The following is a 57,671-nucleotide window of genomic DNA, read 5'->3' on the forward strand; positions in this document are numbered from 1 at the left end:
GCCTGATGGCCAAGAAGGTCGAGGCCGCGGCTAAGAAGGGAGCGCCCAAGACGGGCGCTCCCGACGAACTGGCCATTCTGCATCCGGAGAGCAGCGCAGTGATCGGTGGCCGCGAGATCACTGTCCGTGAGTACGGCTTCGTCGAGGCCGCACGTCTGGATCGTCACATCCGTCCGCTGGTCGAAGGGCTGCACCGCGTCTTCGGTGATGCGTCCGTCATCCCGAGCATGGAAGCGGTGGCCGAGGTTCTGGCCAACAACATCGATGACGTGCTGGTGCTGATCGCAGCAGCGACCGACCAGGACAAGGACTGGATCAGCAGTCTCGGCTATCGCGATGGCGAGCAGCTGCAGCTGCTGTGGTGGCAGGTGAACGGCCATTTTTTCATCGAACGCCTGATGCGAAAGGCAGCGGCCGAGCGGCTGGCAAGGTCATTGGCTGGGCCCAGCTCTACTCAATCCTCATCCGAGCGGGGTACGGACGAACCCCCGCCGACATCGGGCGATACACCCAGCGGCAGCTGATGCTCTTCCTGCGGGAAGAGGACAGGCGCAGTCGCAGGGAGCGCCGCGCCAGGCTGCACGACATCAACGCCGCATTCGCTGGCGGCGCCGTAGCCAAGGATCTATCCAAGCAACTGGAGTAATCACGTGAACCGCAACGCCGGCAACATGGAACTGGCCCTCAAGATCCGAGCGGACCTCGGCCAGGCCGGCAGCGCGGTCCAGGCCCTGGACAAGGATCTGGAGAAGATCGGCGGCTCGGCGCAGAAGGCGGCCGATGGCCTGGCCAAGGTCGGCAACGCCAAGGGCGTCGCCGAGACCGGGAAGGCTGCAGAGGCCGCCGCCGCTGGCCTGCAGCGCCAGGGCGAGACCGCCGAGCAGGCGGCCAAACGCATCCAGGACATGGTGCAGGCATCGCTGGCCTACCAGCGGGCGCTGGATGCGCAGCTGCAGGCCAGCCAGGCCAACAGTGATGCCACCGCACGCCATGCTGCCGCCACGACTGAGCAGGCCCGCGCCTCGCGTGAGGCAGTCCAGGCCGCCTATGCCTCGCAGGCCACCACCACCCAGCAGATCCAGTCCATCTCCGAACTGCAGCAGCGCGTCGAGCGCGGTGCCCGGTCGTTCGAAGACCTGGCCGAAACCGAGCAGCTGCTCGACCGGGTGATGCGATCCAACCTGATCTCGGTGGAGGAGCAGTCCGAGATCTTCGGCAAGCTGGACAAGCAGGAGAAGCAGCTGCTGGCCAGCAAGGAACAGGCCGCCTCCGCCCGCGCCAAGGAAGAGCGCCAGATGCAGCAGCTGCTGCGCGTGTACGACCCGGCCCACGCTGCGCTGGTCCGGCTCGATGCCGACGAAGCCAAGCTCAAGCGATCGGTTGATGCCGGCACCATCTCGCGCGAAGCCTACAACCGCGCGATGGTGGGTATCGCCAGCCAGCGTGCCCATTGGCAGCAGTTGAGCGACGGCGTCGATCTTGCCGATCGGCGCATGCGCAATCTCAGCCTGTCAGCCCGCGAGGTCCGTACCAGCCTGGCCGGTGTCGGCGCCAACCTGCTGCAGGGCAATGTCTCTGGCGCCGGCAGCATGCTGCTCAACCTTGGCAGTCGCAGCGCGGCAGGCTTTGGCGCCCTCGGGGTGGCCGTCGGCGGTGCCGTGGCCACGCTGGGTCTGTTCGCAGCCGCCGCATACAAGGGCTATCAGGAGAACCGCGCCTTGGAGCTGTCCCTGATCGCCACCGGCAATGCGGCGGGGACGACGGCCGGGCACCTGGCGGAACTGCGCAACCAGGTGGGCGGCGCCACTGGCGAGTACGGCAAGGCTCAGCAGGCATTGAACGGCCTGGCCGGATCCGGCCGGATCGCAAGCGATTCGCTTGCCGAGGCGGCCGAAGCGGCCGTGAACCTGTCCAAGCTCACCGGCGACAGCATCGAGAACACGACGGCCAAGATCATCGCCTTGGCCAAGGCGCCGTCGGCAACGCTGGCCGAGCTGAACGAGCAATACAACTTCCTGACGCTGGAGGTGTACGACCACGTTCGCGCCCTGGAGGATCAGGGCCGCCAAACCGACGCCGCACGCCTGGCCATCAGCTCCTTCGCGGAAGTCCACAAGCAGCGCGTGGAGGAGGCCCGCCAGTCGGCCGGCTTCCTGGAACAGGCTTGGGAGGGCGTCAAGGGCGCGGTGCTGCGCACCTGGCAGGCAATGAAGGACGTCGGCCGCACCGACGTGGAGGCTCGCCTCAGCTCCCTGCGTGAGGACCTGGCGTTCTTCCAGTCATTGCGGAACAGCCCGATTCCTGGTGACGCCACCCGAGGTGCAGCTGGCGAACAGCAGACCAAGGCCCGCATCGCCGCGCTGGAGTCGGAGAAGGCCGCCCTGGAACAGCGGGCGGCGGCCGACAAGGCCAACCAGGAGGTGCAGGGCAAGGCCGTGGCCGCATCGAAGGCCATCCAGGACCAGCTCGACAGCGGCGCACCGAAGGCGGAGAAGCTGGCGAAGGCCGTCGACGAGCTGGGCAAGAAGTTCCGCGCATTGCGTGACGGTGCTGCCGCAGGCAACACCGATCCTGAACTACTGCGCGACGTCGTCTTCGGCGCCGATGGCAGCATCAAGGGCGGCGCCTATGACAAGGCGCTCAAGCAGCTGCAGGAGCAGTACAAGGACCGCAGCCGCACGCGCAAGCCGGGCAAGACCGAGGGCGAGAAGGCCGAAACCGCTGCCCAGCGCGAGCTGGACAACCTGGCCAAACAGGTGTCCATGCTGGGCGACCTGCAGGAGGGCGAAACCAAGGCCGGCGAAGCTGCGCGTATCCGCTATGAGATCGAGGAAGGCGCCTACAAGAACGCCAGCGAGGGTCTGAAATCCCAGCTGGTCGACCAGGCGCAGCTGCTCGACAGTGAACGCCAACGCGTGGAGATGGCCAAGAAGATGGTCGACGTGCGCCTGCAGCTCGCTCAGCTGCAGGGCACCGGTGCCGATGCTGAGGCGGCCAAGACGGTGAAGGAGCTGGGGCGCCTGCAGCAGCAGCTGGACAACGTGGGCAAGAGTGCCGAAGCCGCCGACGTGGCCAAGCTGATGAAGCTCACCGAGGCCAGCGCGCAGCTCAAGGGCCTGCAGGAGACCTACAACCGCACGATGGGCCAGGTGGCCCTGGAGCAGCAGCGCATCCAGGTCGAGCTGCAGGCCGGTCTCATCACCGAAGCGGACGCGCAGCAGCGCATTGTCAACCTGTACCAGGCCAAGCTGGTTACCCTGCGGGAACTGGTTCCGAAAATGCGGGAAGCCGCGACGGCCTTGGGCAACCCCGAGGCGTTGGCGGCGGTCGAGCAGATCGAGCTGAAACTGCGGGAGATGGCGCAGACCACGGACCTCCTGCAGCAGAACGTCCGTACCACGTTCCAGAGCGCCTTCAAGGAAGCGTTCATGTCGCTGGCAAGCGGCAGCGCCTCCCTGGGTGACATGGTGCGGAGCTTCTTCGTGACGGTGTCCACTGGCCTGGCTGAGTTCGTCGCCGAGCAGTGGTCGCAGGCATTGGCCAGCAAGATCACGTCGATGGTGTTCGACAAGGGCGTGGACGTCGGGGCAGATGCAGCGGCAGCCGCCGCCACCCAGGCCTCAGCGACGGCCCTATCGAGCGCAGCGGCGGGCGTGACCGCCGGCGCCACCGCCGTGGCCACCAGCGCGACCGCGCTCAGTACCTCGGGGGCCGGCTTGATCAGCGGTGCAGCTGCAGTTACTGCCGCAGCCGTTCAGATGCAGTCGGCAGCAGCAGCGATGGCCGCCGCAAACGCCATCGGTGCCGCCTCCAGCTTTGCGGTCGGTGGCTACACCGGTCCCGGTGGCAAGTACCAGCCCGCCGGCATTGTTCACGCCGGCGAGTTCGTCCATCGCCAAGAGGTGGTGCGTCAGCCCGGAGCGCTGGCATTCCTGTCGGCCTTCAACCAGGTCGGCATGGCCGCCATTGACCGCTGGCGGGGCTATGCCGAGGGCGGTGCGGTCACGCCGATGATCGCGAGCACCCCCGTCTTCACCGCCGCATCGCCCACCCCAATGGCCGCTGCCGCGCAGCTGGGCTTGCGCGTCATCAACCAGGTGTCGCCAGACCTGCTCGACCAGTACCTGGACGATCCAGGCAGCGACACCACCGTCATCAACAAGATCAGCCGCAACGCTGCGGCGATCCGCCAAGTATTGGGACTCTGAGCATGGCCTGGAAAACCGGCACGGCCGCCAACGTCAACGATCTGCTGCTGCAGCTGCGCGACTTTCTGACTGCCGACCCTGCGCTGGTCGCGGCGAACCAGCAGTGGACTGCCATTGGCGGGGTCACCTCCGGCCCGATCGCTGCCAACGACTTTGTGTCGCTCAAAGGCCGGGGCCTCGCTGGGACCGACGAAATCTACCTGTCCCTGCAGGCTTTCACCGACGCGTCCAACAGCTACTACACGTTGGCTGTGCGAGGACACACCTCGTACAACCCCTCGGCGCCGTCCTTCGATCCGGTCGGCGCCAACAGCAATCCTATCGGCTTGCCCTTGGTGAACTCCGCGATCGTCTACTGGTTCATCGCCAACGGTCGATGCGTCAAGGTAATCACCAGGGTGAATGGCCGCTACGATGCCATGTACGCGGGCTTCATTTTGTCCGAGCACCTTCCGGAGGACTGGTCTTACCCGTTGTTCATTGGCGGATCCACCTATTCGCGATCGAACCGTGCATCCGATGACAGCAACATGCACAGCAATTTCTGGAACCCATCCGGTTCCAACAGCTTGAATACTTCTCTGTCACAAGCCTATTTGTTCTCCCCGATGCAGGCGTGGGTTCCAGTCCGGAACACCTACAGCACCAGCTACTCCACCTCGACTGTCGGACGGCTCACGGTGCCGTGGGGAGGCATCTGTAACAGCAACCATCGCCGGCTTCTGGACGGCACTGCATGGCTTCAGCGCGGTCAGCTTCTGGCCGTTGCCAATGAGTCGGGAAACCCGGACGTCGGCACCGCCTACGATCAAGTCCCAGAGGGCGGGCAGTTCTATGGCGGATTCGATGGCGTGTTCTATACCCCGTCCCTTGGTGCCGTTGCTGAGCAGCGCGTTACCGCCGACGGGATCGAACACATTTTGGTTCCCAACGTCTACCGCACCGGTGACGGGCAGTTCGCCGCCTTCGCTCTGGAGTAATTCATGGCCTACATCGAACACGCCAATGTGGCGAATCTCCACACGCTGATTGATCTGATCGCACAGTTCTGTGCCGCCAATGGCTGGACCGTCGAACGCAATACCCTCAGTGGCACCAACAGGACGCTTACGCTGCGTGTTCCAGGCGTCTCGGACTACGTTCACCTCTACAACATCGATCAGGCCAACCTCAGAAGCCGGATATCGATCGGCTTCTCGGCGGCCGCAGTTCCAGGATCTCAACCGAACGTTACGCCGGAAGACGCCATCAGCAACGTGCTGGCCGGTCCGTATCCTCGGCTCAAGCTGTTCGCAAATGGGAACGCTGTGCATGTGGCAATCTCGACCGCAACGGCCGGTGACTACCGTCATCACGCCTTTGGCGTGCTGCAGAAGGCGGGAGACTATGTTGGTGGCACCTATGCCGACGGGACCTATTGGAGAGCGCTGACTGGGAGCTACAGTGGCTATATCACGACGAACGGAGGCAACAGAATCCTGTTCGGTCATGCCACGTCGCCGCCGGGCGTTGGGCACCTGCGTGCGGACTCGGCAGAAGACGGCCGCAGCAACAGCTTTCATCGAATCAGCAACTACTACGGTGGCGCCCTGGGAACTGAGGGGACCGCATGCACTGGGGTTGGCTCGCTCGGCCAGTCATTGACCTCCCCGAGCGCCTACGACCTCTTGTGGTTGGGGCGAGCCCTGGGCGCCGGAGATGAGAATATCTTCTCCGGCCGAAGTGTCTTGCACCCGATCATCTTTTCTATTCGGCGCGCGGGCGCCTCTCCGTATCTGTCGCCGGTGGGTATGGTGCTTGGCACTCGCGCCTGCTCGATCGCCAAGCTGGAGCCTGAGCAGGAGATCACTATCGGCGACGAGACATGGGTGGTGTTCCCCTGGCTGCGCAAGCTGGCGATGAGCACTGCCAGCAACGCCACTCCAGCATCCGGCAACTATGGCTGGGCGGTTCGGAAGTCCTGATGGCACTCATTCTTCCCGAGGTCAGTAGCGTGGCGGGGCTCTGGCAAAGCCGGAACTTGGACATCCCACGCACTCCGTTCCCGTTGATGCCGACGCGCGCATCACTGTCACGACCGGATCTGCGCTCGGGGCCAGCAGTGACGGGTGCCATCGTTGTGCCCGACGAGCCGGTGGCCGGCTCGGCACTGCGAACCTCGCACGATGATTGGTTCTACAGGCTGCACGTGCTGCCCTTGCGTATCGACCTCGGCAACCTTGTGACCAACCAGGTTCGTTCGGTTCGTCTGTGGAACGCGTACTTCCAGCCGCAGAACCTGTCGGCGGTTTCTCTCGACGGCGGCGAAGGTATCGACCTGACCGGCCCCGGAGCGCCGCCGCTGGTGTTCGCTCCGCTGCAGGTTCGGCAGTGGAGCCTCACCGTGTCGACCGAAGGTCCGCCGGTCATCACCGCCGCGCTCACATTCACGTTCAGCGGCCTGGGCGATCGGACGATCACCATCACCGGCAATCGCATGTCGGCATGGATGCTTCCCCCAGACTGGGAACGCCCCGTCACGGAAACCCTGGCGTGGGCGACAGACGTCCAGCAGTCGGTCGATGGCAGCGAGGCGCGCTTCCCCCTGCGCGCGGCGCCGAGGCGCAGCTGGGAGTTCAGCGTCGTCGCAGACCGGCGGGAGCGCCAGGTGCTGGAGCATGCGCTCTTCGACTGGTCAGCTCGCACTTGGGCCTTGCCGATCTGGAACGACGTGTCGTGGCTGAAGGCGCGCTTGGCTCTGGGGGTACAGTCCATCCCGGTGCCGGCAGCGGTCCAGCGGGATTACCGCATCGGCGGCCTGGCGATGCTCTGGAAGGACGTCACCACCTATGAACTGGTGGAGGTTGCGGGAATATCCGCCGATGCGCTGCAGTTGGCTCGCCCAACCGCGAATGCCTGGCAGCCAGGCACGCGCGTGCTGCCCTGTAGGACGGCACGCATCGCCGAAACCCCAAGCCTGGAGCGCCTCACCGACAGGGTGATGCGCTCAACCGTGCGCCTGGCTGCGGTGGAGAACTGCGATTGGCCGGCTGTCGCGCCGCCCACCTCCTATCGGGGGCGGCCCGTGCTGGAGCAGCGGCCGGATCTCGACCAGGCACAAACGGCCGAGTTTGGTCGGCAGCTGGTGGTGATCGATGGGGATATCGGGCCGGTGACGATCGACGACATCAGCGGCAAGGCTTGGCCGCTGCAGTCCCATGCGTGGCAGACCTGGGGCCGATCGGAGCAGGCCAGCCTGCGCGGCTTGCTGTACTGGCTGCAGGGGCGCGCCTCGGCGCTATGGGTGCCCTCCTGGGCTGACGACCTTGAGCTTGTCGAGCCGTCGCTGTCCACCTCCAGCGGCATTGTGGTTGCCTGGGCAGGTGTCGCCCGGTTCGGGCGCGCGCAGGCAGGCCGCCGGCATCTTCGCATCGAGCTGTCCAGTGGCCAGGTGCTGTACCGCCAGCTCACCCAAGCAACCGAGCTGGATCCGCAGCGGGAGTTTCTTCAGCTGGATGTCCCTCACGGGGTCGCACTGCAGCCCGGCACCGTTCGCCTGATCAGCTGGATGGTGCTGGCCCGCCTCAGTTCCGACACGGTCGAGCTGTCGCACGAAACCGATGGCGAGGGCGTGGCGCGATGCCGGGTTTCTTTCGCCGGCATCGATGCAGAGGAGAGCGAACCATGAGCCTGTTCTCACGCCACGTCGAACTGTACGAGTTCGGCCGCGGATCGCAGCGGTGGCGCTACACCTCCAGCGATCGGCTTGAGACCTACGACGCCCAGGCGTTCGCCCCGGTGGCCATCAAGCGCGGGCGTATCGGCCAGTCGGCTCAGGAAGCCCGGTCCAACCTGGAGTTGACGGTGCCGCTTTCGCTGACGTTGGCATCGGTGCTGCGCCCGTATCCTCCCACCGAGCGGATCATCGTGCGGTGGCGCCGGATCCGGAAAAGCGACAACGCGATCCGGGGAACATGGAACGGCGTGCTGAGCGACGTCACGGAACGCCAGAACGACCTGGTGTTGACCTGCCAAAGCAACGCCGGCGCTGCTGCAACCAACGGTCTGCGCCGTTGCTGGCAGGGGCAGTGCCCCTTCGCCTTGTTCGACTCGGACTGCGGTCTGAATCCGGAGTTGTTCCGCGTTGACGGTGTTCTGTCGGCCGCCACTTCTCAGACCGTGTCGTCCAGCGCCTTCGCAGCCAAGCCTGATGGTTGGTTCGTGGGTGGCTTCGTCAAGTGGGTGAAAGGCAACGCTACCGAGCATCGCTTCGTCGTTGGCCATGTCGGTCCGACGCTGACGCTGCTGACCGCAGCGCCGCTCGCTGCTGGGGAGCTGGTTTCGGCCTATCCGGGCTGCGGGCACTCGCTGTCGATCTGCCACGAGAAGTTCAACAACGCGCTGAGATACGGCGGCCAGCACACCATTCCACCGAAGAACCCCTTCGGTCCTGATCCCATCTTCTAAGAGGAGCTGTCCATGTGGGTTCAAATCGTCATCATGATCGTGGCGCTGGTCATCAGCTATGTGATGCGCCCGAAGCCGACAGTTCCGAAACCGGCCGCCCTTGAGGACTTCAACGTTCCGACCGCCGAGGATGGCCGCGAATGCAGCATGGTTTTCGGCACGGTGTGGATCGATGACCCGAACGTCCTCTACTACGGCGACCTGCGCACCACGCCGATCAAGGTCAAGGGCGGCAAGAAGTAATGGAACGCCCTGTCCTGGTCACCGTTGAACACGCACGCGCCGCCAAGCTGGGTGAGCGCAGCGGAGTGCTGTGCGCTGCCGGCATCCGCACCTGGATGGACCGGCATGGGCTGGATCTGCGCCAGTTCCTGGACGAAGGGCTGCCAGTGGAGAAGTTCGAAGCCCTGGACGATGCGTTTGCGCAGCGCCTGGCCGCTATTGCCCGCGAGGAGGCCAGCCGTGGGTAGTGGCAAGAAGCAAACCGTTGGCTACCGCTACTACATGGCCCTGTACATGGGCGAGTGCCTTGGCCCGGTAGATTCGTTGCGGGAGATCCGTGCCGGCGATCGCAGGATCTGGGACGGCAGTGCTCAGACCGCCTACATCACCTGGATGGGCGTGAAGGTGCCCATTACGATTCCAGCTACGGGGGTGATCACCGAATCGCGCTCAATCCGCATCATGGCGCCTGACGTGTTCGGCGGCGACAAGGGTGAGGGCGGCATCGACGGAACGCTTGAGGTTCGCATGGGCGAACCCACACAGATGCCGAGCGCCTACCTGCAGTCGCTGGTGCCGGGGCCGTGGCCCGCCGCCCGTGGCCTGTTCACTACGGTGTTCAACGGCCAGGTCGCGGCAATGAACCCGTACATCAAGAACTGGACGAAGAAGGTCTCACGCTGGCGGCAGGGCTGGAAGAACGGTCTCTGGCGGGGCGACCTGGTCCAGGTCGACGAAGGAATGAACCCGGCGCACATCATTTACCAGGTGCGCACCGAGGGGATGGGTCATCCGGTCGACGTCATCAACGATGAGAGCTTCCGCCAGGCCGCGCAGACGTTGAAGGACGAGGGGTTCGGACTTTGCTTGAAGTGGTCCCGGTCCGTGCCTGCAGGCGAGTTCATGGACATGGTCTGCGACCACATCGGTGGCATGCGCATCGAGGATCCGGTGACCGGCCTGACCGAGCTGGTGCTGGTACGGCCGGACTATGATCCGGCCGCCCTTGCTGAGATCGGCCCGGCAAACATCATCGAACTGATGGAGTGGCAGCAGCCGATGCTGGAAGGTAGCGTCAATGAGGTCACGGTCGTCTACCGGGATATCGCCACCAACAAGGATGCCGCCGTCACGTATCAGAACCTGGCCAGCGTCCAGGCCCAAGGCCGGGTGGTCAGCACCCGGAAGAACTATCCGGGCCTGTGGAACGCCGCGCTCGCGGGGCGAGTGGCGGCGCGCGAGGTGGCTGCGGTAAGCAGCTTGCCCTGCAGGGTCAAGGTTCGGGTGCGGCAGGACGCCGGCCCGTTCAAGCGGGGGCAGGTTCGCGCCTTGTCGTGGCCGCGTCGCGGCGTCGTTCGGATGCCGGTTCGTATCCTGGACATCGACGAAGGAACGCAAACTGAAACGGCTGTCGTACTGACCGTTGTCCAGGACGTCAGCGGCATGGCCGCAGCCAGCTACATCCAGCCTTCGGACAGCGCCTGGGTGGAACCCGACACCAAGCCCAAGCCTGTCACCCTGCAGCGCCTGCTGGAGGCCAGCTACCGCGACCTTGCGTCGACCTTGGGTTCGTCGGAACTGGCGGCCGTGCCGGCGGACGCCGGCTACCTGACTTCGATCGGAGTGCGGCCGTCCTCGGTTGCATTCGGGTATACGCTGCAGACCCGACTGGGAAGCGCGGCGTTCGCCGAGGTGGGTACGGCCGACTTCGCCCCGTCTGGCCTGCTGATCACTGAAATGACGGCCACCACTACGGCCATCGCTCTGTCCGCTGGCGTCAGCCTCGACACCGTAGAGATCGGAACCGAGGCCCTGATCGATGATGAACTGGTCCGCGTCGTATCGATGGATCCGGTGGCGGCGACGTTAACCGTCGCGCGAGGGTGCGTGGACACAGTGCCGGTTCCACATGCCGTGGGCGCAAGAGTTTGGTTCACCGATGAGTACGTCGGTTTCGATGGCAGGGAGTACCTGGCCAACGAAGTCCCCCAGGCCAAGCTGCTCACCCGTACCAGCCAGGGCGAGCTGAATCCTGACCTGGCCACTTCGATCTCGTTGACGATGCGCCGTCGCCAGGTTCGGCCGTACCCGCCGGGCCGGTTGCGCATCAACGGCGACGCCTATCCTGCCGAGGCCTGGGGCACCGACGGGACAGTCGTGGCCACGTGGGCGCATCGCGATCGCCTCCTGCAGGCGGACCAGCTGATCGACTCAGACCAGCCCAGCATCGGCCCAGAACCCGGCACTGCCTACACCGCACGCTGGTACCTGGACGGTAGCCTGGTCCGCACACAAGCGGGCATCCAAGGGGCAACCGATAGCTACCTGCCGCCTGTCGGCAGCGGCGGTAAGACGCTGCGGGTTGAGATCGAGGCCGTCCGGGATGGCTTCACCAGCTGGCAACGCCTTCAGCACACCTTCCTCTATCGCGCGCAGCTGGTGACCGAAGCGGGCGACCGCATCGTCACGGAAGCGGGCGACCCGATCATCCTGGAGTAACCCCAATGCCTGACGTCAAATTCTCCCAGCTCGCCGCTGCCAGCGCGGCCTCGGTCGCAGCCGGGGCCGGCCTGTGGACGATGGCTGGTCACATCCTGGGCCTGCGCATGGAGTATGTGGGGCCGGCTGCCCTGCGTGTCTCAAGTGGCAGCGCGTGGATTCCGTCGCTGCAGCGAGCGGTTGAGGTGCCCAGCGCGCTCACGCTCAACGGCTTGTCGCTGACCGCCAACACCTGGTACCACGTGTTCCTATATATGAACGGTACCGCGCCTGCGATCGAGGCCGTGACGGCGGCACCGGCCGCACCGTACAGCGGCACCGCCCGCACCAAGACCGGGGATACCTCGCGGCGGTACATCGGAAGTTTCCGGACGGACGCCGCCGGTGCGATCCTCAACTTTCAGCATGAAGGTGGCCGGATCATCTATCAGGGGTTTCTGAACCAGGCGCCGTTTACCGTGCTGTCAAATGGCAGCTCTACGACTGAGGCCACCGTCTCGCTGGCGGCAGTTATTCCCCCGACTGCAAGGGTTGGGATGCTCCGGCATACGAACGGGTCCACTGCTACATCCAGCCGAATGAACAACGCCTCGGCCGTGTTCCCGAACTACGTGATGAATTTCGGCACCGGCGCAGATGCCTTCATTGACTTCGTGGTCAATGCGAACCAGTCGGTCACCTACTGGTGCGGAGGAGCACCCTCGCCATCGGGGGTCTACATCCAAGTCCTTGGTTATGTGCTGGAGAGGTGAGCATGTACGCGATTACGAGCAATAGTCTCAGGGCAATTTCCGAGGGGATGGCGCTGCAGGAGGGGGAAACCGTAGTGGTGGAAGTTCCCGTAGCGTTGGTGACCAGCATTCGCGGCGAGCAAATGAAGGCCGAACGCAGCCAGCGCCTGCGTGCCACGGATTGGACTCAAGCGCCCGATAGTCCGTTGGATCCCCTGGTCAAGGCCGCATGGGCAGCGTACCGCCAGCAGCTTCGTGACCTTCCTGCACAGGCGGGCTTTCCTGATTGTGCCTGGCCGACCGCGCCGTCGACGCTGGATGGCGTCGCCTCGGTGGGCCAGCCGGCGATCGCCGCAACCTGAAACAGGGCGCCAGGCAGTCAGCTGCAACTGCCTGCCTGGCGCCGCAACACACGCGTACAGCCCGCGTGCTATTGGCCGAGGCCCTGCTCCCCGCGCGGGGAGACAAGCCTCGCTTACAACCATCGCAAAGGCTGAGAATGAAGACGACCACGCTGTTCCCCTGGCCGGGCGGAAAGACCCGCTTGCTACCGCACCTGCTGCCCCTGGTAGCCGAAACACCCCACCGCACCTATGTCGAGGCCTTCGCCGGCGGTGCCGCTCTACTGTTCGCGAGAGAGCCGGCCAGGGCCGAGGTGCTGAATGACTGCCACGGCGAGCTGGTACGCCTCTACCGGGTGGTGGCCAACCACCTTGAGGAGTTCGTCCGCCAGTTCAAATGGGCGCTGACAAGCCGAGAAATGTTTCGTTGGTGCCAGCTGCAGCACCCAGACACCCTCACGGACATCCAGCGAGCTGCCCGCTTCTACTACCTGCAGCGGCTTGCCTGGGGCGGCAAGGCGACTGGCCAGACCCCAGGCTTCGGTCGAGGTGGCAAGGGCCTGAACCTGCTGCGCGTAGAGGAGGATCTCAGCGCGGCGCACCTCCGGCTCCACAAGGTCACCGTCGAGCATTTGGCCTGGCAGCAGTGCATAGCCAAGTACGACGCCGCCGACACCCTGTTCTTCCTCGATCCGCCGTATTGGGAGACCGAGGGGTACGGCGCTCCCTTTGAGATGGAGCAGTACCTGGCGCTGGCGCGCCAGATGGCGGGGATGCGGGGCGCGGCCATCCTGACGATCAATGACCATCCGGCCATGCGAGAGGTGTTCGGCCAGTTCCGGGACCGGGTGGTGCCGATCCGGTACACGATCGGCCGGCAAGCGGTGCAGCGGCGGGAGCTGATCTACACGACCTGGTAGCCCGGCCGGGCCACGGGGCGGTTTCCGCCCCGTGCAATTTCATTCCGCAGGGCGCAACATTGACGCCCCACCGTTTATCTCACCTGTGGCGGGCGATTTATCGCGCGCCGTTACACCCCCCATGTCACTCCTGCGCCCGCTGTCCCGCTCCCCCCGTCCGCTGTTGCTGCCCCTGCTGCTGGCCCTGGCGGCCTGCTCGGCGGGCAGGCCCGAGGCCCCGGCCACCCCTGAAGTGGGCATCATCACTGCCAGCGTGCAGCCCCTGGCCCTGCAACAGACCCTGCCCGGTCGCGCCGTACCGTTCGAGGTGTCCGAGGTGCGCCCGCAGGTCGGTGGGCTGATCCGCCAGCGGTTGTTCACCGAAGGCCAGCAGGTCAAGGCCGGCCAGCTGCTTTACCAGATCGATCCGGCGCCGTACCAGGCCGCCTTCGATACCGCGCGTGGCCAGCTGGCGCAGGCCGAGGCCACTGTGTTGTCGGCGCAGCCGAAGGCCGAGCGCACCCGCACGCTGCTGGGCATGGATGCGGCCAGCAAGCAGGACGCCGACGATGCCACCTCGGCACTGAAGCAGGCCCAGGCCAATGTGATCGCCGCGCGCGCTGCGCTGCAGGCGGCCCGCATCAGCCTCGACTACACCCGGGTTACTGCACCGATCGATGGCCGCATCGGCACGTCCAGTGTCACCGCTGGCGCGCTGGTCGCCGCCGGCCAAGACGCGGCGCTGGCAACCATCCAGCGGTTGGACCCGGTCTATCTGGATGTCACCCAGTCCAGCACGCAGATGCTGGCGCTGCGCAAGCAGCTCGATGCCGGCCGGGTGAAAGCCATCGACGGCAAGGCACAGGTGAAGGTGCTGCTGGAGGACGGCAGCACGTACGCGCATGAAGGCACCCTGGAGTTTGTCGGCAGCGCAGTCGACCCGGGCACCGGCAACGTGGTGCTGCGCGCGGTCATTCCGAACCCGGAGGGCCTGCTGCTGCCAGGCATGTACCTGAGGGCGGTGCTGCCGATGGCCACCGATGCGCGCGCCCTGCTGGTGCCGCAGAAGGCGGTGCTGCGCAATGAACGTGGCGAGCCGCTGCTGCGCCTGCTCGACGCAAAGGACCGCGTGGTCGAGCGCCGGGTCAGCACCGGCCAGGTAGTGGGCAACCAGTGGCAGATCACGCAGGGGCTGAAGGCTGGCGATCGGGTGATCGTCAGCAACGGCAGCGCGGTAGCGCTTGGCCAGCAGGTGCAGGCGGTGGCGGCCACCACCGCGCAGCTGGCCGCAATGCCGGCGATCGACCCGACCGGCAACACCGACGAAACGTCGCACTGAGGCCTGCCGCGCATGGTTCGTTTCTTCATCGACCGGCCGATCTTCGCATGGGTGATCGCCATCGCGGTCAGCCTGCTCGGCCTGCTCGCGATCCTGATCCTGCCGGTGGACCGCTACCCGCAGATCGCCCCACCCACCATCACCATCCGCGCCACCTACACCGGCGCCTCGTCGCAGACCGTGGAAAACGCGGTCACCCAGGTCATCGAGCAGTCCCAGCAGAGCCTGGACCACCTGATGTACATGACCTCCACCAGCGCCTCCGATGGCTCGGCTCAGGTCAACCTGGTGTTTGCCACCGGCACCAATCCGGACACCGCGCAGGTGCAGGTGCAGAACCAGCTGCAGGCGGCGATGGCGACGCTGCCGCAGGCGGTGCAGCAGAACGGCCTGACCATCACCAAGTCCAGTGGTTCGATCTTCGAGGTGCTGTCGTTCACCAGCGAAGACGGCAGCATGGACAACTTCGATGTCGCCAACTTCATGGAAGCGCGCATCGACGACCAGATCAGCCGCGTCAGTGGTGTCGGCAACATCCAGCCGATCGGCCAGGAATACGCCATGCGCATCTGGCTGGACCCGGAGAAGATGCGCCAGTACGCGCTGATGCCGTCGGACATCGAGACCGCACTGCAGGCGCAGAACACCGACGTCTCGGCCGGTGAGCTGGGTGGCCAGCCGGCACTGAAGGGCCAGCAGCTGGACGCCACGGTCACCGCGCGCAGCCGCCTGCACACGCCCGAACAGTTCGCGCGGGTGGTGCTGAAGGCCGATGCCAACGGCAGCGTAGTGCACCTGGGCGACGTGGCGACGATCGGCCTGGGGCCGGAGAGCTACGACAGCATCAGCACCTTCAACGGCAAGCCGTCGGCGTCGCTGGGCATCGAGCTCAACGCCGGCGCCAATGCCATCGCCGTGTCCAAGGCCATCGAGACCCGCCTGCAGCAGTTGCAGAAGTACTGGCCGCACGGCTACACCTACCACGTGGCGTTCACCACCACGCCGTTCGTGACCATCTCGCTGAAGGAAGTGGTGATCACCCTGATCGAGGCGATCATCCTGGTGGTGCTGGTGATGTACCTGTTCCTGCAGAACTGGCGCGCCACCCTGATCCCGACCATCGCGGTGCCGGTGGTGCTGCTGGGCACCTTTGGCGTGCTGGCGGCATTTGGCTATTCGATCAACACGCTGACCATGTTCGCACTGGTGCTGGCCATCGGCCTGCTGGTGGACGATGCCATCGTGGTGGTGGAGAACGTGGAGCGGGTGATGACCTTCGAAGGGCTGGCGCCGAAGGCGGCCACGTTGAAGGCGATGGGCCAGATCACCGGCGCGCTGGTGGGCATCGTGCTGGTGCTGACCGCCGTGTTCCTGCCGATGGCGTTCTTCAGCGGTGTCACCGGCGTGATCTATCGCCAGTTCTCGGTGACGATTGCCGCCGCGATGGTCCTGTCGGTGCTGGTGGCGATGACCATCACCCCGGCGCTGTGCGGCAGCATCCTGCACCAGATTCCCAAGGGCGGCCATCCGCATGGCGACCACGGCGGCGAGCCGAGCCTGCTGGGCAAGTGCTTCATCTGGTTCAACCACCGTTTCGAGCGCACCTCCAACGGCCTGCGTCGCCGGGTGGATGGCTTCCTTGGCCGGCGCACGCTGGGCGTACTGTTCTACCTGGCGCTGAGCGTGGCCACCGGCCTGCTGCTGTGGCACCTGCCCGGCGCGTTCCTGCCCGACGAGGACCAGGGCATGCTCAACGCGCTGGTGAAGCTGCCGGCCGGTGCCACCCTGGAGCAGACCCGCGCGGTGATGGATCGCCTGAGTGCCGCTGCGGTGAAGGACGACGGCGTGCTGTCGATCCAGGCCACCGCTGGTTTCAGTGTCACCGGCAGCGGCCAGAACGTCGGCCAGGCCTTCATCCGCCTGAAGGACTGGGATGACCGCAAGGATGACGCCGACACCATTGCCGCGCGGTTGACCGCGGCCATGGCCAGCGTGCCCGATGCGCAGGTGTTCATCACCTCGCCACCGGCCATCCTTGGCCTGGGTGACGCGGGCGGTTTCACCCTGGAACTGCAGGACGAAGGCGGCGCCGGCCATGCCGCTGCCGTGGCCGCGCGCAACACGCTGTTGAAGGAGGCCGCCAGGGATCCGAAGCTGGTCAACGTGCGCTACGCCAGCCTGGAAGACGCGCCGGTGTATGCAGTGAAGGTGGACGACGCCAAGGCGCAGGCGATGGGCGTGAATCCGCAGGACATCAATGACACCTTGAATGCGGCCTTGGGTGGCGACTTCGTCAACAACTTCATCTACAAGGGCCGCATCAAGAAGGTGTTCATCCAAGGCACGGCCGAAGCGCGCATGCAGCCGCAGGACATCGAGCGCTGGAGCGTGCGCAACCAGGTTGGGCAGATGGTGCCGCTGTCGTCGCTGGTCAGCGCGCACTGGTCCAGCGCGCCGGCCGCGCTGCAACGCTACAACGGCGTGTCGGCGATGGAGATCACCGGCCAGCCCGCGCCGGGCGTCAGTTCCGGCGAGGCGATGGCCGAGATCGCGCGCCTGGCCGACGCGCTGCCGGAAGGCTTCAGCCATGCCTGGTCGGACATGGCCTACCAGGAACAGCTGTCGGGCAATCAGGCGCCGATGCTGTACGCCATCTCGCTGCTGTTCGTGTTCCTGTGCCTGGCCGCGCTGTATGAAAGCTGGGCAGTGCCGTTCGCGGTGATGCTGGCGGTGCCGGTGGGCGTGTTCGGCGCCGTGCTGTTGATGAACCTGCGTGGCCTCAACAACGACGTGTACTTCCAGGTCGGCCTGCTGACCACGATTGGCCTGGCGGCCAAGAACGGCATCCTGATCGTCGAGTTCGCGCGCATCCTTGAACAGCAGGGCAGGAGCACCCGCGAGGCGATCCTGCAGGCCGTCTATCTGCGCCTGCGGCCGATCGTGATGACCTCGCTGGCGTTCCTGATGGGTGTGCTGCCGCTGGTGTTCGCCACCGGCGCTGGCTCGGCCGCGCGCCGCTCGCTGGGTACCGGCGTGGCCGGCGGCACGGTCGCCTCGATGGTGCTGGGCATGTTCTTCGTGCCGTTGTTCTACCTGCTCGTGCGCCGCCTGTTCCCGGGCCGCGCGCCTGCCGAAGCCACTGCCCCGGAGGCAAGCCCATGAAGCCGACGCTGCTGCGCGCCATTGCGGCCGCAACGATGACCACCGTGCTGGGCGGCTGCGTGAGCATGGCGCCGCATTACCAGAGGCCCGAGGCGCCGGTGCCGGCACAATTCGGCAATGCCGCCACGGCCGAGGCCGAGCCAGCACTGGCGGTGCCAGCCTGGCGCGAAGTCTTCCTCGAGCCGCGCCTGCAGCAGGTGATCGCGCTGGCGCTGCAGAACAACCGCGACCTGCGCGTGGCCATGCTGCAGGTGGAGAAGGAACGCGCGCAGTACCGCATCCAGCGCGCGGCGCTGCTGCCGTCGGTGGATGCCAGCGGCAGTGTCACCCGCTCGCGGGTAAGTGATGCCAACAGCGAGACCGGTGCCACCCAGGTAACCGAATCCGATGCCGTGCAGGTGGGTATCAGCAGTTGGGAACTGGATCTGTTCGGACGCATCCGCAGCCTGAAGAACGAGGCCCTGCAGAACTGGCTGGCCAGCGCCGAGAACCAGCGCGCCGCGCGCACCAGCCTGGTGGCCGAAGTGGCCACGGCGTGGCTGGCGTTGGCAGCGGACGAGCAGTCACTGGCGTTCACCCGGCAGACCCTGGACAGCCAGCAGCAGACCCTGCAGCGCACCGAGGCCCGCCACGCCCAAGGCCTGGCCTCGGGCCTGGACCTGTCGCAGGTACAGACCAGCGTCGAAGCCGCGCGCGGTGCGCTCGCCAAGCTGCAGACGCAGCAGGCGCAGGATCGCGATGCATTGCAGTTGCTGGTAGGGGCGCCGCTGGATGCGGCCTTGCTGCCAACCGCGCAGGCGCTGGATGGCAGCGTGGCACTGGCGCCGCTGCCGGCCAACCTGCCGTCCAGCGTGCTGCTGCAGCGCCCGGACGTGTTGTCCGCCGAACACGCACTACAGGCGGCCAATGCCGATATCGGTGCCGCGCGCGCTGCATTCTTCCCGACGCTGACATTGACCGCCAACTACGGCCACAGCTCCACCGCGTTGTCGACGCTGTTCTCGGCCGGCACCCGTGGCTGGTCGTTCGCGCCCAGCATCACCGCGCCGATCTTCCACGCCGGAGCGCTGAAGGCCTCGCTGGATGCCTCGAAGATCGGCAAGGACATCGGCATTGCGCAGTACGAGAAAGCGATCCAGCAGGCCTTCAGTGAAGTAGCCGATGCCCTGGCCACGCGCGATCACCTGACCGTGCAGATGGACGCACAGCGCGCGCGGGTGGCCGCCAGCCAGCGCAGCTACACGCTGGCCGATGCGCGTTACCGCACCGGGCTGGACGGCTATCTGCAGGCATTGGATGCGCAGCGCAGCCTGTTTGCCGCACAGCAGGACCTGATCGCGCTGCAGCAGCAGGAAGCGGGCAACCGGGTGACGTTGTTCAAGGTGCTGGGCGGCGGTGCCGACGCACGCTAGCGCGTTCGCCAAGGTGGGTGCGTGTTCCGCTCCGGTGGGTGCCGACCTTGGTCGGCACGGAGGCCTTCATCCACGCATGGCGTGGATCTACCGGAGCGGGAGGCCTTGGTAGGTGCCGACCTTGGTCGGCACACATGCACGGAGTATCGCTATCGGATGATTCGTGCCGGCCGAGGCCGGCACCCACCAGAAGCGGACGGTCCCGCGTTACGCCACGCGGCCGCGGCGCGCGCGCTCCAGGTGCACCAGCAGCAGTGAGATCGCTGCCGGGGTCATGCCCGGAATACGCTGCGCCTGGCCGATGGTCTGCGGGCGCACCCGCTCCAGTTTCTGCAGTGCTTCGGCCGACAGCCCGCGCACGGTCGCATAGTCGAACGCCTCGGCGATCGGCGTGGCCTCATGCCGCTGCTGGCGCTCGATCTCCTCGCGCTGGCGGTCCAGGTAGCCGGCGTACTTCACGCCGATCTCCACCTGCTCGGCCACCTTGGCGTCGGCCACGGCCGGCCCCAGCGATGGCACCTGCATCAGCTGCGCGTAATCCAGCTCGGGGCGCTTGATCAGGTCCAGCACGTTGGTCTCGCGGCTGACCGCCACGCCCAGCGTGTCCTGCACTTCGCGGCCCAGCGCATTGGCCGGGGTCGCCCACAGCGCGCCCAGGCGTGCGCGCTCGGCAGCAACAGCGGCCTGCTTGGTCTCGAACGCACCCCAGCGACGGTCATCCACCAGGCCCATCTCGCGGCCGGTCGGGGTCAGGCGCTGGTCCGCATTGTCCTCGCGCAGCTGCAGGCGGTACTCGGCGCGGCTGGTGAACATGCGGTACGGCTCGTTGGTGCCGTGGGTGATCAGGTCATCCACCAGCACGCCCAGGTAGGCCTCGTCGCGGCGCGGGCACCAGCCGTCCAGCCCGCGCACTTGGCGCGCGGCGTTGAGGCCGGCCAGCAGGCCCTGCGCGGCGGCTTCTTCATAGCCGGTGGTGCCGTTGATCTGGCCGGCGAAGAACAGGCCGTTCACCAGCTTGGTCTCCAGCGACGCCTTCAGCCCGCGCGGATCGAAGAAGTCGTACTCGATGGCGTAGCCGGGGCGGGTGATGTGCGCGTTCTCGAAGCCGCGGATGCTGCGCACCATCTCCAGCTGCACGTCGAACGGCAGCGAGGTCGAGATGCCGTTGGGGTAGATCTCGACGATGCCCAGGCCTTCGGGTTCGACGAAGATCTGGTGGCTGGCCTTTTCGGCGAAGCGCACCACCTTGTCCTCGATGGACGGGCAGTAGCGCGGGCCGATGCCTTCGATCTGGCCGCTGTACAGCGGCGAGCGGTGCAGCGCGTCGCGGATGATCTGGTGGGTCTGCTCGGTGGTGTGGGTGATCCAGCAGCTGACCTGCTGCGGATGCTCGTCCACCGAGCCGAGGAAGGACATCACCGGCCGCGGCGAATCGCCCGGCTGCTCGTCCATCACGCTGTAGTCCAGCGAGCGGCCATCGATGCGCGGCGGCGTGCCGGTCTTCAGGCGGTCCACCTGGAAAGGACGCTCGCGCAGGCGCGCCGCCAGCGTGGTGGCCGGCGGGTCGCCCATGCGGCCGGCGGCGTACTGGGTCGGGCCGACATGGATCTTGCCGGCCAGGAAGGTGCCGGCGGTCAGCACCACGGCACCGGCGTCGAAGCGCAGGCCGGTCTGGGTCATGACCCCGCGCACGGCGTCGCCTTCAATGACCAGGTCATCGACGGCGGCCTGGAACACGGTCAGGTTGGCCTGGCCTTCGACGATGGCGCGGATCGCCATGCGATACAGGTTGCGGTCGGCCTGGCAGCGGGTGGCGCGCACGGCCGGGCCCTTGGAGGCGTTGAGCGTGCGCCACTGGATGCCGGCGCGGTCGGCGGCATGCGCCATCGCACCGCCCAGGGCGTCGATTTCCTTGACCAGGTGGCCCTTGCCGATGCCGCCGATGGCCGGGTTGCAGCTCATCGCGCCCACTGTTTCGATGTTGTGGGTCAGCAGCAGGGTGCGCACGCCGGTACGGGCCGCGGCCAGCGCGGCTTCGGTGCCGGCGTGGCCACCGCCGATGACGATGACGTCGTAACGATGGAAGGACGGGTTCATGGGGCTGTTCAGCTGGGGGCGGGCGCGGCCGGGGCGGCACCGGGGTGGCGATTTTAGCGCCATTCGGGGCCGCGACGTCGGCGCCGGCCGGCTCCCGTCGAAATCAGCCCTAAAGTTGGCAGGATTTTTGCAGATAACCCAATAGCACCCACCGTGGCTGGCGCCGCAGGCGCCCGTGACCGGAATTGGAACAGGGGCCGGTACAGGCGCACGGTGGGGGAGCAGGGGGCCGGCAGTCGGGGGACTGCCCGGCCCTGTTTTTTGGCGCTATCGGGAGGCCGCCATCCACGCATGGCGTGGATCTACGGAAGCTGCGGCCGCCGGTTGACGAACCCGCAAAACAAACGGCCCCGCACTGCGGGGCCGTCTGCTTTCAGAGGTGCCGACATCCGACAGGGCCGGAACAGGGGGGATCCAGATGTTCCTGTCGGATATCGACGTAGAGCTTTTTGCGGCGGCCCGTGTCGTTTTTGTCACTTTGTGACGCGGGCCGTCACTGGCCCCGTAGAGTGCGGCTTGGACCGTGTGAAATGCAAGACGGTTCAGCGCTCAACTGTGCGCTGCGTCCCACGATCCATGTTGCGCCAGGGGGAACCGTTCATTCTTGGCGCACTCGGCGCCGGAGCCGGACGGGCCGGCGGCGGAGGCGCAGAGGGCTGGATGTTCGATTGCGGCGGTCGGCGCATCGAGTCCATGTTCCGCCACGGCGAACCGCCGTTGTACGACGGCCGCGACGGCGGCGGCGGGCGGTTCTCGCCGCCGTTGCCGGGTGGGCGCGGTGGCGGGCGGTGGTTGTGCGGCGGGCGGTAGATCGGGCGCGAGTAATACGGATTGCCATAGCCGCCGTAGTAGCCGCCATAGCCGCCGTAGTACGGGTAGCCGTAGTTGTAGGGATAGCCGGCGGGGTAGCGGTACTCCACCGACGGCGCACCGTGGTAGTAGCTGCCGCTGCGGCCACCGCCGACATAGTCGTAGGTGGTGCAGCCGGCCAGGGCCAGCATCAGGCCACCGGCAAGCATCAGGCGCGTTTTCATGGTGGGTCCCCCCAGAGGACGGGTTGTACAGTGAGCTTCATGCGCAGGCGTTGAATCGGCCCTTAACTTCACTGTCCAGGATGAATGGAGGTGAAGGCTGCCATGCTGGCATGACCTGTGTCGGGGTCGCCAGCAGGGAGCCATACGTTAATCTTGCGTCATGAGCGATTCACTGTTGCCCCGTGCCGATGATGTCCTGGCTGCCGCTGCGCGGATCGCGCCGCACGCCAGCGTGACCCCGGTGCTGCGCTCGCGCACGCTCGATGCGCTGGCCGGCGCGCAGCTGGCGTTCAAGGCCGAGCATCTGCAGCGCGGCGGCGCATTCAAGTTCCGCGGCGCCTGCAATGCGGTGTGGTCGCTGGATGCCGATCGCGCCAGCGCCGGCGTGGTCACCCATTCCTCCGGCAACCACGGCGCCGCCCTGGCCCTGGCCGCGCGCACCCGTGGCATTCCCTGCCACGTGGTGGTGCCCGAAGGTGCAGTGGCGGCCAAGCTGGCCAACATCGCCCGCCATGGCGCCACGCTCTGGCGCTGCCCACCAACCATCGCCGACCGCGAGGCCACCTGCGCCAAAGTGCAGGCTGATACCGGCGCGACCTTGGTCCATCCCTATGCGGACCCGGCGGTGATGGCCGGGCAGGGCACCGCGGCACTGGAGCTGCTGCACAGCGACGGCCCGTTCGACGTGCTGGTGGTGCCGGTGGGCGGCGGTGGCCTGGCCAGCGGTACCGCCCGGGCCCTGCAGCTCGCCAGCCCGCAGACCCGGCTGGTGCTGGCCGAGCCGGCCGGCGCTGACGACACCGCGCGCTCGTTGGCCGCTGGCGAGCGCCAGGCGGCGTTCACCCCGGACACGATCTGCGATGGCCTGCGCACCCTGATCGGCGCGTCCAACTTCGAGTTGCTGCGCGCGGCCAGCGCAGAGGTGATCGTGGTCGATGACGCGGCGACGATGGCGGCGATGCGCTTGCTGTGGGAGGTCCTCAAGCAGGTGGTCGAGCCGTCATCGGCGACCGTGCTCGCCGCGGTGCTGGCGCAGCCGCAGCGTTTTGCCGGCCTGCGCGTGGGCCTGGTGCTGTCCGGCGGCAACGTCGACCTGCCGGCACTGCGCTGGGGGGCGCCGTGAGCCGCGACCGGCACCGGCATCGCACTGGCCTGCTGGGCTGGCTGTGGCGGTTGTTTGTCCTGCTGGTGATCTGGCTGCTGGGCGTGACTGCCTGGATCGTCTGGGTCGGCGAGCGTGACCAGGCAGCCAAGGCCGACGCCATCATCGTGCTCGGTGCGGCGGCCTATGACGCCAAGCCGTCGCCGGTATTCGAAGAACGCATCCGTCATGGGCTGGATCTCTATGAGGCCCAGTTCGCACCACTGCTGATCTTCACCGGCGGCTATGGTGGAACCGGCGCGCGCTTTTCCGAGTCACAAGTGGCGCGGCGCTATGCGCTCAAGCACGGCGTGCCGGACGATGCGATCCTGATCGAGACCGCCTCGCGCAACACCGTGCAGAACCTGGTGGAAGCCAAGCGGCTGATGGACCAGCGCAACCTGCACCGGGTGATCATCGTCAGCGACCCGCTGCACATGGCGCGCGCGCTGCGCCTGAGCAAGGCGCTGGGCATCGATGCACTGGCCTCGTCCACGCCCAGCACGCGCTTCCGCAGCTTCCACACCAGCTGGCGTTTCCTGGTGCAGGAAATCTACTTCTTCCACCGCGACCTGGTGCGGCCGCCGCTGAGTTCGCCGGCCAACACCTGAGGCGGAAACCTGATTTGGGCGGGTGCCATGCGGTAGTGCCGGCCGCTGGCCGGCAGACGCCCACCATGGAATCGTGAGGTTGCCGGCACTGTGCCGACCAAGGTCGGCACCCACCAGAGCGATTCGCGTATGGCGTCGCATCTGGTAGTGCCGGCCGCTGGCCGGCAGATGCCCACCATGGAATCGTGAGGTTGCCGGCCAGCGGCCGGCACTACCAGGCGATCAGGTCTGCTTGCGCCGGATCGGAATCGCCGAAACCGGCACTGAGGCCACGTCATGCCCGCCTTCGCGGATCGGTGCGCCCGGGTCCGGTGCCCAGGCATGGGCATAGATCACTTCCCAGCTGCTGGGCAGCTTGCCGTCGGCGCGCCGCATCGGTTCATACGCCGCTGCCGCCGCAGCGAAACGGCCACGCCCGGTCAGCGTGTGGCGGCGATCCACCCGCGCATTGGTCGCGCCCATCGCGCGCAGCTCGCGCATCAACGAGGGCAGGTCGTCGTAGGTCAGGGTGAACAGATCGCGGTCCAGCACCGGGTCGCGGAAGCCGGCCATCATCAGCGCATCGCCGAACTGGGCGATCTGCGCGAAGCGGCTCACGTGCGGGCGGTCATCGGCGGCCGCGAAGGCCTCGTTGAGTTCGATCAGGGTTTCCGGGCCGAAGGTGGAACACAGCAGCAGGCCACCGGGCTTGAGCACGCGACGGAAGCCTGCGAACACCGCCGGCAGGTCGTCCACCCACTGCAGGCACAGGTTGCTGAAGATCACGTCCACGCTGTTGTCGGCCAGCGGCAGCGCGGCGGCGTCGCCGCACAGGCGCTGGAACGGCTTCCACCAGCCGGCCTGGCGCTTGGCCTGGTCCAGCATCGGCAGTGCCACATCCAGCGCGATCACCTGCGCCTTCGGCCAACGCTTCTTCATCAACGCGCTGGCGTGGCCGGTACCCGCGCCGATGTCCAGCACCACCTCGGGCTTGCGTGCCTCCAGGTAGTCCAACGATTCGATCAGCCGCGACTGCACCTCGCGCTGCAGGGCGGCGGCAGCGTCGTAACTGGTGGCGGCACGCGCGAATGCGCGGCGGACATGGCGGGCATCGAAGTGGGACGGCATTGCGAAAGTCTCTTAGAACGTACCGGGGTAGGCGCCGCCGTCGATCAGCAGGTTCTGCCCGGTGAGGTAACCGGTGTGTGCGCTGCACAGGAAGGCGCAGGCGGCGCCGAACTCGTCCGCCGTGCCGAAGCGGCCGGCGGGAATCTGCTGGCGGCGGCGTTCGGCCACTTCGCCGGCATCGCCGTCCTTGCCCGCAGTGTGGGCGAAGTTGGCGCGCAGGCGGTCGGTGTCGAACTGGCCGGGCAGCAGGTTGTTGATCGTGACGTTGTGCGCGACGGTGCGGCGCGACAGGCCGGCGACGAAACCGGTCAGGCCGCTGCGTGCACCGTTGGACAGCGCCAGGATGTCGATCGGCGCTTTCACCGCCGACGAGGTGATGTTGACGATGCGGCCGAAGCCACGCGCAATCATCGCGTCCACGGTGGCGCGGATCAGCGCGATCGGCGCCAGCATGTTGGCGTCGAGCGCGGCGATCCAGTCGTCGCGCTCGAAAGTGCGGAAGTCGCCTGGCGGCGGGCCACCGGCATTGGTGACCAGGATGTCCACCTGCGGGCACGCGGCCAGCGCCGCGGCAAGACCGGCGTCGGTGGTGATGTCGGCGGCGACCGCGCGCACCTCAGCGGCACCGGGCAGTGCACGCAGCTCTTCGGCAGCGACCTGCAGTGCAGCCTCGCCACGGGCCACGATCACCACGTTGACGCCCTCGCGCGCCAGCGCACGCGCGCAGCCCAGGCCCAAGCCCTTGCTTGCGCCGCAGACCAGTGCCCAGCGGCCGTTGATACCCAGATCCATGCGTCAATCCCGTGGAATGAGGAAGGCGCTCATTGTCCGCCATCGGCCGGTGACAGGCCGGCAACGAAGTGTTGCAGGGCGCTGGCCACCTCGTCGGCATGGCCGAGGAAGGGCGCGTGGCCGCCATGGGCGATGGTCAGCGCCTGCGCACCCGGGGCCAATGCCGCAGCGGCCTGCATCGCCGCCGGAGACACCAGCCGGTCGCGCTGGCCGGCGATCCACAGGCTGGGTTTGCCCAGTGTTGGCAATGCGCCGCGCAGGTCGGTGCTTTCCAGCAGGCGCAGGCCTTCCAGCAGGGCCCGTTCGGTGGGCGCGCCGCGCTCAACCAGGCGTTGGCGCAGCGTGCGCAGCTCCTCGCGGGCGTGCGCCGAGCCCATCACATCCAGCGCCAGGAAGCGTTCCAGGGTGCCACCGAAATCGGTCGCCAGCTCGCGCCCGAACTGCTCGAAGACCGCCGGCTCCACCGCATGCGGCCAGTCGTGGCCGCGCACGAAGCGCGGCGTGGCCGCGATCATCGCCAGCCCGCGCACTTTCGGAAGCGTTGCGGCGGCGTGCAGTGCGAACAGGCCGCCCAGTGACCAGCCGCACCACACCGCCGGCGGCGTGGCCGCGGCAATGGCGTTCACCACGAACGGCAGGCGCAACGGCGTGGTGTCTTCGCGGCTGTGGCCATGGCCCGGCAGATCAACCAGATGCAGGGTGAACCGGTCGGCCAGGCGCTGCACCAAGGGTGCGAACACACCGCCCTGCAGGGCCCAGCCATGGATCAGTACCAGGTCCGGCCCCTGGCCGGTGACGTCGATATGCATGGGAAAACGACAGCAGGCTCAGGCAAAGACAGGCAATGGCGGTGGCGCGGCGTCACGCACCGCCAGATCCACGCGATCGCGCGCGCTGGCGATCGCGTCCACCAGGCCACGCACCTGTTCCGGCGTGTGCAGGGCGGACAGGGTCACACGCAGGCGCGCCTTGCCTTCGGGCACCGTGGGCGGACGGATCGCGCCGACCAGCCACCCAGCCTGCTCCAGTGCCTTGGACATCGCCACGGCGCGGTGATCGTCACCACACAGCAGCGGTTGGATCGGCGTTTCCGAAGCCATCAGGTCCAGGCCATGGCGGCGTGCCTCGCTGCGGAACAGCGCGATCAGGTCGGTCAGTTTCGAGCGGCGCCAGTTGTCACGGCGTGCCAGGCGCACCGCTTCCAGTGCAGCGGCGGCCAGCGGTGGCGGCATCGCCGTGGTGTAGATGTAGGGGCGTGCGGTTTCAGCCAGGTGCTCGACCAGATCGTCGCGGCCCAGCACCAGCGCGCCGGAACCGCCCAGTGCCTTGCCCAGCGTGACCAGCTGAAGCGGCACATCGTCCACGCCCAGCCCGGCGGCGGCCACGGCACCACGGCCGTCACCGACCACGCCTACGCCGTGCGCATCGTCCACATAGAACAGCGCCTGCTGCAGGCGTGCCACAAGCGACAATGCACGCAGCGGTGCGATGTCGCCATCCATGCTGAAGACACCATCGGTGGCCAGCATCGCCGCGCCGTCGGGCGCGTACTTGAGCTGGCGCATCGCGCCTTCGGCATCAAGGTGCGGATAACGGCGCAGGCGCGCACCGGCCAGCCGCGTCGCATCCAAGAGGCTGGCGTGGTTGAGCTTGTCCTGCACGCAGACATCACTCTCTTCGCTCAGCAGTGCCTGCTGCACGGCCAGGTTGGCGGCGAAGCCACTACCGAACAGCAGCGCGCGCGGGTAGCCCAGCCACTCCGCCACTTCGCGCTCCAGCGCGTCATGCAGGGCGTGGTGGCCGCAGACCAGATGCGATGCACCGGCGCCGGCGCCTTCGCGTGCAGCGGCATCCTGCAGCGCGTTGACCACGCTGAACTGCTGGGCCAGGCCCAGATAATCATTGCTGCAAAAGCCGGTCAGCCACTGGCCGTCCACTTCCAGGCGGACGCCATCACGACGGTTGACCGTGCGCCGCGTGCGGCGACGGCCTTGGGCATCGCGCAGGGCGCGCTGGGCGTGGAGGCGGGCGGTCAGGTCGGGGCGGGCCATGGCGGCTGAATGCGGCGACGGGGCGGCTAGGGTAGCGCGTTGCCGCGACGCCTGCTTGTACCCCGTCTCAGGCCGCGTGAGCGCAGCCGCAGCCGGGCGCATCGGCGCTGATGTCGGCGTGCACTGTACCGCCGTGATCGTGGCCCTCGGCATCCACCTGCACCGCCATCGGTTGCAGTCCCAGCCGGGCGAACAGGGCCAGGTCGCGCTCACTCTCCGGGTTGCCGGTGGTCAGCAGCTTGTCGCCGTAGAAGATCGAATTGGCACCGGCCAGGAAGCACAGCGCCTGCAGTTCGTCACTCATGGCTTCGCGCCCGGCCGACAGCCGCACCATCGAGCGCGGCATGGCGATGCGTGCCACCGCGATCATGCGCACGAATTCGAACGGGTCCAGCTCCGCGCTGCCATGCAGCGGGGTGCCCGCCACCTGCACCAGCCTGTTGATCGGCACCGAATCGGGATGCGCCGGCAGCGTGGCCAGCGCCAGCAGCAGGCCGACGCGCTGCGCGCGCGTCTCGCCCATGCCGACAATGCCGCCGCAGCAGGTCTTCAGGCCGGCCTCGCGCACGTGCTCCAGCGTGTCCAGGCGGTCCTGGTACTGGCGCGTGTGGATGATCGAATCGTAGTAGTCCGGTGCGGTGTCGAGGTTGTGGTTGTAGTAGTCCAGGCCGGCGTCCTTCAGCGCGCGTGCCTGTTCGCCACTGAGCATGCCCAGCGTGGCGCAGGTCTCCAGGCCCAGCGCCTTCACCCCGGCAATCATCGTCGCTACCTTCGGGATGTCGCGGTCCTTCGGTGATCGCCACGCGGCACCCATGCAGAAACGCGACGCACCGGCGGCCTTGGCCTGGCGGGCCTTGGCCAGCACCGCATCGGTGTCCATCAGCTTCTGAGCGTTCACCCCGGTGCTGTAGCGCTGCGCCTGAGGGCAGTACGCGCAGTCTTCCGGGCAGCCTCCGGTCTTCACCGACAGCAGCGTGGAGACCTGCACCTGCGCCGGGTCGAAGTGCTCACGGTGGACCGCCGCGGCGCGGAACAGCAGCTCGGGCAACGGCAGGTCGAACAGGGCCTGCAGTTCGTCGTGTTGCCAGTCGTGGCGGATGGCAGCAGCCATGGCGGACCTTGGGTACGAGTGGAGCGAGGGCGGCAGTGTGGGTGGGTTGGTGAATGCTGTCAACTAATTGGTAATTAATTCGGTTTACAGAAATCGACTGCCAGAAATGCGCGCTACGGTGTAAGTTCATTGCCGCATACGGACTCGCGAGCACGTGCCATGGACAGCTACCAGCCCTACCCGATCCGCCGCGACGCGGTGCTGTGCAGCCTGGCCGCACTTCCTGACGGCGGCCTGCGCGTGGTGCTGGATGATCTGCGTCAGGCCGATGCGCCGGGGCAGTGGAAGAATCACACCTTCGTGACCTTCAAGGACTACGCGGCGGGGGAGCTCGATCCGGCGATGCTGCCGAAGGAGGAACTTGAAGCATTCGGTCACTATGTCTTGGTTCGCTTGTTGGCGATAAACGGTTGCCTGCGTGATACGGACGAAGGTCCTGACAGCGATGTCCCTCTCACCGACCAGTAGCGGCAAAGCACCGCCGCGCTGACCGATGGAGGCATCGCCCGGATCGATGCGCAACTGCGTTTCCACTGCGATGGACAGTTCCGAACATCGCCTGCATCGTGGGGAACGCGATGTCGCTGGACCCGCAGCGCCGCCCCAGCATTACCGATGTCTTCTACGCCCAGCGTGTGCGCGAACGGGTTGCGCGCGGTGTACTGGAAGCGCGGGGTGAGAAAGCGCCGGTGGCGGGAGCGCCTGCGCGTCCAGCGATGTACGCACGGGGCAGGCAGTCGGGACGACCCGTATCGGGGCATTTCACCGCATCCTGCAAGGCCTTCAGCCACAGTAGCCGCTGTCCGCTCGCATCCGCCGCATCCAGACTGTCCTGCATGACCGATCTCAATCGCCTTCGCGGCCGCATCACCGCGCTGGTCCTAAGCGAGGCCTGGCGCCGCCGTGCCGCGCTCTGGGGCGGGGCTGTGGCCGTAGCGCTGGTGGCCATCCTGTTTGCCAAGGCCAGCGACGCGGCCTTCCATCTGTTCCAGCGCATCACCGCGCACTCGCCGTGGTGGGCCCTGCTGCTCACGCCCGGCATCTTCGCGTTGCTGGCCTGGCTGACCGCGGGTGCGCTCAAACCCACCCGCGGCAGTGGCATTCCGCAGGTCATTGCCGCACTGGACAGGCCGGACGAGTCCTTCCGCAAGACCAACCTGTCGCCCGCGGTCTCGGCGGGCAAGCTGCTGCTGACCTCGCTGTCCCTGCTCGGTGGCGCGTCCGTTGGTCGCGAGGGCCCGACCGTGCATGTGGGCGCGAGCCTGATGTACCTGTTCGGCCGCTGGTTCGGCTTCAAGGACCCGCGCGAACTCTCGCACTTCCTGCTGGCCGGGGGCGCGGCCGGCATCGCGGCGGCGTTCAACACACCGCTGGCCGGCATCGTCTTCGCTATCGAGGAGCTCAGCGGCCGCTTCGAGCATCGCTTCTCCGGTACCCTGCTGACCGCAGTGATCGTCGGTGGCGTGGTCTCGCTGGGCCTGCTCGGCAACTACACCTACTTCGGCCATGTGAGTGCGCGCCTGCCGCTCGGCCAGGGCTGGCTGGCGATCCTGCTGTGCGGCGCAGTGGCCGGATTGCTGGGCGGATTGTTCGCGCGCGCGGTGTTGGCCAGTGCGGCGGGCCGCCCCCGTTGGCTCGGGCAACTACGGCAGCGGCATCCCGTGTTGCTGGCCGCAGGCTGCGGGCTGGTGGTGGTGCTGCTGGCCCTGGCGTTCGGAGAAGGCGCATTCGGCACCGGCTACGAACAGGCGCGCAGCCTGGTGCAGGGGCAGGCGATGGTGGGCCACGAGTTCGGTCTGATGAAGCTGCTGGCGAATCTGGCGTCCTACGTGGCGGGCATCCCCGGCGGCCTGTTCTCGCCGGCGCTGGCGGTCGGTGCCGGTCTTGGGCATAACCTGGCGATGTTGATGCCGGGTGTGGATCCGCGTGCGTTCGTGCTGCTGGGCATGTGTGCCTACCTGACCGGCGTCACCCAGGCCCCGCTGACCTCGGCGGTGATCTCGCTGGAGCTGACCGACAGTGGTGATCTGCTCCTGCCGATCCTGGCCACGGTGCTGATCGCGCGCGGCGTGTCCGGGCTGGTGTGCCGCGTGCCGATCTACCGTGGGTTGGCGGAGCTGTTGATGGTGCCGAAAGCAGAGCCAGCTGACAGGCCTCACTGATTGCCTTGATCAGCAGGACCAATCATCTCGAATCTTCACTCCAGCAGTGAAGCTGATTCCGCGCTGCACCGTCTACCCGATGCCACGCGCGACGCAGAAGATGCATCGACACCGGGGCTGCACCCGGACCCGCATCGAGAGCACCATGATCAACTGCCGTATCCGCAGCCTGGCGGCTGCCCTCCTGGCTCTGACCAGTTCCCCCGCGCTGGCGATGTCCGGCGCGCCCATGCTGCCCAGCGAGCGCAGCATCGGTACCCTCGAACCGGTGGCGCGTCTCGAGGGTGCCATGCCCACCAGCGTGGCGGTATCTGAAACCGGGCGCATCTTCCTCAACTTCCCGCGCTGGGGCGATGACGTGAGCTGCAGCGTGGCCGAATGGCGCGACGGCCGCGCCGTTCCCTATCCGGATGCGCGCATCAACAGCGCGGACGGAGCCGACCCGGCTGCACACTTCATCAGCGTGCAGAGCGTGGTGGCCGATGGCCAGGGCCGGCTGTGGGTGTTGGACACTGCAGCGCCCGGATTCTTCGCACCGCAGGCCGGTGGCGCCAAGCTGGTGGCGATCGATCTGGTTACCAATACCGTGGCCAGGACACTGGTGTTCCCGGCCAACGTCATCGACGCGCGCACCTACGTCAACGATGTGCGCTTCGACTTCCGGGTCGGCCGCGAGGGCGTGGCCTACGTGACCGACTCGTCGCTGAGCGGTATCGGCGGCATCATCGTGATCGACCTCGCTACCGGTAGCGCCACCAAGCGCCTGATCGGGCATGTGTCCACGTCAGCCGACCCGACCTTCGTACCGATCGTGGAAGGGCAGCAGATGCGGCTGCGAAACGCGGATGGTTCGACGCAGCCGTTCACCGTGGCCGCCGATGGCATCGCCCTGTCGCCCGATGGCGCCACGCTGTTCTACACGCCCTTGTCCAGCCGTCATCTGTACAGCGTGCCGACCGCGCTGCTGCGCGATCCGAAGGTGAGTGAAGCGGAACTGGCGGCCGCGGTGGTCGACCACGGCGACAAGGGCGCCTCCGATGGCATGGAGATGGACGCCAACGGGCGGTTGTATGCCAGCGACTACGAGCACAACGCGATCCATGCCCGCGACGCGCAGGGGCGATGGACGACCGTGGTTCACGACCCGCGCATCCTGTGGCCGGATACGTTGTCGATGGGGCCGGAAGGCTATCTGTACTTCACCGCCAACCAGCTGCACCGCCAAGCCGGATTCAATGGCGGCGTTGATCGGCGGCAGGCGCCGTACATGGTGTACCGCACGCGGGTGGATGCCGCGCCGGCGCCCACGAGATGAAGTGATCCGGTAGAGCGGTGAAAGTTCCTACGGCCCACTGGGAACACAGCCGATGGCATCGCGCCATCGAGGTGCTCACGCTGCAACGTATGCCTGCCTTTACCCCCGCCGCCTGGAGCCTGCAGGCCGTGCTTCGCCTGCTGCTGCCATTGCGCTGCCTGGTCTGTGACGACCCAGGCCATGATGGCCTTGACCTATGCCGCGCCTGCCTCGCCGAACTACCCTGGGCCGGCCGCGCCTGCCTGCGTTGCGCGCTGCCGCTGCCGGACGCCGCCCTGATCGTCTGCGGCAGCTGCCGCGAGGAAGCGCCACCGCAGACGGCCACTCATGCCAGCCTGTTGTACCTGCCGCCAGTGGACCAACTGTTGGTGCGCTACAAGTTCCATCAGGACCTGGCGGCTGGCCGCCTGCTGGCGCAGTTGATGCAGCGGGCCCCGCCCGCCTGGTCATGCCCACCACTGGCGCCGGTACCCCTGCACCGCCGCCGCCTGCGCCAACGCGGCTACAACCAGGCCGCCGAGCTGTGCCGGCTGCTGCCGTTGCCGGTCTGGCATGGGCTGTACCGGCGGCGGCATACCGCACCGCAGTCCGAACGAACGGCCGAGCAACGCAGGGAAAACCTGTTCGATGCGTTCGATGTACGCGGTCCGGTGCCACCCCGATTGACCGTGGTTGACGATGTGATGACCACCGGCAGCACCGTGATGGAAATCGCCGAGACGTTGCGGCTGGCGGGTGCCAGGGACGTGCGGGCATGGGTGTGCGCACGGGTGCCGTGACGACGGGAGCGATTGACATCGCATGACGGCAGCTGAAGGATGCCCATCCTTCAGCGCGCGGTGCTCGACTGCATCGCCGCAATGGGTGCACGGATGCAAAGACCCTAAAGTTCCGCGCACTCCCGCCGATAGCGGTTGGCGGTCGACTCGGTGCTGGCCGCACGTTCTCTCTGCACGATGTCTGTTCACAGCTTCAGGTCTGTACCAATGCTGGACAAGGAAGTCGTTGATGGGTAACAGAAAAGCAGGATTCAGCATGCGTGCCGTTCTGGGCACTGCGGGGCTGTTGTTGATCGGCGTCGTGCATGCGCAGTCGGCCAGTCCCTCGTTCGCCGAGCAGCAGGAACTGCGCGAACGCGCCGAGCGCGAGGCACGCGAGCGTGAGCAGCGGCAGGCATTGCCGGATGTATCACGCGAACAGCCGGCCGCTGCCACCGATCTGCATTCGCTGGCACTGCCGGACGAAGAACCGTGCTTCACCCTGCAGCAGCTGCAGCTCGACGGTGCGCATCTGGCGCAGTTCGCGTTCCTGCAGCGCTATCTCGACCGCTACCGTGGCCGCTGCGTGGGCCAGCAGGGCATCGCGCTGATCGTGCGGCGTGCCTCGGATCTGGCGCTGGCCAAGGGCTACGTGACCACGCGCATCGGCCTGCCCGAGCAGAGCCTGGGCAGCGGAACCCTGCGCCTGCAGCTGGTGCCGGGCGTGATCCGGCAGATCCGCTTCAACGCGGAAGAGGTTCCCGATTCGATGTGGAAGAGTGCGTTTCCCGCGCGGCCGGGGGACGTGCTTAATCTGCGCGCGTTGGAGCAGGGCCTGGAGCAGCTCAAGCGCGTTCCGTCGCAGGACGTGAACATGGAGCTGGTGCCGGGCGAAGGGCCCGGCGAGTCGGACGTGGTCATCAGCATCCGCCACGGCAAGCGATGGCGTGCCTCGGTGTCGCTGGATGATGCCGGCAGCCGTGCGACCGGAAAGCAGCAGGTCGGCGCGACCGCGTGGGTAGACAACCTGGCTCGCGTCAACGACCTGCTCAGCGTTAGCGTCAGCAGCGACGGCAGTGCCGACAAGGGCCGGGGTACCCACGGCTTCAATGCGTCGTGGTCGGTTCCGGTGGGCAACTGGCGTTTCAGCACCAGTACCTACAGCTCGCGCTACAAGCAGACCATCGCCAGCAACGCCGACACGTTCGCCAGCACCGGCACCTCCAGCAACGTCGACCTGGCCGTGGAACGGCTGCTGGTGCGTGGTCAGAGCTATCGCAGCGGCATCGAGCTGCGCGTGGCGCAACGGTCGTCGCACAGCTACGTGGAAGGCGTGGAGATCGAAGGCCAGCGCAGGCGTACCACCTCGGTCGAGCTGGCGCTGCTGCACCGCCAGTACCTGGGGCGGGTCCAGGCCGATATCCGCCTGGCGCACCGCCGCGGCGTGCCGTGGCTGGGAGGCGATGATGACGCCGTGGGCCGTGATGACCTGGCGCCGACGTTCCGCTATGGGCTGACCACGCTGGATATCGGCGCCGGTGGCGCCCTGACATCCGGGCCGCGTCCGCTGGCATGGAACACCGCGCTCCGCTACCAGTGGAGCGAGGACACCCTGTACGGCTCGGAGTTCATCAGCGTCGGTGGCCGCTATACCGTCAACGGCTTCGATGGCGAGGTGCCACTCGGCGGCAGCCGTGGCGGCTACTGGCGCAACAGCATCAGCTGGATGGCACAGCGCGCCATCGCGCCCTATGCGGGCATCGATATCGGCCACATCGAGCGCGACGACCGCCAGGGTATCGGCGGCGGAACCCTCAGCGGCGCCCACCTGGGTGCACGTGGCGAGCTGGGCGGACTGGCGTGGGATGGCTTCGTCGGCGTACCGATGAGCCGCCCGGCTTGGCTCAAGCATGAGGCACGCGGTCACGTGATCGGATTCCGCGCGTCCTGGCAGTTCTGATTCGACTGGAAGCACCGTCGCCACGTGGCGACGTGATCGGGTTGTTGTGTGTGCAGTTCCCCCCTGGGTTGATGGAAGCACCTGGCATGAAGAACGTATTCCGCAGTCTGTCCCTGTCCACTTCGGGCGCCGGTTGGGCCACGCGCCTGCGCACCGCGATGGCGAGCGCCACCCTGGCACTGGCGTTCCTGGCCCCGGGCAGCTCGTTTGCCCAGGTGCAGGTACAGGCCGGCGAGCAGGCGCGGGCCGACCAGGCGGCGAACGGCGTGCCGGTCATCCAGATCAACCGGCCCAACGCGGGCGGCGTATCGCACAACCGCTTCCAGGACTACAACGTCGGGCGCGAGGGGCAGATCCTCAACAACAGCGCGAGCACCGTGCAGACCCAGCTGGGTGGCTACATCCAGGGCAACGGCAATCTGCAGCCGGGCCAGTCGGCACGATTGATCCTCAACGAGGTGACATCCACCAACGCCTCGCGCCTGCAGGGCCACATCGAGGTGGCGGGGCGCTCGGCGGCGGTGATCGTCGCCAACCCCAATGGCATCACCTGCGATGGCTGCGGCTTCATCAATACCACCCGTGGCACGCTGACCACCGGCACCCCGGTGTTCGGCAACGATGGCAGCCTGTCTGCGTTCCGGGTGTCCCGCGGAACGATCCGCCTGGAAGGCAACGGCCTGGATGCCGGCAACCTGGAAGGCGTCGACCTGCTGGCCCGCGCCGTGCAGCTCAACGCGGGCCTTTGGGCGCGCCAGGTGAACGTGGTCACCGGCGCCAACCAGATCGATGCCCAGACCCTGGCGACGCAGGCGATCAGCGGAGAAGGCGAACGCCCGCAGTTCGGCCTGGATGTTGCCGCCCTCGGTGGCATGTACGCAGGCAAGATCCGCCTGGTCGGCACCGAGGCCGGCGTGGGTGTGCGCAGCACGGGCCAGATGGTGGCCGACGCAGGCGACTTCACCCTGACCCAGGCCGGCGATGTCCGCCTGAGCGGACGCACGGCGGCTGCAGGCCGCCTGCAGATCGAAACCGACGGTGACCTGAAGGCCGACGGTACCCAGTACGCGCAGGGAGATCTTCAGATTCGTGCCCGGCAGGCGTCGCTTGCCGGTTCCACGTCGGCGGGCGCTGCGTTGGCCGTACGCGCCAACCAGAATCTGGACCTGGCCGGCAGCGCGCAGGCCGCACAGATGCAGCTGGACGCCAGTGGCACGCTGACCCTGGCTGACACGGTGAAGAGCGCGGGCAGCATCGCGCTGGCTGCCGCACAGGTGCAGAACCATGCACAGGTGACCGCAGGCGCCGGGCTTGCCGTGCGCGCCGACACGCTGGCGCAGGACAAGGGCGCGCGCCTGGGCGCACAGGCGCTGGACGTGCAGGCCCGCCAGGTGGACAACGCCGGCCTGCTGCTGGGCAACCAGGGCGTACGGATGCAGGCCGCGCAGCTGCACAACGCCGGCCAGCTGTACAGCGACGCCGACGTCGAACTCGACGCGGCCAGCATCGACAACGAGGGCGTCATCGGTGCCGGTGCCAACCTGCGTGCAGCGGCCGACCGCATCACGCAGCTGAAGGGTGCCGAGCTGTCTGCGGGCGCGCTGCTGAAGATCCAGGCGCGCCAGCAGCTGGACAACGCCGGACGCATCCTCTCGGAGCAGGCGCTGGAACTGTCTGCCGGCGGCGTGGACAACCAAGGCACCCTTGAGGCCCGCCAGGCCGCGCTGGCGGTCGATCGTCTGCGCAACAGCGGCACGCTGCAGGCGGTGGACCTGCTGGCATTGAAGTCCAACGCACGCATCGACAATGGCACCACCGGCAGCATCCAGGGGGGCAAGGGCCTGCAGGTCGACGCCGATGTGCTGGACAACGCCGGCATCATCGGCAGCGCAGCCGATGCCCGTCTGTCCGTTGCCACGCTCGACAACCGCAACCGGCTTGAAGCCGGCGGCACCCTGATCCTTCAGGGCAGCGTTCTGCGGCAGCAGGCGGCCGCCACGGCGCTGGCACGCGTGGTGGCCGTGGACGTGCAGAAGGTCATCAACGACGGTCGCCTGCATGGCCAGCAGGCAATGGACCTGCGCGCCACTGAGCTGAGCAACAGTGGTGTGATCTACGGTCGCGACCGCTCACAGCTGCGCACCACCACATTGGACAATGCCGGCGTGATCGCCAGCGATGGCGCGCTGGACGTGCGCGCGGATGCATTGCACAACCGCGCCGGCGGCAACCTGTCCAGTGCGCAGTCGCTGCAGCTGGATGCGGTGACGCTGGACAACGCCGGCAACGTGTTCGCCAAGGGAGCACTGACGGCCAAGGCCGATGTGATCGACAACCGTGGCGACCTCTACGGCGCCGGCGATGTCGATGTCACCGCGCGCGATTCGCTGGACAACCAGGGCAGCCTGGTGGCCGGCCAGGCGTTGCAGGTGCGGGGCCGGATCCTGCGCAGCCAGGGTGAACTGGGCAGCGAGCGTGGCAACGTGCAGCTCAGCAGTGACCAGGCCCTGGTGCTGGGCGGGCGCACGTTGGCAGCCGGCACACTGACCGCGCACGCGGGCGGCAGCCTGGAGCAGTCGGGCAAGGTCTTTGCGCAGCAGGGCGTCGTGCTGTCCGCCGATGCCGGCGTGACGCTGAAGGGAACGATCGACAGCGCCGCTGATCTGCAGGTGCGCAGCGATGGCGATCTGGACAACCAGGCGGCGTTGTTCGCCAGCGGCGCGCTGTCGCTGCAGGCTGCGCAGGCACTGCGCACTGCGGCCGACGTTCAGGCGCGCACGGTCACGCTGAAGGCCGCCCAGGCCAGCAATCGCGGGCGCGTGCTGGCCTCGGGTGACATCGAATTGCGGGCGGGGCAGATCGACAACAGCGGCGTGATCGTGGCGGGCCTGCTGGCCGACGGCAAGGTCGGCAGCACCGGCAGCGTCACCCTTGATGCGCGTCAGCAGCTGCGCAACGCCGGCCAGATCAACGCCGGCCAGCAGGCTCACCTGCTGGGCGACAGCCTGCTGCTGGAGGGTGGCCAGGTCTGGTCCGGTGGCACCCTGCTGGCGCAGGCGCGCAGCGGTGAGTGGCGCAATATCGGCGGCAGCCTGACCGCCATCGGTCTGCTCGACCTGCGTGCCACCGACCTGCTGCGCAATGCGGGCAGCCTACAGGGCACGCGCATCGGTCTGTTGGCGGCCGCGCTGGACAACAGCGCCGGCGAACTGCTGCAGACCGGCACCGATCCGTTCGAGCTGAGCCTGTCAGGCGCGCTGCGCAACACCGGCGGGCGCATCGCTGCCAACGCCGGCAATGTCCATCTGCGGGCGGCGCAGCTGCTGAACCAGGGCGGCCGCATCGAGCATGCGGGCACGGGTGTGCTGAAGATCGAGACCGGCACGCTGGACAACAGCAGTGCCGGCCTGATCGTCGGCAACGGCGAGGCGGACGTGGCCGTTGCCGGTCGCCTCGACAACAGCGGCGGTACGCTCACCGCAGGCAGCGGGGCACGCGTAGCCGGCACGGAGATCGTCAACACCGGTGGTCGGCTCGATGCTGGCGGCAACCTTACCGTGGACGCTGCCGGGGCGTTGGACAACCGCACTGGCACCATCGTGCAGCGCGGCGCCGGCCAGCTGCAGGTGCTGGCCTCCCAGCTGGACAACAGCAATGGCCTGCTGGGGGCCGAGGGCAATGCGCGCGTGACCAGCCGCACGGGCGACCTGCGCAACGTGGATGGCAACCTCTACGCCCGCCAGGAACTCGCGCTCGACGTGGCCGGTGCGCTGGCCAACCAGCGTGGCCTGGTCCACGGCGGCACCTCGCTGGATCTGCAGATCCGCCAGGCACTGGACAACAGCCAGGGCAACATCGAAGCACAGGGCCCTGCGAATATCCGCGCTGCCTCAGTGGGCAACCGTGGCGGCCGCATCGTGGCCAACGGCACCGGGCAGCTGACGCTGGAATCAGCCGGTGCGCTGGACAACCGTGGCGGCACCCTGGGCAGCACCGGTGGTGCGCTGACGCTGACCGCAGGCAGCGTGGACAACCGAGCCGAAGGCGGCCAGGCCAAGCTGGTGGCCGGAACCGACCTGCGCCTGCAGACCGCATCGCTCGACAACGCAGGTAGCATGGTCCACGCCGCCAATACCCTGTACCTGGAGCGCGCAGGCGCGCAGGTATTCAACGTTGGTGGCCAGCTCAGCGCAGGCAACCTGCTGCGCCTGGATCTTGCCGCGCTGGACAACAGCAACGGCCGGCTGCTCAGTCGCCAGAGCCAGCTGACGCTGGGCAGCTTGGCCAATGGCGGCGGCGAGATCAGCGCCTATGAAGCACTCGGCGCACGCCTGCAGGCCTTCAGCGGCATCGGCCGCCTGTTCGGCGGCAGCGAGTTGCGCCTGACGCTGGCGGGCGATTACGTGCATGGCAACGGCCAGCGCCTGGAGAGCAACGGGCTGCTGAAGCTGGACGTGGCCGGCGCACTGGTCAACCAGGGGCGCCTGGAGAGCAAGGGCACGCTTGAAGTCTCGGCGGCGCGGATCGAGAACACCGCTGGTGGGCAGTTCAACGCCACGGCAGGCAATGGCAGTGGTCGTGTCGCGCTGAGTACGGCCGGCGATTTCAGCAATGCCGGTCGCGTGGACGGCGATACGGTGGAGGTGTCGGCTGCCAACATCACCAACACCGGCACCGTGATGGGCAACGCGCTGGAACTGCGCGCCTCGCGCATCACCAACGGCCGCGACCTGGGCGACACGCTGGTCGCACGCGACTACAACGAAGGGCTGATGGCGGCCACCGGCCGCATCAACCTGTATGCCAACTACATCGACAACCTCGACGGCGAGCTCTTCAGCCTGGGCGACATCCGCCTGCAGGGCTGGAACGGCGGCAACGCCCAGCAGATCCGCAATCGTTCCGGGCGCATCCAGGCCGAGAACGATCTGATCCTGGCTGCACTGGGCGTGGCCAACGAGCGTCGTGTGCTGGTCACCCAGCACAAGGTCTACAGCGGCAACGAAGGCGCTGCCGACCCGGACAGCGGGACGTTCAGGGTCGACGGCATCGACGGCCCCGCACCGCCGGGCAAGCTGTGCCCGGGCGACTGTGCCGTGCTGGAAGTCTGGACCGAGCACAAGGACCTGGTGCTGGAAGGCACCACCGTCATCGCCGCCAGCGCGGCATCGCAGCTGATCTCCGGTCGCGACATGCAGATGTCCGGCGGCTCGGTCGACAACCGGAACTCGGCCATCGCCGCTGGTCGCAACCTCTCGATCAACGGCCGCGGCTCGTCCAACAGCGAAGACCCCAATGACTGGACCGGCGTGGTCAACAACGAGGCGCTGGCCGGCTACAAGGTGGTCCAGCGCACGTCGACCATCGACTACACCTACCGGCCTTGCCCCAGCCGCTGCGACTTCGAGATCTATGGCGGCAGCCGCGCGCTGGGCACCAGCACGGTCACCAAGCAGGTCACGCTGGCCGGCGGCAATGCCAGCATCACCGCCGGCCGCAAGGTGCAGATCGAAGCGCGCGAGGTCAACAACGCCGTGGTCACCGCGCACAGCGGTGGCACACCGCTGGACGTTGCCGGTTGGCAGGGCAACAACGCCTACGCACCCGAACTGGGCCAGCAGCAGGGCGCCGGCGCGGTCGGCGGCAATGCTGGCGCACCGGGTGCACAGCAGGGCGTGGCCACCGGGCCTGCCAGCGCGCAGGCGCAGGGTGCGGGCACGGCCGGTGATACCGGCTCTCCGGGCCCTGGCCGTGTCACCACGGTGCCGCCGCCGCAGGTGGTGGGCAGCCCGCAGAATCCGCTGCCGGGCCTGTCGCTGCCCAGTGGCGGCCTGTACACGGTCAATCCGGGCAACCAGCGCTGGCTGGTGGAAACCGATCCGCGCTTCGCCAACTTCGGGCAGTGGATCGGCTCGGACTACATGTTCCAGCGCCTGAACCTGGACCCCGACAAGCAGTTGCGTCGGATGGGTGACGACTTCTACGAGCAGCGCCTGGTGATGGAACAGATCACCGGCCTGACCGGGCGTCGCTACCTGGATGCCGACCAGGGCGATGGCATGGGCCAGTACCGCGCCATGATGGATGCCGGCGTGAGCGAAGCCGCGCGCCAGCAGCTGAGCGTGGGCGTGGCGCTGTCGGCCGAACAGGTGGCCGCGCTCAACGAAGACATCGTGTGGATGGTCGCCCAGGAAGTGGACGGGCAGAAGGTGCTGGTGCCGGTGGTGTACCTGTCCCAGGCCACCGCCAACCGCCTGCAGCTGGGGGGCGCCGCCATCGCCGGCGAGTCGGTGGAGATCCGCGCCGGCAATGTGTCCAACCAGGGCATGATCCGCGCCGATGATCGATTGACCATCGATACCGGCAGCCTGCTCAACGACCGTGGTGGCATTTCCGCTGGCGGCAATGCCCGCATCACCGCCGTGGAGGACATCCTCAACAACAGCGGCCTGATCCAGGGCGGCAACGTGGCCCTGGTGGCCGGCCGCGACCTGAAGAGTGTCAGCGGCATCGACGTGGCCAGCATCCGCAGTGGCGGCAGCCTGGCGCTGGAAGCCGGGCGTGACCTGGCACTGGTCGGTTCGCAGACCAGTGCCCGCGGCAACGCAGCGCTGGAAGCTGGCCGCGACCTCAACCTCACCACGCAGATGCAGGGTGATGGCAGCCTGCGTCGCACCACGCTGGATGTCGGCGGCAGCCTGTCGCTGGATGCCGGCCGCGATCTGAACCTGACGGCGGTGACCGCCAAAGCCGGCGGCAGCGTCCATGCCACGGCCGGCAACGACATCAACCTCAACGCACTGACCACCACCGAGCAGGGCGGCTGGGGCAGCGACCGCTACGCGCGCGAAACCCTCAACGCCAGCGGCATCGAGACTGGTGGCTCGCTGGGCATGCAGGCCGGGCAGGACGTGAACCTGCAGGCCGCGCAGCTGAAGGCCGGCGACGGCCTGGCCGTGGTGGCCGGGCGCGATCTCAACCTGCAGGCCGAAACCACCACCAACACCAGCCAGCAGCAGAGCCGTGGCAAGCGGTTCTCGCAGACCACGCAGAGCATGGACGAAACCGTGCACGGCACTTCGCTGCAGGCCGGCGGCGACATCGCGCTGGTGGCTGGACGTGATGCCAGCCTCACTGCCACGCAGGTCGGCAGCACCGACGGTGGCATCAGCATCGCCGCCACACGCGACGTGAACCTGCTGGCGGCACAGGAGGACCACAGCTGGGAGCAGGAGACCACGCGCAGGAAGAAGGGCCTGCTGTCGAGCAAGACCACCACTACCTATGACGCGACCCACGACAGCCTGGTGGTGGGCACCACGCTCAGCGGCGAGACCGTCACCATCGGCGCCGGTCGTGACGTCGTCGCGCAGGCGGCGCAGGTGGCTGCCACCGGTGATGTGGTGGTGGCCGCCACCCGCGACCTCACCATCGGCACGGCCGCCTCCACGCACAGCGAAGAGCATGACAAGACCGTCAAGCGCTCGGGCGTGTTCGGCGGTGGTGGCTTCAACCTGACCATCGGCCAGAGCAAGCTGGAAAAGGGCCTGGAGATCGAGCAGAGCGCGCCACAAGGCAGCCTGATCGGCTCAACCGATGGCCGGGTCAACCTGAGCGCCGGCAACACGCTGCACATCACCGGTTCGGACGTGCTGTCGAAGACCGGTACGCAGCTGGTGGGCGGGCAGGTGGTGATCGACGCGGCACAGGGCACCACTGACGTACACCAGAGCACCAAGCAGAAGAGTGCCGGTATCAACGTCGGGCTGACCGGCGGTGTGGTGGATGCCGCCCTGGCCGCCTACGGTGCGGCCAAGGCGGCCGGCAATGCGCAGGATGACCGCCTGAAGGCGCTGTACGCGGTGCAGGCGGCCAATGCCGCCGCTGGCGTGGGCGGCGCCATGCAGCAGGGGGCTTCCGGCGCGACCGACGGCGTGAGCCTGCGCATCGGCATCGGTGCCTCCAGCTCCAGTGCCAGCCAGACCAGCCACGACCAGTCGGCGGTGGGCAGCACCATCCGCAGCCAGGGCGACGTCAGCATCGTCGCCACCGGCGGTGACCTGAACATCATCGGCAGCCAGGTGAAGGGTGACAACGTGGCGCTGGCCGCGCGGGACAACATCACCCTGCGCAGCGAAGCGGAAGACCACACGCAGTCGTCGAAGAACAAGAGCGGCAGCGGTGAGATCGGTTTCAGCATCGGCGCGCAGACCGGTTGGTACGTGTCGGCCAGCACCGCCAAGGGCAAGGGCAGCGGCAACGGCACCACGCATGTTGAAACCGTGGTGGACGCCGACCGCAACCTGACCGTCATCAGTGGCAAGGACACCACGCTGCAGGGTGCCCAGCTGAGCGGCGACACGGTGGTGGCCAGCATCGGCGGCAACCTGTCCATCATCAGCGAGCAGGACACCGACGACTACGCCAGCAAGCAGACCCAGGCTGGCGGCACGTTCGTGTACGGCAGCGGCGGCAGCGTCAACATCGGCCAGCAGAAGGTCGAGAGCCACCTGCGCAGCGTGCAGGAACAGAGCGGCATCGTTGCCGGCAGCGGTGGCTTCAACATCACCGTGGGCGGCAACACGCACCTGGAAGGCGGTGTGATCGGCAGCACCGCCGATGCCTCGAAGAACCGCCTGGATACCGGCAGCCTGACCGTTGTCGACATCGAGAACGAATCCCGCGCCAAGACCAGTGGCGGTGGCATCGGCACCGGGATGAGCAGCGGCGGTGGCATCAGTAACCCGCTGGGGAGCGCGGCCGGCGCGGGGCTGAGCCTGCTGGGCGGCACCAAGAAGAACGACAGCAGCACCACCCACTCGGACATCGCCGCCGGCACCGTGGTGGTGCGCGATGGCAATGAGAGCGCTTTGGCCGGCCTCGATCGGACCGCGACCGGCTTTGATACTGACAGCGCACTGTCGGCCGTTGACCTGCGCAAGATGCAGGAGCGTGCCGAGGTGATGCAGCTGGGTGGGCAGCTGCTGTTCAAGGGCGTGGGCGACCTGGGCGGCTACCTGAGCCAGAAGGCGGAGACCGAAGAAGGCAAGGCGTTCTGGGCCGACGGCGGCAATGGCCGCGCGCTGCTGCACGGCATGGCCGGTGCAGCGATGGCCGCATTGGGTGGTGCGGATGCGCTAAACGGCGCAGTGAGTGCTGCCGGTGCGGAGAAGGCCAAGATCGCGATCTCGGAATTCCTCGAGAACAACAAGGGCAGCCTGAGCTGGGAGGACTACCAGTCGCTGATGGAAGTGGGCAGCGCGATGGTGGGTGGTGCTCTGGGTGGAAGCACGGGCGCCAACATTGCCGTGACCGGGGACCGGTTCAATCGGCAGCTGCACCCGGATGAGGTGAAGTGGATCCGCTTCCATGCAGAGGAGTTCGCCCGCGAGCAGAAGATATCGAAGGAAGAGGCCTATCGCATCCTTCTTGTGGAAGCGGCTGCGTACGTTGACTCGAAAATACAGTCCGACCTGAGTGGAGTAGAAAACAACACTGACGCAATTGATTTCCTGCACAAGAACCAGAACAAGTACGACTGGGGTACCGCGTTCGACAGCAGCGATCGGGACAACTTCTCTAAGTTCAGCGAAGAGCTTGGGCGCGAAACCGGCTATTTCAAAGACGTCTACACTGCCATCTCGGGAACTGCTTACGCCGCCGGATCAACCAAGGACTGGCGCTTTGAGTTCCAGGAGCCACTGCGCTACTACGGCGACGCCTCGCGCTCTCAGAAGGGCGTTGCCGTGGTCCAGGCTGGCGCAGCCGCTCTTGGCATCGGTGCGGCGGCGGCTGTTGAGTTCGGTGGCTGGTGCCTGCTAAATCCGATCGCTTGCTCCAATGCGCTAAAGGGAACGGCGGACGCTCTTGCGGCAGACTTTGTTGGCGGACATACGATTTCTGTTCCTGTCGCGGCTGGTGTCGTTGCGAAAGCCGGGTTGGCTGCAGAGGAAACAATAAGCACAAGTCGCGCTGCGTCTCGAGCCTATGAAAGTGCGAAGGGCGTCTCCGGATTTAAATATGGAATTACCGCAGAAGAGGTTCGCGGGATAAATCAAAGAATAAGTGGATCCGGTGAGTACTGGGATGTTTCAAAAACAATCGCAAACGCCGCCAATTACGAGGGGTTTTATAATAAGAGTGCCGTGTTCATTCGTGACATTGCTGGGGCTCACGGATTTGTAAATGGAAATAAGAGGACTGCTGTTGAGGTTTTCGAGGTTCTTGTGGAAAGGAACGCCGTTGACGGGCCGCCACGTGAGCTGGTGTGGAAGGTTGTTGACCGTGTTTCCACTGGCGAGTTAAAGTCAATTGACGAAATTTCAAAGGCTCTTAGGGGGCTTGAGTGAAAAGCAAGAGTGAACTGGCTGTGAACTTTTCTGAGCGAGTAGGCGTGCCTATTGGCGAAAACTATTTCTCTGATTTTGTTGATGTCATAAATGGGCTTATCAATGGAGAGGGTTCCTACTTCATTTTCAAGCTGGATGGGGGGAGGGTTGGATCGAGGTTGACATTTGTTTTTTGTGATCGTGCCAGGGATATTATATTGAGGAGAGATGCCTCCAGTATTGAGGATGGTATAATTCATATATTCGCTGGGCTGGAAGAAGTGGGTGGGTACGCTTGATTGATGTAATCAGGATGTATGCGCCCGATTTGGTCGGAGCCTTCTCGTGTGCTGGCCGGCTGGGGTCCTGAGTTGCACCGCAATCAGATTTCAATCGGCGCATGTTGCTAATGTGCAATGACCCGTCGATTTCTGCGTCGGTCATGCGGTTAATGTGGTGGCAAGTGGTTGATATGCATTAGGCGATCACTGGAATGGTTTGTTGAGGGGGGCGCAATCATTTCCTGGTGTGGATCGGAACTGAGTAGCCCCTCCTTGGATGTGTTCTCATCAGTGGATAGCTCTGGTTCGGTATATGCCGCATATAGTGAACGTATCGGCTTTGTTTGTGGTTCGGGATTGAATTGTGAGTATCAGGATGTAAGTCCTTCGGAACTTGAACGTTTTAATAGGCTTGTTCTGGGGGCGGTGTAGATCTACTCATATTCTTGCATTTAGGGCGGGGTCGTTAGAGGTGGGTGGATCTATAAGCTCGGATCAGATGCTCCAGAGCTGACAGCAGTATTTGTGAAGTAATTTATATATGAATTTTAGAATCAATGAAGGTGTACGCTTGTTGGAGGATATTCCTTCAGTGGGAATTTATCGTGGCAGTCTCGGGGTGGTAGTTGCCGTACTCTCCGAGCCAGAGGAAGCCTATGAGGTTGAGTTCTGCGATGGGGGCGGCGCAACAATTGCGCAGATTTCACTAAGGTCAGCGCAGTTTGAGGTCATGAGGTGATGAGCCTTGTTCTGCTGACCGATCCCGCGCCAGGATCAATGGCAGTGGCATCAGCCCCACCCGGCTCACCGTCGCTGGCGAAATGGGGCGCCGGGCGACGCGAAGAAGAACGACAGCTGTTGTCTATTGATGAGATCGGAGCAATTTCGTCCATGGCAGCGCCGGCCCACGACGAACCCGCCAACGATCACCGTCATCTCCCCCTTCATCTCGAACGGCTACGATGAACCCGGTTCCGGATCGAAGGAGTGGTCATGAATTCCCCCTTGTCTCCCCTGTTGTCGGCGGTTGGCCGTAGCTGGTGGATCCTCCTGCTGTATGGCCTGGTCGCTCTCGGCTTCGGCATCGTCGCCATCGGCTGGCCATTGTCGGCGGCCATGGCATTGGCCTGGACGCTGGGCGTGATGGCCATCATCGAGGGCGTCATCAGCCTGTTCGCATTGATCAATGGCGGCAGCGGCGCGTCCCGCGGCTGGCTGGCGCTGTACGCCCTCGCCTCGCTGGGCTTCGGCATCCTGGCGGTGATCAATCCGCTGGCCACCGCCAGCGTGCTGGTGCTGTTCCTGGCGGCGTGGCTGCTGGTGGCCGGCATCTATCGCATCGTGTTCGCGATCCGCGTGCGCAAGCAGATCCAGGGCGAATGGTTGCTGATCCTCAGCGGCGTGCTGGCGGTGGTGCTGGGCCTGCTGTTTGCGGCGAATCCATATGCCGGCGTGGCGGTAACTACGCTGTGGATCGGCATCGGCAGCCTGCTGTACGGCCTGCTGCAGGTGCTGGTGGCATTCAAGCTGCGGAAGCTGAAGTGAGGGCTGCGCTTCCGCTGTTGCTGGGCGTGGCCTTGACCCTGGCCGGCTGCATGCCGGGCGCCACGCCCGGTGGCTTGGCAGGGAAGGATCACGTGCCGCGCCCTGGCGTGGATGTGCGCCTGAGCGCGGTGGACGCCTCCGGCAAAGGCAAGCCGGCGCAATGGCAAGGCGAAACCCTGGCCCTGCGCGAGCCGCCGATTGCCGGCAGCACCGACATTGCCGACGTGCGCTACGTGCTGGATGAAGCCAAGCAACCTGGCCTGCAGATCCGCTATCGACCCGAAGCGCACCAGCGCATCCACGATGGCACGGCAGCACTGGTGGGCCAGCGCGCGGCGCTCAGCGTGGACGGCCGCGTGCTGATGGTGGCGACGGTGAAAGGCCCGTTCGGTGAATCGATGATGCTGAGCGGGCTGCCGAGCATTGCCGAGGCACAGGCGTTGGCGAAGCACATCACCGGTCAGTGACGGGCGCGCCAACACCACCGCGTTACGCGCGGAGGTCGACCAAGGTCGACCGCTACCGGGCGAACCGTGCCTCGATCTCCTCCAGCGACTTGCCCTTGGTCTCCGGCAGCCAGAACGCGGCTACCAGGAAAAATACGAAGGTGCACGCCGCCCAGAACACGAACATGCTGGCGTAGCCGTAGTGGCCCACCGTGGGCAGGAAGATGGCGGCGATGGTGGTCGACACGAACTGGTTGATCAGCAGCGCGATGCTCATGCCATTGGAACGGATGCGGTTCGGCATCAGCTCCGACAGTGCCAGCCACACGCACACGCCGGGGCCGACCGCGAAGAACGCGACGAACACCAGGATGCAGGCGGCCACGGCCCAGCCGTGTGCCGGTGGCGGCACCGGGCCGATGCGGGCCTGTTCGACGCGCAGCGGCGCCTGCGCGGCACTGGCGGGGTCGGCGAACGGGTTCAGATGCAACTTGCGGAAGAATGCGCCGATCACGCTGTCCGGCTGTACGGTGCCGGTGCGGTCGATACGCAGTTCGCGATCAATCAGGTTGTCGCTGCGCACGGCGCGCACATTGGTGAAGTCGCCGTAGGCGTACGACACGGTCAGCTGCAGCGGCCGGCCCTCGCTGTCGATGCCAGCACCGAGGCGCTGCCACTGGGCTTCATCCAGCACCAGCTGCAGGCCATCGCCGTTGACCGCCGCCTGCAACTGCGGCTGCACATCAGCGCGACCGCGCTCGGCCTGGAAGAACAGCGTGGCCGCGGCCAGCAGGGCCACGCAGATACCACCGCTGCCGAGCATCAGCAGGAACTTGCGGCCCTTGCGGTCGACCAGCAGCAACGCGACCACGGTCATCACCGCATTCAGCAGCTTGATCGCCACGTCGGCGCCGTTGGCCACTGAACCGGACAGGCCGGCCTGATTGAGGATGTTCACCGCGTAGGCCAGTACCGAGTTGATGCCGGTGGCCTGGGTGCAGGCCAGCACGACGCAGGCGAGCAGGAACGGCACCACGTAGCGGCGGCTGAGCAGTGGATCGCGCTTGCTGTGGCTGCTGCTCGATTCCGGCGCCTGGATCTGCGCAAGGGTGGGCTCCACATCGGCAGCGGGCAGTACGCGCTGCAGGCTGCGGCGGGCTTCATCAATGCGGCCCCGGCGTACCAGCCAGCGTGGCGATTCGGACAGCCAGAAGATGCCCGCGCAGAACAGCAGGCCCGGCGCCAGGCAGGTCCAGAAGATGGTGCGCCAGGCGTGGTCCTTCACCGTGAACAGCTCCTGCGCCTGCTGTGCCAGCGGCAGCGAGCGCACGGTTTCGGCGGCGGCATCCACGGCGTGGGCGTGGTACAGGCCGATCAGGGCTGCCAGCACCAGGCCAACGGTCAGCAGCAGCTGGAACATCGCGGCGCCGCGCCCGCGTCGCTCGGGGCTGAGCACTTCGGCCAGGTACAGCGGAATCACTACACCGATCAAACCGCCACTGATGCCCTGCAGCAGGCGGCCCAGCAGCAGCGGCGTGTAACCGGAGGCCAGCGCCATGATCGGAATCGAGGCGGTGAACAGCAGGCCGGCCAGCAGCATCGCGCCGCGGCGGCCGATCAGGTCGGCGATCATGCCGGCGAACAGCGAGGACAGCACGCTGCCCAGCAGTACCGCGGCCACCACGAAGCCAAGCTGCTGGCTGCTGAGCTGCCAGGCGTGGCTGGCGGTGGCTTCAAGATAGGGCAGGGCGCCGGCGATGATGCCGATGTCGATGCCGTACAGCAGGCCACCGAGGCCGCCGATGAAGAGCAGGTAACGTACGGGCCAGCGCGGAGCGGTGCTTGCAGTCATCGGCAGTTCCTGTGGTAGCGCCGGGCCAGGCCAGGCGGCGGTTCGTCGCAGAGTGCATTCTGTAGAGCCGAGCCATGCTCGGCTGCTTTCCGTTCCGATATCGAGGTTCCCCATGCCGCGCTTCGTGCGGTGAGCCGAGCATGGCTCGGCTCTACAGGGAGCCCGCGCGGCATCCGGGCCGCATCGCTTGCGTCAGGTCAGATCGATCACGCGCCCACCAATGACCACCTGCTGCAGGCGCAGTTCGGCGTCCAGCACCACCAGGTCGGCACGGGCGTCGGGCGCGATGCGGCCGCGATCGCCCAGGCCCAGATAGTCGGCCGGGAAGGTGGAAACGCGCTGCGAGGCATCGGCCAGCTCCAGGCCCACGCGCACCAGGTTGCGCAGCGCCTGGTCCATGGTCAGCGCGCTGCCGGCCAGTGAACCGGTCGCCAGGCGCACGCAGCCGCCGCACTTGTGCACGCGCTGCTCGCCCAGCGCGTACTCGCCGTCGGGCATGCCGGTGGCGGCCGTCGCGTCGGTCACCGCATACAGGCGCGGGATCGCGCGCGCGGCCAGGCGGATCACGCCGGGATGGATGTGCTGCAGGTCGGGAATGATCTCGGCGTACTGTGCATGCGCCAGCGCCGCCGCGGCGATGCCGGGTCGGTAATGGTCGACACCGGTCATGCCATTGAACAGATGGGTGAAGCCGGAGGCGCCGGCCTGCAGCGCAGCCACGCCCTCTTCATAGGTGCCGGCGCTGTGACCGAGCTGCACGCGGATGCCCATCGCCGAAAGCGCGGGAATCAGTGCGGTGTGCTCGCCGATTTCCGGTGCCAGCGTTATCACTCGGATCGGCGCCAGTGCGTGCAGTTGCTGCACCAGCGCCAGCGTCGCCTCGATCGTGCGGTTGGGCTGTGCACCGAGCCGCTGCGGGCTGATGAACGGTCCTTCCAGATGCACGCCGACGATGCGGGCGGCGTCGGCATCGGGCGCCGCCATCGTCGCAGCCACCCCCTGCAGCGCGTGCTCGATCTCATCCAGGCCGGCGGTCATGGTGGTTGCCAGCAGCGTGGTGGTGCCGAAGCGCAGATGGGTGCGCGCGATGGTGCGCGCCACGTCGCCGCCCTGCATCAGGTCCACGCCGGCCGCACCGTGTACATGCAGGTCGATGAAGCCGGGCAGGATGACCGGCAGCTGCAGGTCGTCAGCACCACTTTGGTCATCCACCTGCAGCTGGCGCACGTGTGAATCGAAGTGGACGTGGCCACGCCGCCAACCCAGCGGGGTGAGGATGCGGCCATGCAGGGAACGGGTGTCGCTCATGCGGGAGGCTCGGCAATGATCACCTCGATGCCCAGCCGCTGCAGTCCCTCGCGGGTTGCGTCGTCGATGCCGGCATCGGTGATGATGGTGTGGATCTGATCCAGCAGGGCGATGCGGTGCAGGCTGACGCGCCCGAACTTGGAGGCGTCGGTCAGCACCACGATACGGCGTGCACGCTCGACCATGCGATGGTTGAGGCGGGCTTCGGCTTCGTCATGGGTGGTCAACCCGAACTGCAGGTCCAGGCCATCCACGCCCAGGAACAGCGTGTCGAAGCTGTAGGAGTTGAGGCTGGCTTCGGCCTGGCTGCCCTGCAGCGACAGCGACTGCTGGCGCAGCAGGCCGCCGGTCAGCAGCACGTTGATGCCGGCCGCGTTGGCCAGTTCCCAGGCGATGTTCAGCCCGTTGGTCATCACCGTCACGTCGCGCTGCGTGCGCAGGTGGCGGGCCAGGGTCATCGTGGTCGAGCCGGAGTCGATGATGATGTTGTCACCAGGCCGTACCAGGCGCGCGGCACACGCGCCGATCGATTCCTTTAGCGGCAGGTTCAGTGCGTCCTTTTCATGGATGTCCTGTTCCTGCGGCGGCGTGCGCACCAGGGTGGCGCCGCCGTGGGTGCGGTTGGCCAGGCCCTGCGACTCGAAGTGGGTCAGGTCGGCACGGATGGTCACCGCCGACACGCCGAAACGCTCGACCAGATCGGCCACCTGCACCGAGCCGCGCTCGATCAGCAGCTGCAGGATCTGTTGCCGGCGGGAGCGGGTGTTGCGCATGGCCATTCTCGGTTTCGCGGGGAAAGGTAGAGATTAGCCGTTCGCAGCAACTGCGGCAGCCGAACGTGCGTTCTGCGTGCGGGTTCCGGCCTGGTTGGCGCTGCAGGCGCGCGCGTACTCGCCCAGGCACAGGCCGATGCGGTGCTGCACCAGCGCGGTGGGGGTGTTGGCCAGCGTGCCCTCACGCACGGCGCGGTACTGCTCCGGCAGGTACTGGCTGAGCAGCACCAGTGGCGGCGCGTGCTGTTCCAGGTTGGCGAACAGGGTCTGCACCGCCTGCACCAGCGCGGGCTCGCCCCAGTAGTAACGGCAGCGGTCACTGAAGGAGTAGCTGCGCAGCAGGCGCAGCGCAGTGTCATCGCCCTGGTAGTAGGACTGCCAGTACTTCGGCTGCGCCACCATCACCTCGTCCAGCACCTGCGGCAGGCGCGAGCACTGTGCCGCCGGCAGCAGTTCGGCCTCGATCGCGGCTAGCGCGAACAGCGCTTCGCGGTAGGCGAAGGTGGCCGCGGGCCCGACCTTGAGGATGGCGAAGTGGTCGCGCACCAGCGCGTGCAGGCCGCTCTCGCGCTGGTAGTCGGTGGAGTGCGCTTCGAACACGATGCGTGGCTGCTGTTCGAGGAAATCGGCCAGCGTGCTGGCAGCGGCGGCGTCGTACTCGTGCACGCTGCTGTGGTCGAAGTCCACGCCCGGCTGCACCACCATCGCGATCACGCGCTGCCACGCATCACGCAGCTGCGGCGTGTCGAACGCCTGCCGGTGGATGGCCAGGGTCTGCGCGGCGGCGGCCGGCGTGGTCACCTGCAGGCCCTCGGCAAGCGAGGCTTCTCCACCGGGAATCGGCACTTCGGTACCGATCACGTAGACCGGCGGCGGCAGGCCATGTTCGGCGGCGGTGCGTTCGGCGATTTCGGCCAGCTCGGCCGAGCGCGCAGCGACGATGGCATCGGGCAGTGGCACCGGATCATCGGCGCAGGACATGCTGCAATCCAGATGGATCTTGTGGAAACCGGCGGCGACGTAGGCTTCGATCAGCACGCGCGCGTGGGTCATGGCTTCGGCCGCCGGGCGCTTCTGCCAGGCATTCGGGCCGAGGTGGTCGCCGCCCAGCATCAGCCGCTCGCGCGGGAAGCCTTCTTCATCGGCCAGCGTGCCCACGTAGTCGCGGTACTGCGGCGGGGTCATGCCGGTGTAGCCGCCGAACTGGTCGACCTGGTTGGAGGTGGCCTCGATCAGCAGCACGGTGCCATGCGCCAGGGCGACGTGCATGGCCGCGCGCAGCACCTGCTCGTTGCTGCAGCAGACGCTGTACAGGCCGACGTTGGCGCCGGCGCGGTGGGAAGCAAGCAGGGTCTGCAACGGGGACATGGTCAGGCTCCGGAGATCAGGAAAACGAGGGTTGGCAGGCGAGCAGGGCGGCACCACGTGCGCCACCGGCATCGCCGAACCGTGGCGGCACGATCGGCGGGACCTGCACGCCATTGAACAGATGGGTGGCGATGGCGGCCGGCAGCTGCCGGTACAGCGGCGCGTACTGCGAGAGTCCACCGCCGAGCACGATCACGTGCGGGTCCAGCGCCAGCACCAGCGCGGCCAGGCTGTGGCCGAGCAGATCACGATGAATGTCCAGCGCCTTGCGCGCGCGGGCATCGCCGGCTTCTGCCAGCGTGATCACCGCACTGGCATCGACGGCGCTGCCTCCGAGGTGGCGCTCGATCATGGCCAATCCGCTGCCGGACACATAGCGCTCCACGCAGCCCTGCAGGCCGCAGCCGCAGTCCAGCAGCGGCAGGCCATGGCGCTGCAGCAGATGGCCGGGCACGCTCCAGTGGCCCCATTCGCCGGCCAGACCGTTGAAGCCGGACAGCAGCCGGCCCTGCAGGCAGAAGCCACCGCCGGCACCGGTGCCGAGGATGGCGCCGAACATGCTGGGGAAGCCGTCGGCGGCGCCGCCGTGCGCTTCCGACAGGGCAAAGCACTGCAGGTCATTGCCGAAATGCAGCGAGCGTTGCAGCCGCGCCTGCAGATCCTGCGCCACGCATTGGCCGGTCAGTGCGGGCACGTTCGCGCTGAGCTGGCGGCCACTGCGGCGGTCACGCACGCCGGGCAGGGCAATGCCGATGGCCGCATCATTCCGGCCCAGCGCGGCGTCGGCCTCGGCCACCAGCGTCACCACGGCCTGCAGGAAACCATCGTAGTCGCCCTGCGGCGTGGCCACGCGGCGGCGCCAGGTGACCTGCATCGCCGCATCGCACGCCACCAGCTCGATCTTGGTGCCGCCGATGTCGATGCCATAGCAGGCGTGGGCGATCAGCTCAGCCATGGTGGATGGTGACGCCCTTGACGACGCGGTTGACGGTGCCGTCCGGGAACGGGTTGTCCGGGGTCAGTCCCAGCGCGGCCGAGCGCTGCAGCGCGAACAGCTGCGCGAAGCCCAGCCACACCGGTGCCAGCCACGGATCGTCCAGCGCCGGTACGGTGAGGGTGTAATCGTCATCGGCGCCGATATCCGAATGCGGACCGATCGCCAGCACCTTCCCGGCCACGCCATCGCGGCGCAGTTCGTCCAGCAGGTCCTGCTCGTAGCGGCGCGCGAGCGGCTGCACGCTGCGCAGCACCACCACCAGGGTGTTGCCATCCAGCGTCGACTTGGGACCGTGACGGAAGCCCAGCGGCGTGTTGGCCAGCGCCAGAACGCGGCCAGCGGTCAGCTCCAGCACCTTCAGTGCACACTCGCGGGCCAGCGCTTCCAGCGGGCCGCTGCCAAGGTAGATCACGCGGTTGAACGGGCGCTGCGCAAGCGTTGCCACTGGTGCGTCCCACTGCGCCTGCCCTTCGCGGGCCAGCGCGGCGATCTGCTTCAGGCGCGCCACGCGCGCATCCCACGGCGAGCGATCAAACACCGTCAGTGCCGCCAGCAGCATGCAGGTCAGGCTGCTGGTCATGGCGAAGGCACGGTCGCAGCTGGCCGACGGCATCAGCAGGGTGCACGTATCGCCACGGCCGGCGCCACGGCGGGCCAGTTCGCCATCGGCGTTGCAGGTGATGTCGAGGAAGCGCGCGTCGTCCACGTCGCTGCGCACGCGATCCACCGCTGCCACGCTTTCCGGGCTGGAGCCACTGCGGCCGAACGACACCAGCAGGGTCGGGCGGTCACGCTGCAGGTACAGCGCCGGGTGGGTCAGCAGGCTGGTGGTGTGCACCACGCGCACCTCGGCCGCCCACTGTGCGTTGATCGCGTCGGCCACCATCTCGGCGATGAAGCCGGAACTGCCGGCGCCGGTGAACAGCACGCGCTGGTTGGGATCGTTGAGGCTGTCGCCGAGGAAGGCCTGCAGGCGGTCGCGGGCACGCGACAGGTCCTGTGCGAGTGCTTCCCACAGCGCAGGCTGCTGGGCGATTTCGGTTGCGGTATCGGCTCCGCCAAGGCGCTGCCAGGCGGACACATCGGAAAGCAGGGTGACGTCCATTCGGAGGTTCCAGTTGGGCCAGCGCACCATCTGTGTTTTCTTTCGAAATGTCAAACATCGAAAGTAAAAAGAAAGAAAATAGCCGAGTCGATTTCCCAGTCGCGGAATGACCAGGAAAACGAAAGGACGGGTGAAATGCCGTATCGCACAATGCTTAACAGGCGACTGCAAGCGCTTACACAAAGTATTGCGACGCAACAACTTTCGTTTCAATGGAATATATCTTCCTTTTTCCTTTCAATTTGTTGACATCTTTCGAATCGCTGCCCTAGAGTCGGCCCAATCGCTTTCGAAACGCCCGGTGAACGGGTTGGGAGTCCGCGTGGAAAACTGCGTACGTCGCTCGCCGCTGATGCTGGCCCTGTTGCCGGCCTTGATGCTGGCGTCCATGACGGCCCGGGCCGAGCCGGTCGGAAACCTGCGATCGGTCAGCGCCAGCGCCAGCCGCGATGGCGTGCAGGGCTGGGACCTGCAGACCGACAAGGGCGCGCGCATCCGCATCGAACTGCCGGCCACCGACATCATCCGCGTGCAGGCCGGCCGCAACGGCACGCTGACCGGCGCCGGCGACAAGGCTGCACCGATCGTGCTGCCGCAGCCCAAGACGAACGTGCAGGCGCAGCTGGAAGAAGACGCGCAGGAAATCCGCGTGCGTACCGACGCACTGGTCCTGCATGTGCAGCGGCAACCGCTGCGCCTGCGCCTGGAACGCCTGGACAACGGCCAGCCCACCGCGCTGTGGCAGGAACTGCAGCCGCTGGACCTGGAGGCCACGCAGAGCGTGCAGGTGCTGTCGTCGCAGGCCGATGAGGGCTACTTCGGTGGCGGCCAGCAGAACGGCCGCTATCAGTTCAAGGGCCGCGAGCTGGAGGTGTCCTATTCCGGCGGCTGGGAAGAGGGCGACCGCCCCAGCCCGGCACCCATGCTGCTGAGCAGCCGTGGCTGGGGCATGCTGCGCAATACCTGGAGCGATGGCAGCTACGACCTGCGCCAGCCCGACCAGGCCACGCTGCTGCATCGCGAAGACCGTTTCGATGCCTACTACTTCGTCGGCGCGGACCTGCCCAAGCTGATCGAGCGTTACACCCAGCTGACCGGCCGCCCGAACATGGTGGCGCGCTGGGCGCTGTCCTATGGCGATGCCGACTGCTACAACGACGGCGACAACAGCAAGAAGCCCGGCACCGTGCCCGAAGGCTGGAGCGACGGCCCGACCGGCACCACGCCGGATGTGATCGACAGCGTGGCCAAGCAGTACCGCGCCCACGACATGCCCGGTGGCTGGATCCTGCCCAATGATGGCTACGGCTGCGGCTACAAGCAGTTGCCGGAAACGGTGAAGGGGCTCGCCGGCTACGGCTTCCGCACCGGCCTGTGGACCGAGAACGGCGTCGACAAGATCGCCTGGGAAGTCGGCAAGGCCGGCAGCCGCGTGCAGAAGCTGGACGTGGCCTGGACCGGCAAGGGCTACCAGTTCGCGATGGATGCCAACCGCCAGGCGTTCAACGGCATCCTCGACAACTCCGATTCGCGCCCGTTCCTGTGGACGGTGATGGGCTGGGCCGGTATCCAGCGCTACGCCGTAGCGTGGACCGGCGACCAGAGCAGCAGCTGGGATTACATCCGCTGGCACGTGCCGACCCTGGTCGGTTCGGGCCTGTCCGGCATGGCCTACGCCAGTGGCGACGTCGATGCAATCTTCGGCGGCAGCGCCGAGACCTTCACCCGCGACCTGCAGTGGAAGGCGTTCACGCCGGTGCTGATGGGCATGAGCGGCTGGTCGTCGAACGCGCGCAAGCACCCGTGGTGGTACGACGAGCCGTACCGCAGCATCAACCGCGACTACCTGAAGTTGAAGATGCGCCTGACCCCGTACATGTACGGGCTGGTGCACGAGGCCGCGCAGACCGGCGCACCGCCGGTGCGGGGGCTGATGTGGGACTACCCGCGCGACCCGCATGCACAGGATGAGACCTACAAGTACCAGTTCCTGCTCGGCCGCGACCTGCTGGTGGCGCCGGTGTACCGCAGCCAGGCCGCCAGCCGTGGCTGGCGCCGCGACATCCACCTGCCGGCCGGCGGCTGGATCGACTACTGGGACGGCCGCCGCGTGCAGGCCGGTGCCGACGGCCGCCAGCTGGACCGCCAGGTGGACCTGGCCACGCTGCCGGTGTTCGTGCGCGCCGGTGCGATCCTGCCGATGTACCCGTCGATGCTGTTCGACGGCGAAAAGCCGCTCGATGAAGTGACCTTCGACCTGTACCCGCAGG

At 66.9% G+C, this 57,671-nt stretch carries 42 protein-coding genes (2 of these 42 running past the window's edge); 29 read left to right on the forward strand and 13 right to left on the reverse strand.

Going from position 1 to position 57,671, the window contains the following annotated elements; translation table 11 throughout:
• The 16 genes from ACM0PB_RS03575 to smeC all read left to right on the forward strand — a co-directional run.
• Positions 1-6, forward strand: partial view of a phage tail tube protein gene (locus ACM0PB_RS03575; protein WP_414604335.1) — the 3' portion only. The gene continues 759 nt to the left of window position 1, outside the view; only the last 6 of its 765 coding nucleotides appear in the window; its start codon lies off the left edge, out of view; it ends in the stop codon at positions 4-6.
• Positions 6-524, forward strand: coding sequence for a DUF6631 family protein (locus tag ACM0PB_RS03580; protein ID WP_414604336.1), 519 nt, complete (start codon positions 6-8; stop codon positions 522-524). Before ACM0PB_RS03575 ends, ACM0PB_RS03580 begins: the two co-directional genes overlap by 1 nt.
• Before the next feature lie 126 nt (positions 525-650).
• The gene (locus tag ACM0PB_RS03585; protein WP_414604337.1) at positions 651-4,208 is read left to right on the forward strand and encodes a phage tail length tape measure family protein; all 3,558 of its coding nucleotides are present in this window, start codon (positions 651-653) and stop codon (positions 4,206-4,208) included.
• Positions 4,209-4,210: 2 nt separating this feature from the next.
• Positions 4,211-5,188, forward strand: coding sequence for a hypothetical protein (locus ACM0PB_RS03590; protein WP_414604338.1), 978 nt, complete (start codon positions 4,211-4,213; stop codon positions 5,186-5,188).
• 3 nt (positions 5,189-5,191) lie between these two features.
• Positions 5,192-6,172 carry a hypothetical protein gene (locus ACM0PB_RS03595; protein ID WP_414604339.1) on the forward strand — a complete coding sequence of 327 codons (981 nt, stop codon included), beginning with the start codon at positions 5,192-5,194 and terminating at the stop codon, positions 6,170-6,172.
• Entirely contained in the window at positions 6,172-7,875 is a 1,704-nt protein-coding gene (locus ACM0PB_RS03600) for a hypothetical protein (protein ID WP_414604340.1), read from the forward strand. Before ACM0PB_RS03595 ends, ACM0PB_RS03600 begins: the two co-directional genes overlap by 1 nt.
• Entirely contained in the window at positions 7,872-8,654 is a 783-nt protein-coding gene (locus tag ACM0PB_RS03605) for a phage BR0599 family protein (protein ID WP_414604341.1), read from the forward strand. Before ACM0PB_RS03600 ends, ACM0PB_RS03605 begins: the two co-directional genes overlap by 4 nt.
• 12 nt (positions 8,655-8,666) lie before the next feature.
• Complete coding sequence (locus ACM0PB_RS03610; protein WP_312540628.1) at positions 8,667-8,897, forward strand: hypothetical protein; 231 nt, start codon at positions 8,667-8,669, stop codon at positions 8,895-8,897.
• Entirely contained in the window at positions 8,897-9,124 is a 228-nt protein-coding gene (locus tag ACM0PB_RS03615) for a hypothetical protein (RefSeq protein WP_414604342.1), read from the forward strand. The genes ACM0PB_RS03610 and ACM0PB_RS03615 overlap by 1 nt, the downstream gene beginning before the upstream one ends.
• Positions 9,117-11,375 carry a hypothetical protein gene (locus ACM0PB_RS03620; protein WP_414604343.1) on the forward strand — a complete coding sequence of 753 codons (2,259 nt, stop codon included), beginning with the start codon at positions 9,117-9,119 and terminating at the stop codon, positions 11,373-11,375. Before ACM0PB_RS03615 ends, ACM0PB_RS03620 begins: the two co-directional genes overlap by 8 nt.
• A gap of 5 nt (positions 11,376-11,380) precedes the next feature.
• On the forward strand, positions 11,381-12,127 hold the full coding sequence (locus ACM0PB_RS03625; protein ID WP_414604344.1) for a hypothetical protein: 747 nt from the start codon (positions 11,381-11,383) through the stop codon (positions 12,125-12,127).
• A gap of 2 nt (positions 12,128-12,129) precedes the next feature.
• Positions 12,130-12,468: a tail fiber assembly protein gene (locus ACM0PB_RS03630; protein ID WP_414604345.1), complete on the forward strand. Its 339-nt coding sequence runs from the start codon at positions 12,130-12,132 to the stop codon at positions 12,466-12,468.
• Positions 12,469-12,605: 137 nt separating this feature from the next.
• A complete protein-coding gene (locus tag ACM0PB_RS03635) occupies positions 12,606-13,367 on the forward strand; it encodes a DNA adenine methylase (RefSeq protein WP_414604346.1) in 762 nt (253 codons plus the stop codon).
• Positions 13,368-13,488: 121 nt separating this feature from the next.
• On the forward strand, positions 13,489-14,685 hold the full coding sequence (gene smeA, locus ACM0PB_RS03640; protein WP_065185874.1) for a multidrug efflux RND transporter periplasmic adaptor subunit SmeA: 1,197 nt from the start codon (positions 13,489-13,491) through the stop codon (positions 14,683-14,685).
• A 12-nt stretch (positions 14,686-14,697) separates the two neighbouring features.
• Positions 14,698-17,847 (forward strand): multidrug efflux RND transporter permease subunit SmeB, encoded by a 3,150-nt coding sequence (gene smeB, locus ACM0PB_RS03645; RefSeq protein ID WP_235648993.1) that lies wholly within the window; start codon positions 14,698-14,700, stop codon positions 17,845-17,847.
• On the forward strand, positions 17,844-19,259 hold the full coding sequence (gene smeC, locus ACM0PB_RS03650; RefSeq protein WP_065185872.1) for a multidrug efflux transporter outer membrane subunit SmeC: 1,416 nt from the start codon (positions 17,844-17,846) through the stop codon (positions 19,257-19,259). The genes smeB and smeC overlap by 4 nt, the downstream gene beginning before the upstream one ends.
• 207 nt (positions 19,260-19,466) lie before the next feature.
• Here smeC and mnmG read toward each other — a convergent pair whose 3' ends face one another.
• Both mnmG and ACM0PB_RS03660 read right to left on the reverse strand, forming a co-directional pair.
• Positions 19,467-21,356 (reverse strand): tRNA uridine-5-carboxymethylaminomethyl(34) synthesis enzyme MnmG, encoded by a 1,890-nt coding sequence (gene mnmG / locus ACM0PB_RS03655; protein ID WP_005420137.1) that lies wholly within the window; start codon positions 21,354-21,356, stop codon positions 19,467-19,469.
• Positions 21,357-21,898: 542 nt separating this feature from the next.
• Positions 21,899-22,390, reverse strand: coding sequence for a hypothetical protein (locus ACM0PB_RS03660; RefSeq protein WP_053496813.1), 492 nt, complete (start codon positions 22,388-22,390; stop codon positions 21,899-21,901).
• A 160-nt stretch (positions 22,391-22,550) separates the two neighbouring features.
• Here ACM0PB_RS03660 and ACM0PB_RS03665 point away from each other — a divergent pair, with 160 nt between their 5' ends.
• Both ACM0PB_RS03665 and ACM0PB_RS03670 read left to right on the forward strand, forming a co-directional pair.
• The gene (locus tag ACM0PB_RS03665; RefSeq protein ID WP_065177887.1) at positions 22,551-23,513 is read left to right on the forward strand and encodes a pyridoxal-phosphate dependent enzyme; all 963 of its coding nucleotides are present in this window, start codon (positions 22,551-22,553) and stop codon (positions 23,511-23,513) included.
• Positions 23,498-24,142 carry a YdcF family protein gene (locus ACM0PB_RS03670; RefSeq protein WP_194442065.1) on the forward strand — a complete coding sequence of 215 codons (645 nt, stop codon included), beginning with the start codon at positions 23,498-23,500 and terminating at the stop codon, positions 24,140-24,142. Before ACM0PB_RS03665 ends, ACM0PB_RS03670 begins: the two co-directional genes overlap by 16 nt.
• Before the next feature lie 222 nt (positions 24,143-24,364).
• Here ACM0PB_RS03670 and bioC read toward each other — a convergent pair whose 3' ends face one another.
• From bioC to bioB, 5 genes are all read right to left on the reverse strand, one after another.
• A complete protein-coding gene (gene bioC / locus ACM0PB_RS03675) occupies positions 24,365-25,249 on the reverse strand; it encodes a malonyl-ACP O-methyltransferase BioC (protein WP_005420131.1) in 885 nt (294 codons plus the stop codon).
• Between the two features lie 12 nt (positions 25,250-25,261).
• Positions 25,262-26,041 carry an SDR family oxidoreductase gene (locus ACM0PB_RS03680; RefSeq protein WP_164092990.1) on the reverse strand — a complete coding sequence of 260 codons (780 nt, stop codon included), beginning with the start codon at positions 26,039-26,041 and terminating at the stop codon, positions 25,262-25,264.
• A 29-nt stretch (positions 26,042-26,070) separates the two neighbouring features.
• Positions 26,071-26,850, reverse strand: a complete 780-nt coding sequence (gene bioH, locus ACM0PB_RS03685; RefSeq protein WP_065177890.1) for a pimeloyl-ACP methyl ester esterase BioH — start codon at positions 26,848-26,850, stop codon at positions 26,071-26,073.
• Positions 26,851-26,868: 18 nt separating this feature from the next.
• Entirely contained in the window at positions 26,869-28,092 is a 1,224-nt protein-coding gene (bioF, locus tag ACM0PB_RS03690; RefSeq protein ID WP_414604347.1) for an 8-amino-7-oxononanoate synthase, read from the reverse strand.
• Between the two features lie 67 nt (positions 28,093-28,159).
• Positions 28,160-29,203, reverse strand: coding sequence for a biotin synthase BioB (bioB, locus tag ACM0PB_RS03695; RefSeq protein WP_065197294.1), 1,044 nt, complete (start codon positions 29,201-29,203; stop codon positions 28,160-28,162).
• 159 nt (positions 29,204-29,362) lie between these two features.
• Here bioB and ACM0PB_RS03700 point away from each other — a divergent pair, with 159 nt between their 5' ends.
• The 10 genes from ACM0PB_RS03700 to ACM0PB_RS03745 all read left to right on the forward strand — a co-directional run bounded on the left by ACM0PB_RS03700 (position 29,363) and on the right by ACM0PB_RS03745 (position 48,019).
• On the forward strand, positions 29,363-29,671 hold the full coding sequence (locus tag ACM0PB_RS03700; RefSeq protein WP_065197293.1) for a hypothetical protein: 309 nt from the start codon (positions 29,363-29,365) through the stop codon (positions 29,669-29,671).
• Between the two features lie 368 nt (positions 29,672-30,039).
• On the forward strand, positions 30,040-31,365 hold the full coding sequence (locus ACM0PB_RS03705) for a chloride channel protein (protein ID WP_005420121.1): 1,326 nt from the start codon (positions 30,040-30,042) through the stop codon (positions 31,363-31,365).
• A 145-nt stretch (positions 31,366-31,510) separates the two neighbouring features.
• Positions 31,511-32,680 carry an L-dopachrome tautomerase-related protein gene (locus ACM0PB_RS03710; RefSeq protein ID WP_414604348.1) on the forward strand — a complete coding sequence of 390 codons (1,170 nt, stop codon included), beginning with the start codon at positions 31,511-31,513 and terminating at the stop codon, positions 32,678-32,680.
• Positions 32,681-32,769: 89 nt separating this feature from the next.
• Positions 32,770-33,459 (forward strand): ComF family protein, encoded by a 690-nt coding sequence (locus ACM0PB_RS03715; RefSeq protein WP_235648996.1) that lies wholly within the window; start codon positions 32,770-32,772, stop codon positions 33,457-33,459.
• 256 nt (positions 33,460-33,715) lie between these two features.
• Entirely contained in the window at positions 33,716-35,398 is a 1,683-nt protein-coding gene (locus ACM0PB_RS03720) for a ShlB/FhaC/HecB family hemolysin secretion/activation protein (protein WP_414604349.1), read from the forward strand.
• 86 nt (positions 35,399-35,484) lie between these two features.
• The gene (locus tag ACM0PB_RS03725; RefSeq protein WP_414604350.1) at positions 35,485-45,747 is read left to right on the forward strand and encodes a hemagglutinin repeat-containing protein; all 10,263 of its coding nucleotides are present in this window, start codon (positions 35,485-35,487) and stop codon (positions 45,745-45,747) included.
• Positions 45,744-46,025 (forward strand): hypothetical protein, encoded by a 282-nt coding sequence (locus tag ACM0PB_RS03730; RefSeq protein ID WP_146268101.1) that lies wholly within the window; start codon positions 45,744-45,746, stop codon positions 46,023-46,025. The genes ACM0PB_RS03725 and ACM0PB_RS03730 overlap by 4 nt, the downstream gene beginning before the upstream one ends.
• A 523-nt stretch (positions 46,026-46,548) precedes the next feature.
• Positions 46,549-46,746 carry a DUF4926 domain-containing protein gene (locus ACM0PB_RS03735; RefSeq protein ID WP_081280504.1) on the forward strand — a complete coding sequence of 66 codons (198 nt, stop codon included), beginning with the start codon at positions 46,549-46,551 and terminating at the stop codon, positions 46,744-46,746.
• A 254-nt stretch (positions 46,747-47,000) separates the two neighbouring features.
• On the forward strand, positions 47,001-47,552 hold the full coding sequence (locus ACM0PB_RS03740) for an HdeD family acid-resistance protein (RefSeq protein WP_049431885.1): 552 nt from the start codon (positions 47,001-47,003) through the stop codon (positions 47,550-47,552).
• Positions 47,549-48,019 (forward strand): SecDF P1 head subdomain-containing protein, encoded by a 471-nt coding sequence (locus ACM0PB_RS03745; RefSeq protein ID WP_065185868.1) that lies wholly within the window; start codon positions 47,549-47,551, stop codon positions 48,017-48,019. Before ACM0PB_RS03740 ends, ACM0PB_RS03745 begins: the two co-directional genes overlap by 4 nt.
• A gap of 52 nt (positions 48,020-48,071) precedes the next feature.
• On the opposite strand, the gene ACM0PB_RS03750 is transcribed toward ACM0PB_RS03745, so the two are convergent.
• The 6 genes from ACM0PB_RS03750 to ACM0PB_RS03775 form a co-directional block, all read right to left on the reverse strand.
• Positions 48,072-49,850, reverse strand: a complete 1,779-nt coding sequence (locus tag ACM0PB_RS03750) for an MFS transporter (protein WP_164092994.1) — start codon at positions 49,848-49,850, stop codon at positions 48,072-48,074.
• A 192-nt stretch (positions 49,851-50,042) separates the two neighbouring features.
• Complete coding sequence (nagA, locus tag ACM0PB_RS03755) at positions 50,043-51,158, reverse strand: N-acetylglucosamine-6-phosphate deacetylase (RefSeq protein WP_065185866.1); 1,116 nt, start codon at positions 51,156-51,158, stop codon at positions 50,043-50,045.
• The gene (locus tag ACM0PB_RS03760; protein ID WP_414604351.1) at positions 51,155-51,931 is read right to left on the reverse strand and encodes a DeoR family transcriptional regulator; all 777 of its coding nucleotides are present in this window, start codon (positions 51,929-51,931) and stop codon (positions 51,155-51,157) included. Before ACM0PB_RS03760 ends, nagA begins: the two co-directional genes overlap by 4 nt.
• Positions 51,932-51,964: 33 nt before the next feature.
• Positions 51,965-53,299 carry a D-tagatose-bisphosphate aldolase, class II, non-catalytic subunit gene (locus tag ACM0PB_RS03765; RefSeq protein WP_111129508.1) on the reverse strand — a complete coding sequence of 445 codons (1,335 nt, stop codon included), beginning with the start codon at positions 53,297-53,299 and terminating at the stop codon, positions 51,965-51,967.
• Positions 53,300-53,315: 16 nt separating this feature from the next.
• Positions 53,316-54,254 carry an ROK family protein gene (locus ACM0PB_RS03770; protein WP_005420105.1) on the reverse strand — a complete coding sequence of 313 codons (939 nt, stop codon included), beginning with the start codon at positions 54,252-54,254 and terminating at the stop codon, positions 53,316-53,318.
• A complete protein-coding gene (locus tag ACM0PB_RS03775) occupies positions 54,247-55,401 on the reverse strand; it encodes an SIS domain-containing protein (RefSeq protein WP_414604352.1) in 1,155 nt (384 codons plus the stop codon). Before ACM0PB_RS03775 ends, ACM0PB_RS03770 begins: the two co-directional genes overlap by 8 nt.
• Before the next feature lie 322 nt (positions 55,402-55,723).
• On the opposite strand from ACM0PB_RS03775, the gene ACM0PB_RS03780 reads away from it, so the two are divergent.
• A protein-coding gene (locus ACM0PB_RS03780; RefSeq protein ID WP_414604382.1) for a TIM-barrel domain-containing protein crosses the window boundary here: on the forward strand, positions 55,724-57,671 show its 5' portion. 1,412 nt of this gene lie beyond the right edge of the window; 1,948 of the gene's 3,360 nt are visible here — the first part of the coding sequence; it begins with the start codon at positions 55,724-55,726; its stop codon lies beyond the right edge, outside the window.

Origin of the sequence: Stenotrophomonas sp. AR029 (genome assembly GCF_047520695.2) — a bacterium.
Classification (GTDB): Bacteria; Pseudomonadota; Gammaproteobacteria; order Xanthomonadales; family Xanthomonadaceae; genus Stenotrophomonas; species Stenotrophomonas sepilia.

Excerpts from the sequence above, each read along its gene's own strand:
- ACM0PB_RS03580 (WP_414604336.1), top strand. The coding sequence starts at position 6 with ATGGCCAAGAAGGTCGAGGCCGCGGCTAAGAAGGGAGCGCCCAAGACG.
- ACM0PB_RS03590 (WP_414604338.1), top strand. The coding sequence starts at position 4,211 with ATGGCCTGGAAAACCGGCACGGCCGCCAACGTCAACGATCTGCTGCTG.
- ACM0PB_RS03595 (WP_414604339.1), top strand. The coding sequence starts at position 5,192 with ATGGCCTACATCGAACACGCCAATGTGGCGAATCTCCACACGCTGATT.
- ACM0PB_RS03600 (WP_414604340.1), top strand. The coding sequence starts at position 6,172 with ATGGCACTCATTCTTCCCGAGGTCAGTAGCGTGGCGGGGCTCTGGCAA.
- ACM0PB_RS03605 (WP_414604341.1), top strand. The coding sequence starts at position 7,872 with ATGAGCCTGTTCTCACGCCACGTCGAACTGTACGAGTTCGGCCGCGGA.
- ACM0PB_RS03610 (WP_312540628.1), top strand. The coding sequence starts at position 8,667 with ATGTGGGTTCAAATCGTCATCATGATCGTGGCGCTGGTCATCAGCTAT.
- ACM0PB_RS03615 (WP_414604342.1), top strand. The coding sequence starts at position 8,897 with ATGGAACGCCCTGTCCTGGTCACCGTTGAACACGCACGCGCCGCCAAG.
- ACM0PB_RS03625 (WP_414604344.1), top strand. The coding sequence starts at position 11,381 with ATGCCTGACGTCAAATTCTCCCAGCTCGCCGCTGCCAGCGCGGCCTCG.
- ACM0PB_RS03630 (WP_414604345.1), top strand. The coding sequence starts at position 12,130 with ATGTACGCGATTACGAGCAATAGTCTCAGGGCAATTTCCGAGGGGATG.
- ACM0PB_RS03635 (WP_414604346.1), top strand. The coding sequence starts at position 12,606 with ATGAAGACGACCACGCTGTTCCCCTGGCCGGGCGGAAAGACCCGCTTG.
- smeA (WP_065185874.1), top strand. The coding sequence starts at position 13,489 with ATGTCACTCCTGCGCCCGCTGTCCCGCTCCCCCCGTCCGCTGTTGCTG.
- smeB (WP_235648993.1), top strand. The coding sequence starts at position 14,698 with ATGGTTCGTTTCTTCATCGACCGGCCGATCTTCGCATGGGTGATCGCC.
- smeC (WP_065185872.1), top strand. The coding sequence starts at position 17,844 with ATGAAGCCGACGCTGCTGCGCGCCATTGCGGCCGCAACGATGACCACC.
- mnmG (WP_005420137.1), bottom strand. The coding sequence starts at position 21,356 with ATGAACCCGTCCTTCCATCGTTACGACGTCATCGTCATCGGCGGTGGC.
- ACM0PB_RS03660 (WP_053496813.1), bottom strand. The coding sequence starts at position 22,390 with ATGAAAACGCGCCTGATGCTTGCCGGTGGCCTGATGCTGGCCCTGGCC.
- ACM0PB_RS03665 (WP_065177887.1), top strand. The coding sequence starts at position 22,551 with ATGAGCGATTCACTGTTGCCCCGTGCCGATGATGTCCTGGCTGCCGCT.
- bioC (WP_005420131.1), bottom strand. The coding sequence starts at position 25,249 with ATGCCGTCCCACTTCGATGCCCGCCATGTCCGCCGCGCATTCGCGCGT.
- ACM0PB_RS03680 (WP_164092990.1), bottom strand. The coding sequence starts at position 26,041 with ATGGATCTGGGTATCAACGGCCGCTGGGCACTGGTCTGCGGCGCAAGC.
- bioH (WP_065177890.1), bottom strand. The coding sequence starts at position 26,850 with ATGCATATCGACGTCACCGGCCAGGGGCCGGACCTGGTACTGATCCAT.
- bioF (WP_414604347.1), bottom strand. The coding sequence starts at position 28,092 with ATGGCCCGCCCCGACCTGACCGCCCGCCTCCACGCCCAGCGCGCCCTG.
- bioB (WP_065197294.1), bottom strand. The coding sequence starts at position 29,203 with ATGGCTGCTGCCATCCGCCACGACTGGCAACACGACGAACTGCAGGCC.
- ACM0PB_RS03700 (WP_065197293.1), top strand. The coding sequence starts at position 29,363 with ATGGACAGCTACCAGCCCTACCCGATCCGCCGCGACGCGGTGCTGTGC.
- ACM0PB_RS03705 (WP_005420121.1), top strand. The coding sequence starts at position 30,040 with ATGACCGATCTCAATCGCCTTCGCGGCCGCATCACCGCGCTGGTCCTA.
- ACM0PB_RS03710 (WP_414604348.1), top strand. The coding sequence starts at position 31,511 with ATGATCAACTGCCGTATCCGCAGCCTGGCGGCTGCCCTCCTGGCTCTG.
- ACM0PB_RS03715 (WP_235648996.1), top strand. The coding sequence starts at position 32,770 with ATGCCTGCCTTTACCCCCGCCGCCTGGAGCCTGCAGGCCGTGCTTCGC.
- ACM0PB_RS03720 (WP_414604349.1), top strand. The coding sequence starts at position 33,716 with ATGCGTGCCGTTCTGGGCACTGCGGGGCTGTTGTTGATCGGCGTCGTG.
- ACM0PB_RS03725 (WP_414604350.1), top strand. The coding sequence starts at position 35,485 with ATGAAGAACGTATTCCGCAGTCTGTCCCTGTCCACTTCGGGCGCCGGT.
- ACM0PB_RS03735 (WP_081280504.1), top strand. The coding sequence starts at position 46,549 with ATGAATTTTAGAATCAATGAAGGTGTACGCTTGTTGGAGGATATTCCT.
- ACM0PB_RS03740 (WP_049431885.1), top strand. The coding sequence starts at position 47,001 with ATGAATTCCCCCTTGTCTCCCCTGTTGTCGGCGGTTGGCCGTAGCTGG.
- ACM0PB_RS03750 (WP_164092994.1), bottom strand. The coding sequence starts at position 49,850 with ATGACTGCAAGCACCGCTCCGCGCTGGCCCGTACGTTACCTGCTCTTC.
- nagA (WP_065185866.1), bottom strand. The coding sequence starts at position 51,158 with ATGAGCGACACCCGTTCCCTGCATGGCCGCATCCTCACCCCGCTGGGT.
- ACM0PB_RS03760 (WP_414604351.1), bottom strand. The coding sequence starts at position 51,931 with ATGCGCAACACCCGCTCCCGCCGGCAACAGATCCTGCAGCTGCTGATC.
- ACM0PB_RS03765 (WP_111129508.1), bottom strand. The coding sequence starts at position 53,299 with ATGTCCCCGTTGCAGACCCTGCTTGCTTCCCACCGCGCCGGCGCCAAC.
- ACM0PB_RS03770 (WP_005420105.1), bottom strand. The coding sequence starts at position 54,254 with ATGGCTGAGCTGATCGCCCACGCCTGCTATGGCATCGACATCGGCGGC.
- ACM0PB_RS03775 (WP_414604352.1), bottom strand. The coding sequence starts at position 55,401 with ATGGACGTCACCCTGCTTTCCGATGTGTCCGCCTGGCAGCGCCTTGGC.